26 protein-coding genes and 1 tRNA gene (1 of these 27 cut by a window edge) are annotated in these 41,796 nt (G+C 44.7%); 9 read left to right on the top strand and 18 right to left on the bottom strand.

Features of this window, described 5'->3' with window-relative positions; all coding sequences use genetic code 11:
• Window positions 1-482 precede the first annotated feature (482 nt).
• Window positions 483-2,543, top strand: a complete 2,061-nt coding sequence (locus NBH07_RS14720; RefSeq protein ID WP_005864201.1) for an alpha-L-fucosidase — start codon at window positions 483-485, stop codon at window positions 2,541-2,543.
• 86 nt (window positions 2,544-2,629) lie between these two features.
• Here the strand turns inward: NBH07_RS14720 and NBH07_RS14715 are convergent, their stop codons facing one another.
• The 8 genes from NBH07_RS14715 to NBH07_RS14680 all read right to left on the bottom strand — a co-directional run bounded on the left by NBH07_RS14715 (window position 2,630) and on the right by NBH07_RS14680 (window position 16,459).
• Window positions 2,630-5,458 carry an ATP-binding protein gene (locus tag NBH07_RS14715; RefSeq protein ID WP_146334500.1) on the bottom strand — a complete coding sequence of 943 codons (2,829 nt, stop codon included), beginning with the start codon at window positions 5,456-5,458 and terminating at the stop codon, window positions 2,630-2,632.
• 222 nt (window positions 5,459-5,680) lie between these two features.
• Entirely contained in the window at window positions 5,681-6,655 is a 975-nt protein-coding gene (locus NBH07_RS14710; RefSeq protein WP_005860854.1) for a sugar phosphate isomerase/epimerase family protein, read from the bottom strand.
• Between the two features lie 17 nt (window positions 6,656-6,672).
• Window positions 6,673-8,355, bottom strand: coding sequence for a carboxylesterase/lipase family protein (locus tag NBH07_RS14705; RefSeq protein ID WP_057317562.1), 1,683 nt, complete (start codon window positions 8,353-8,355; stop codon window positions 6,673-6,675).
• 13 nt (window positions 8,356-8,368) lie between these two features.
• Entirely contained in the window at window positions 8,369-9,940 is a 1,572-nt protein-coding gene (locus tag NBH07_RS14700; protein ID WP_005860849.1) for a RagB/SusD family nutrient uptake outer membrane protein, read from the bottom strand.
• A 24-nt stretch (window positions 9,941-9,964) separates the two neighbouring features.
• A complete protein-coding gene (locus NBH07_RS14695; RefSeq protein ID WP_156682775.1) occupies window positions 9,965-12,928 on the bottom strand; it encodes a SusC/RagA family TonB-linked outer membrane protein in 2,964 nt (987 codons plus the stop codon).
• A 142-nt stretch (window positions 12,929-13,070) separates the two neighbouring features.
• Window positions 13,071-14,411, bottom strand: coding sequence for a Gfo/Idh/MocA family oxidoreductase (locus NBH07_RS14690; RefSeq protein ID WP_048928747.1), 1,341 nt, complete (start codon window positions 14,409-14,411; stop codon window positions 13,071-13,073).
• A 26-nt stretch (window positions 14,412-14,437) separates the two neighbouring features.
• Window positions 14,438-15,205 carry a 3-keto-disaccharide hydrolase gene (locus NBH07_RS14685; protein WP_005860843.1) on the bottom strand — a complete coding sequence of 256 codons (768 nt, stop codon included), beginning with the start codon at window positions 15,203-15,205 and terminating at the stop codon, window positions 14,438-14,440.
• Window positions 15,206-15,370: 165 nt separating this feature from the next.
• Window positions 15,371-16,459, bottom strand: coding sequence for a disaccharide 3-dehydrogenase (locus tag NBH07_RS14680; protein WP_005860841.1), 1,089 nt, complete (start codon window positions 16,457-16,459; stop codon window positions 15,371-15,373).
• Window positions 16,460-16,716: 257 nt separating this feature from the next.
• Here NBH07_RS14680 and NBH07_RS14675 point away from each other — a divergent pair, with 257 nt between their 5' ends.
• Window positions 16,717-20,664 (top strand): two-component regulator propeller domain-containing protein, encoded by a 3,948-nt coding sequence (locus NBH07_RS14675; RefSeq protein WP_156682778.1) that lies wholly within the window; start codon window positions 16,717-16,719, stop codon window positions 20,662-20,664.
• 4 nt (window positions 20,665-20,668) lie between these two features.
• Here NBH07_RS14675 and NBH07_RS14670 read toward each other — a convergent pair whose 3' ends face one another.
• A complete protein-coding gene (locus NBH07_RS14670; RefSeq protein ID WP_156682774.1) occupies window positions 20,669-21,511 on the bottom strand; it encodes a LytR/AlgR family response regulator transcription factor in 843 nt (280 codons plus the stop codon).
• A gap of 179 nt (window positions 21,512-21,690) precedes the next feature.
• On the opposite strand from NBH07_RS14670, the gene NBH07_RS14665 reads away from it, so the two are divergent.
• Window positions 21,691-22,836, top strand: a complete 1,146-nt coding sequence (locus NBH07_RS14665; protein ID WP_022192278.1) for a DUF6051 family protein — start codon at window positions 21,691-21,693, stop codon at window positions 22,834-22,836.
• Window positions 22,837-22,945: 109 nt separating this feature from the next.
• On the opposite strand, the gene NBH07_RS14660 is transcribed toward NBH07_RS14665, so the two are convergent.
• The 3 genes from NBH07_RS14660 to NBH07_RS14650 all read right to left on the bottom strand — a co-directional run bounded on the left by NBH07_RS14660 (window position 22,946) and on the right by NBH07_RS14650 (window position 26,090).
• Window positions 22,946-23,019, bottom strand: a tRNA-Ile gene (locus NBH07_RS14660).
• Between the two features lie 77 nt (window positions 23,020-23,096).
• Window positions 23,097-24,222, bottom strand: a protein-coding gene (gene prfB, locus NBH07_RS14655; RefSeq protein WP_146334499.1) for a peptide chain release factor 2 whose coding sequence is annotated in 2 segments (ribosomal slippage) — window positions 23,097-24,158 and window positions 24,160-24,222 — 1,125 coding nt in all. Because the reading frame shifts where the segments join, the coding sequence is not laid out codon by codon here.
• A 62-nt stretch (window positions 24,223-24,284) separates the two neighbouring features.
• A complete protein-coding gene (locus NBH07_RS14650; protein ID WP_009018679.1) occupies window positions 24,285-26,090 on the bottom strand; it encodes an AMP-dependent synthetase/ligase in 1,806 nt (601 codons plus the stop codon).
• Window positions 26,091-26,277: 187 nt separating this feature from the next.
• On the opposite strand from NBH07_RS14650, the gene NBH07_RS14645 reads away from it, so the two are divergent.
• The gene (locus NBH07_RS14645) at window positions 26,278-26,604 is read left to right on the top strand and encodes a PadR family transcriptional regulator (protein ID WP_009018680.1); all 327 of its coding nucleotides are present in this window, start codon (window positions 26,278-26,280) and stop codon (window positions 26,602-26,604) included.
• Window positions 26,605-26,616: 12 nt separating this feature from the next.
• Window positions 26,617-27,729: a PspC domain-containing protein gene (locus NBH07_RS14640; RefSeq protein WP_009018681.1), complete on the top strand. Its 1,113-nt coding sequence runs from the start codon at window positions 26,617-26,619 to the stop codon at window positions 27,727-27,729.
• A 241-nt stretch (window positions 27,730-27,970) separates the two neighbouring features.
• Here the strand turns inward: NBH07_RS14640 and NBH07_RS14635 are convergent, their stop codons facing one another.
• The 3 genes from NBH07_RS14635 to NBH07_RS14625 all read right to left on the bottom strand — a co-directional run bounded on the left by NBH07_RS14635 (window position 27,971) and on the right by NBH07_RS14625 (window position 30,206).
• The gene (locus NBH07_RS14635; protein ID WP_005860824.1) at window positions 27,971-28,366 is read right to left on the bottom strand and encodes an HIT family protein; all 396 of its coding nucleotides are present in this window, start codon (window positions 28,364-28,366) and stop codon (window positions 27,971-27,973) included.
• 14 nt (window positions 28,367-28,380) lie between these two features.
• The gene (greA, locus tag NBH07_RS14630) at window positions 28,381-28,851 is read right to left on the bottom strand and encodes a transcription elongation factor GreA (RefSeq protein WP_005860822.1); all 471 of its coding nucleotides are present in this window, start codon (window positions 28,849-28,851) and stop codon (window positions 28,381-28,383) included.
• Window positions 28,852-29,048: 197 nt separating this feature from the next.
• Window positions 29,049-30,206, bottom strand: a complete 1,158-nt coding sequence (locus tag NBH07_RS14625) for a TlpA disulfide reductase family protein (RefSeq protein WP_009018682.1) — start codon at window positions 30,204-30,206, stop codon at window positions 29,049-29,051.
• A gap of 203 nt (window positions 30,207-30,409) precedes the next feature.
• Between NBH07_RS14625 and pnp the strand changes: the two genes are divergently transcribed.
• Complete coding sequence (pnp, locus tag NBH07_RS14620; protein WP_005860818.1) at window positions 30,410-32,650, top strand: polyribonucleotide nucleotidyltransferase; 2,241 nt, start codon at window positions 30,410-30,412, stop codon at window positions 32,648-32,650.
• Between the two features lie 937 nt (window positions 32,651-33,587).
• Here the strand turns inward: pnp and NBH07_RS14615 are convergent.
• Both NBH07_RS14615 and NBH07_RS14610 read right to left on the bottom strand, forming a co-directional pair.
• On the bottom strand, window positions 33,588-34,049 hold the full coding sequence (locus NBH07_RS14615) for an outer membrane beta-barrel protein (protein ID WP_005860816.1): 462 nt from the start codon (window positions 34,047-34,049) through the stop codon (window positions 33,588-33,590).
• A gap of 101 nt (window positions 34,050-34,150) precedes the next feature.
• Window positions 34,151-35,890: a tetratricopeptide repeat protein gene (locus NBH07_RS14610; RefSeq protein ID WP_009276680.1), complete on the bottom strand. Its 1,740-nt coding sequence runs from the start codon at window positions 35,888-35,890 to the stop codon at window positions 34,151-34,153.
• A 245-nt stretch (window positions 35,891-36,135) separates the two neighbouring features.
• Between NBH07_RS14610 and NBH07_RS14605 the strand changes: the two genes are divergently transcribed.
• Window positions 36,136-37,335, top strand: coding sequence for an ATP-binding protein (locus NBH07_RS14605; RefSeq protein ID WP_049762390.1), 1,200 nt, complete (start codon window positions 36,136-36,138; stop codon window positions 37,333-37,335).
• 88 nt (window positions 37,336-37,423) lie between these two features.
• Here the strand turns inward: NBH07_RS14605 and NBH07_RS14600 are convergent, their stop codons facing one another.
• Window positions 37,424-39,052, bottom strand: a complete 1,629-nt coding sequence (locus tag NBH07_RS14600) for a fumarate hydratase (protein WP_005860810.1) — start codon at window positions 39,050-39,052, stop codon at window positions 37,424-37,426.
• Between the two features lie 125 nt (window positions 39,053-39,177).
• Here NBH07_RS14600 and NBH07_RS14595 point away from each other — a divergent pair, with 125 nt between their 5' ends.
• Window positions 39,178-41,427: a trypsin-like peptidase domain-containing protein gene (locus NBH07_RS14595; protein WP_039849105.1), complete on the top strand. Its 2,250-nt coding sequence runs from the start codon at window positions 39,178-39,180 to the stop codon at window positions 41,425-41,427.
• A gap of 265 nt (window positions 41,428-41,692) precedes the next feature.
• A protein-coding gene (locus NBH07_RS14590) for a tetratricopeptide repeat protein (RefSeq protein WP_009018688.1) crosses the window boundary here: on the top strand, window positions 41,693-41,796 show its 5' portion. Its footprint extends 1,588 nt past the window's final position; 104 of the gene's 1,692 nt are visible here — the first part of the coding sequence; its start codon is at window positions 41,693-41,695; its stop codon lies off the right edge, out of view.

Below are 41,796 nucleotides of genomic sequence, written 5' to 3'. Positions count from 1 at the left end.
ACCCAAGGATACCTCCACGTTTCCATCATTTCTGAAGCGCCGTTCTCTCTCGAATGCGGGTGCAAAAGTAATGCTATAAAACATACGGTCCAAATTTATCGGGCATTATTTTTCAAGTTTTTTACGGCAACGGATATCGGGTACATTATAATATAGGATACGCAAAAATACCGACTGCTCACGGAAACGATATAGCCGGTACCCTTGCCATCATAGCGGCAATACTGTGCCACTACGATGGCACGGCCCTGCCACACGGATGGCACAGCGTTGCCACTGTGATGGCACGACCGTGCCAAAGGCGATAAATAAACTGGCACTGCAAACAATTGATAAACAAACATATGCTAGCATGAAAATTTCCCCAGAGGAGACATCTAAAAGACAGGGGACTTTATCTTTTATCTAGATATCTAAAGACAGAATAAAAATCTGCCGTTTTTTTTCATATATTTGAGGTCTCATCTAAATATAAACAAATAATGAAGCACTTGAGTTCCTCTATTTTATTGGGGCTTGGGTTGTTTTCCTTCTTCTCCTGTAAAGAAGCGACAGCGCCCGCCCCTATCCTGCCCGTTCCCACGCCGGCACAAGTTGAATGGCATAAGATGGAAACATACGCCTTTGTCCATTTCGGATTAAATACGTTCAATGATCTGGAATGGGGTTACGGAAACACTCCCGCCTCCACATTCAATCCAACGGATCTGGATTGCGATCAATGGGCGCAAACAATCAAAGCCGCCGGATTGAAAGGCGTAATCTTAACCACCAAGCATCACGACGGTTTCTGTCTATGGCCTACCGCCACAACCGAATATAGCGTAAAGAATTCTCCTTGGAAAGATGGCAAAGGGGATATGGTAAAAGAACTATCCGATGCTTGTAAGAAACACGGGCTGAAATTCGGTGTCTATCTCTCCCCTTGGGACAGAAACAGTGAGAATTACGGACAACCGGGGTATGTAGAGAAATTCCATGCCCAATTACATGAATTAGTCTCCAACTATGGCCCGTTGTTCGAATACTGGTTTGATGGGGCAAACGGTGGCAATGGCTGGTATGGCGGCACGAATGAAACCCGTGCTATAGACGCCAAGACCTATTATCAATATGAGCGGGCACGAGACACGATCAAGGCGCACCACCCGGACATCATGGTTTTCGGAGGGACAGTACCCGATATCCGCTGGATCGGTAACGAGGAAGGTTGGGCCGGTGATACCCAATGGAGCATCTTCGCCCCGGAACCCTCCATGCCTACTTTCCAACAGAGTGTATGGGGAGATGAGAACGGACCGATGTGGCTAGGTGGAGAATGCGATGTATCTATCCGTCCGGGATGGTTCTATCACTCCCGGGAAGATCACCAAGTCAAATCTCTGGCAAAATTAGTCGATCTTTATTACCGAAGCGTCGGGCATAACGCCAATTTCCTATTGAACTTCCCCGTAGCGTTGAACGGAAAAATAAGTCCGGTAGACTCCGCCCGTGCCGTACAATGGTATCAAACCATCCAAAATGACTTTAAGGAGAATCTGTTGAAAGGATGTTACGTACAAGCGAGCAATAAAAGAGGACGTAATTTTAGTCCCAATAAGGCAGTAGATGGGGATTGGGATACCTATTGGGCTACGGACGATGGAGTAACCAGTGGTTCATTGACTTTCACGTTAACCCATCCTACCGATGTAAACCGCTTGGTAATACAAGAATATATCCCATTAGGACAACGAGTACGCTCGTTCAATATCGAACTCGAGCAAGGGGGTAAATGGATTCCGGCACAGACTGTGGATTCTACGACAACTGTCGGCTATAAACGAATTGTCCGTTTCCAGACTGAGAAAGCGGAGAAGATACGCATCAACTTCACGGACGCCCGCGGGCCGCTTTGTATCAATAACGTGGAGGCATACCTTGCCCCCGCCTTGGTGACCGAGCCAACGATTGCCCGTAATATCAATGACGAGGTAACCATACAGGCCGGGGATAAAGGCTCCGAGGTTCATTATACCACCGACGGTTCAGATCCGACCAAGGACTCACCGCTTTATCAGGCGCCATTCGCTTTCGCTCAAAAAGGAACTGTCAAGGCGATTGCCTATGATCCGACTTTCGATACAGTCAGTCCGGTTTCCGCGCAAACGTTCGATATTCCTGCTTGTGATTACACGATCGTATCACCGAAAGATGAGAAAACCAGCCTGATCCTAGACGGAAACGGCTACACGACCTACTATTTGCCACAAGGGAAACAAGAGTTAGTCGTACAATTAGCGAAAGAAATGCCTATATCCGGATTCCGCTACACCCCGAACCAAGGACGTGACGCAAGCGGTCATATCTCCAACTATCAATTATATATTAATGGAAAGAAGGTGGCCGAAGGCGAATTCTCCAATATCAAGGCTAACCCGATCGAGCAAGTCGTACATTTCCCGATAACGAAAGGTAACCAAATCCGTTTGGTCGCAACCCGTATCGTAGATAATAAAAAGCAAGCGGGTATCGGTGAATTCTCGGTAATTACGGAAAAATAAAGAATATCTAATAAAAGCAGAAGGGACCGCCTCGAAAACCTAATTTCCCGAGGCGGTCCCTTTTTATTTATTCATCGATCCTTTATTTATCCTTGAAGGTATCGGTTCATTTGTTTATACACGGCACGTATATCCAACGGCTTAGATATATGAGCATTCATACCGGCTTCCCTACTTTTCTGCACATCCTCAGCGAATGCGTTGGCTGTCATAGCGAAGATAGGAACCTTTTGAGCATCAGAACGCCCCAATGCCCGGATACATCGGGTAGCCTCATAACCATCCATATGCGGCATCTGCACATCCATCAATATCAAATCATAATATCCTTCGGCAGATTCCTTAAACTTCTCTACGGCCTGCACCCCGTCCTCAGCGCTCTCCACCGAAGCACCGGTAGCTCCGATCAATTCCTCCGCAATCTCCCGGTTAAGCTCGTTGTCCTCAACTAATAAGATCCGTTTACCTTTGAAATCATAATCAATCACATAACAATCTTTCGCAAGATCATCCCTCCCATTGATGTCGGAAAAACGAGCGAGTTCACCCGACTCTTTTACTTTGCCGAAAGGCAAATCAACCGTGAATGTGCTACCACTCCCCTGCACGCTCGTCACATGTATACTACCACCCATCAATTGCGTGAAACGCTTAACAATAGAAAGCCCAAGCCCCGTACCTCCATATTTATAAGTGACATCCACATTTTCCTGTTCGAACGATTCGAAGATTTTATCATAATTCTCCTCGGCTATACCACATCCCGTATCGATTACCTCGAAACGAAGGTAAACATTCTCTTGATCCTCACCTGTTTTAGATACCCGAAGTTTAATTATTCCCTTGGCCGGCGTAAATTTCAACGCATTCGATAACAGGTTAGAGAGAACTTGATTCAAGCGCAAGGAGTCTCCTATAATCTGTACTTCCAGATCACTAGCCAATACCGTCTCATAGCTGATCCCTTTACTCTTGGCCTGCTCGCCATACAGATTTTCAAAGTCCTGCAAGAATGCCCGGAAATTAAAGCTCTCATGTCGAAGTTCCACTTTTCCGCTTTCTATCTTCGACATATCCAGCACGTCGTTAATGAGAGCGAGAAGATGCTTGGAAGACATGATTACTTTCTCAAGACAGTCCTTTATCTTATCGGTATTATCTATGTTTTGCATGGCGATAGTACTCATACCTACAATTCCGTTCATCGGCGTACGGATCTCATGACTCATCCGGGAAAGAAACTCGCTCTTCGCCAAGTTAGCCGCCTCAGCCCGTTTCAGGTTGCCCTGTATCACGGTCGCTTTCATCCGGGCCCCTATAGCCAGCAGTAATGCCGTAAATAGCACCGACAGGACAAACATCACGATAAACATGAATTGTAAGGGATTCGCATATATAAAGTCCGTAAGAGAAAATTCACTCACGCCGATAGATTCCAGATTCCGATTGCGTATAACAGTCCTCTCGGACTCAGAAAGATTATTGATCGCCTTGTTGAGTATGGTAAGCAAATCCGGATCGACCGGGATAGGCAACGCGAAACTTATCGTACTCTGATCATTGACCAACGTTACGGGAGCAAGATTCGTAAAATGATAGCGCAAGATATCCTGTTCCATCCTAGAGGACAAACCATAAATAAAATCAGCCTCACCATTATTGACAGCAAATAACGCCTCCTTAATACTCGGATAGAACCGTATCTTCTCCACCGATATACCACTCGGCAATCGTTGATTTTCCACTAAGGCTCCAACCAGACCCGGTGCGGGATAACTACATGCTTTATTGCGCACTATGATATTGTTAGCACTCACATAAGAGGCTGAAAGCGCAAGTCCTAGCTGGGCCGCATCGTTCTCATCTCCCAAGAAAAAACCTAAGATATCGGCATCCCCTTGCTGTATCAAACGGATCGCATCAGCATAATTTTTCGCATATACATACGAGAATCGTAGCCCTGTGAAACTTTTAATCTCATCCAGTACATCCGCCATGATACCCGTATGGTTCTTCAGCGGCGTTTCTTTACAATACAAAGGATACCAATTCTCAGGTACGGCTACCGTGATCGTTTTCCTCTCATTGACATACTCCAGATCCCGGTCGCTCAGTTGGATGTTTACGAGCCGGTCTGGGAAATTAACGGCATAACGTTCCGCCGCAAAATTAGGATTGGCATCCAATATCCGTTCCAAAGCCATATTCAAACCATCCAAGACTTCTTTATTACCCGGATTGGTCACGATATAATAAGGCTGAGAGTCATATGCCACGACTACACGGACAGAATCGCTAATATGGGCAACATTATTTAGTAACAAATCGATCTCACCTTTAGCCAGATAGGGATATAACCCGATTTTCCCCACCATATCTTCCTGTTTGTAATATCGGATATTACAATACAATCCGTTGATAGCCATAAACTCTTTGAGACGGCGAATGTTCTCCCTTGCATTCTCATACACACCGATGGTTTTACCATTCATACTCTCCAAATCATAACTATGGATAGAGCGATCATCAGATCGGGCAAGTAATAATGAACGGCTATATCCCATATTATAGTTCGGATAAGCATAATATTTCTCTAAAGCGGGTATATAATAGTTTCCACCCATCAACTCGTACTTACCCTCAACAAATTCATTCAACATAGCCGGTCCCTTCGTATCTATGTACTCGTATTCCCAACCGGTATATTTGGCGATCTCATTGAGATAATCTACGAGCATACCATGATGAGTACCATCTTCGGCCGTCCAACTCATGCCATCTACCTGCGGAAAGGCAACCCTAAGTACACGTTTTTCACTTGTCCGCGCTAACACAGACAAATTAAACGCTAGCATTATAAATACTAACAAACCTATAGCTATACCATGACTCACATATCTCTGAAGTAAGTTCATTATAATGTATATCTTTTATTACCGGCTTTTCCGATGATAACAACCCCCATAACCCTCCGCAAAACAACTGTTTATTTTGGATGTACGCAAATATACTACTTTTTATATCACAGCGGATTATAAAATAATTGATTTTTAAGAGAAGATACTATAAAAACAGAAGGGACCGCCTCGAAGGTAAAACACCTCGAGGCAGTCCCTTTCCTAAATCCCAACAAACTTTTATCCCATCGAACTATTGATTACCTGTGTGGTTTTCTCAAAACTCTTCCTTAAGACCTCCTTTACATCCATGGTTTCCCAATATCCCTTATTAAAAAGCTCTACGGATAACCCACCCCGGAAACCGGAGTCGTATAGCAAAGGAAGTACTTTATTAAACGGGCAAATACCATCTCCCGGAAACACCCGATCCGAATCTCTCAACTCCGTACGAGGAGGCAACTCCGGATAATCGTTGATATGAAAAACCGGAAGGATCTTCCCATTTATCAAGCGTAAACTATCAAAACTATTTCCTCCTCTGTACAAATGGTAGAAATCCAATAAGACGGAAGCCCGCGAATGCCCGGAGGCGATCGCTATCGCCATGGTATCCGATAATTGATTCAGAACCCCGGCCCCCCATAGTTCCAATATCGGAGTGACACCCATCTCATCCCCTAAATCCAGTATCGCCCGATAGCGTTCGGAATACTCCGGCAACCGTGTACGATCCAATTGAGTAACTCCTTGAGCAGGAGCGGCGATAAATTTACCGCCCAATCCCGCTACCATCTCCATATCATGCCGCATTTGGTTTAGCCCTTCCTTCCGTTTCGAAGGATCATCGGCAAACCACGAGGCAAAACCGATCATATTCTCCAATAAAAGTCCGGAGCCTTCCAGCTGACGCCTGAGTGTCTCATAAGTTCCCCCTTGCTTTACGAACGCATCCACATCACGGGTCCATAACTCAATTCCCTCAAAACCAGCCTCGGCACATAAATCAATCTGTTTTTGAACAGGAAGTTTATAACCCGCTATCGTAGAGACATTGAGACAGACACGGAAAGGACGTTTCGAAGAGGATGCTTCGGGTGATGGCTCCTCTTTTTTCTTCGGAGCGCAAGAAGCCAAGCCTGCGAACGTACTGCCCAAAACCGCCAGACCGGTAGTCCGAAGCATATTACGTCTTGAAATCTTTTTCTCAAGCATAACACTCTCGTTTTAAATTAAACCTCCAAAGATTTACGGGCCTCCCGATCCGGATCATTCCGAGCCTCACACGTATTATTCAAGATCATCACCTCTCCATTTTCTTCCGTGTATTTCGGCCAAGCGGGTAACTCTCCTCCGTTCGGATCTCCTGTCCGCATGAAATTCAACAAAGCGCCAGACATCTTATCTGACAACGCACGAGGTACCTTACCTCCACCCGTATGAGTAAACATCCGATCCGTATTTTTAAACCAGAAACAGATATCCGAGCAATGGAACGCACGCATACGGTTATTAAACAAGGGCGGACACCAGCCAAACCAAGCTACATACACAGGCTGGCCTTGCTTTAATTTTGCGTTAGCCGCCTCAACCACTCGTTGACGGGAAGACAAAATCATCGCCCAAAGCTCCATCGGAGTCTTATCCGGGAAATTCTTGGCGAAAGCCTTCACGATCGATTCCGCTTTATCACCATATTGACTTCTCAGTTTCTCGATCACACCGTCTTGAGTGATTTTTTCCAAGGCCGCATCCGCCCTGTTCGGGTTCCATTCATGGAAAGTCGTACAGAATATCATCGGGACGACAGGAGACTCCAAATGGCTCTCACCGGAGTAGAATACACCGGCCGGAATATTCCGGTCATCAGCAACAGGGCCAAAAGTCCGTCTCATGCTAATCCCTTGATCTTCCCAGCACTTTTTACAAGCCCTATCCGCTATATCCAAATATTCCCGCCAAGGTATTCTTTGCAATTTATCCAGTTGGGAAGCGGTCAGCCCCGCTTCTCTCAAAATATATTCTCCCACCTTCCGGGTCATCACCTGATCGGAAGCTCCTACCGTAGATCCACTTAAAGCCACGGCTCTATGGATCAAACCTTTTGCCGCCGGCATAGCGGCTACTGTACAGACCTTAGAACCTCCTCCGGATTGTCCCATAACCGTTACGTTCCCGGGATCTCCACCGAAATTGGCGATATTATCATGAACCCATCGCAAGGCGGCAATAATATCTAACATCCCCACGTTTCCGGAATCCTTATACGCTTCTCCACCAACACCAGATAAGTCAGAGAAGCCAATCGGCCCCAACCGATGATTAATGGAACAGAATACGATATTTCCTTCCCGGCTTATATTCTCTCCATGATATCCATCCTGCTCGATCCCACTACCATTTGTAAAACCGCCGCCATGCAGCCACACCAATACGGGACGTTTCTTACCATCCGCAATGCCCGGTGTCCATACATTTAAATATAAGCAATCCTCACTCACATCCCAGTAGTTCCAATGATCGGCAAAAGTTCCGTAATTATTGGGCCACCGGTTCTCCATACGTTGCGGCGCCGTATTCCCATAAAAAACCGCAGGTCTCACATCTGTCCACGGCTCTGGCTTTTGGGGAGGCATAAAGCGATTTTTTCCCGACGTATCAGCCCCATAAGGAACCCCCAAGAACGTATATACATGATTCAGCAGATATCCCTGCACCTTCCCATACTCTGTCTGGGCAATGGCGATATCGTCACCGATAAATAAAAACTGTCCATCCTCTCCTTCCTTGACGTTTTGTTTAAGGGAGGAATCCCCGGACGGGGCACATGAGGAAGCCGTTACCAAGCTTCCCATGCTTAAAGAGGCTGTGCCCAGTCCTAGGTTTTTCACGAATTGTCGTCTATCCATATGCATAAAAACACAACTATTAATATCCCGGATTCTGTTTCCAAGATTGGTTTTTCGTAATCTGATCGTATGGTATCGGGAATAAATCACGCGAATTATTATTCAAGGCTTCCTTAAATGTCCAGCTACCTTTAGCGAACTTATCCCAACGAACCAAGTCTTGACGACGCCAACCTTCCCAAGCAAATTCACGGCCACGTTCATTGATCAACTCATCCAACGTTAATGTTTCCGGAGTATACACGGGCTGATTTGCCCTTTCACGTATTAACTGGAATGCAGGTTCCGCACACAAAGCTGATAAAGTAGCGGCATTACCACCTCTCAAAATAGCTTCAGCCTTCATATAATAGATATCAGCTAAACGATATAAAACAAAATCATTGTTCATATTACCAGTCATACCCAACTCATATTCATACTTCTGAATACGAGCACCTTCCCAACGATAAGCGGCATTAATAGAAGATACCTCAATAGTCAATTCCAATTGTTTTCCCGGATTATCACCATCCTCAACAGGCTCTCCCGTGACCTTATCATAAATCAAACCGTAAATAAAAGTCGCCTTTTTCCGGGTATCGTCATCTTTATATAAAGCAAGGAAGTCCGGAGTAGCGCAACCTCCATTCCAACCGCCCACATTTATACCCCACATCTGGCGAGACTTGGGATGTCCGGAGAATTTATGGAAATGAAACTCGTAGTCTCCATTTGAATTGATACCATTTTGCATCGGTACCACGAAAATATTTTCTTTACAAGACTCATTCGCCACTTTAAATGGAGCGGAGAAATCAGATACGACCTCATAATATCCAGAGTTAATCACTTTATCGCAATACTCTATCACTTTATTCATATCGTCCTTATCGTAAGAAGAGGCCCCTTTGAACACCTTTGCGTTCAAATATAGTTTTGCCAACATCGTATAAGCCATCGATTTCGTACATCTTCCATAATTCTCGGCAGACGGAGCGTCATCCAAATATTCCATATTATCTAAGATACAATCTACGACTTTCTGATAAAGCTCAGGACGGCTTGTCTGAGGAGAAGCCGTGATTTCACTCTCATATGTATCGATATAAGGAACATTCCCGAATAAATCCAGTAAGATAGAATAATAGAAACATCTCAAGATGACAGTCTCCGCACGATATTTATTATAGATATCGACATCCATCTCCTCTTTATATGTATCCAAGTCGTAAACCACACGGTTACATGTCGTTATTCCAGAAAATACGGAAATCCACACATTATTCAATGCATCCAGATTGTATTGCCATTGATGACGATGGAAATCCTGCCATACCCCTCCGTCATACCAGTCATTACCCGGCGCACGAGTCGGAACAACACATTCATCCGAGGAAACAGTCTGCAACCCCCATACTCCCCAGTGATTCTGATAAGCCTGCAATTCCGCATAGGCAGCACCTACCGCTTGCGGAATCAAAGAAGGATCCGCATAAAAGTCATTTGATACCATTTGTCCCGTCGTATCTTCATCCATATCCGTACAAGAAGGAGCGATAACCAAGAAACAAATCATTGATACTATATATATTAAACTATATTTTTTCATAACCTTCGATATTTAGAGTATCCATTAAAACGTAACATTCAAACCAAGAATAAAAGAACGGCTAGCCGGATAATAACGAGTCCTCTCAATACCCATATTATCTAATCCTACCATATCAACCTCCGGGTCGATACCCTTATAGCCTGTGATCGTAAACAAGTTCTGACCAGTCAAGTACAAACGTAAGTTTTGCATGAAACCTAATTTCTTCACCGGCACATTATAACCCAATGTGATATTGTCCAACTTCACAAAAGAACCATCCTCCAAATAATAACTAGAGGCTTGAGCCGCATCTTGCAACGGGATATCCATTGCCGAAGCCAACATATTCTTCTCCTTTCCAGCCACATTCCGATTCTCCAATGCCATACGGCTTACATTATATACATCATTGCCTACGACAGCACGGAATGTAAACGATAAATCGAAGTCACGATATTTAAACTCGTTAGTCCATCCTGCTATAAAATCAGGTTGCGCATTACCTACGATCTCACGATCCTCATTATATGTAAAGTCACCACTACCATCGACATCCTTGAATTTCCATTTACCATCTTCCGTAAATCCCTCGAATACCGGCAAATAAAAATCACCGACCTTGCCACCCGGGACCAAACGAATCAATGGAGTCGAGTTCATACCTCCTAAATCACCATCCGACAAATAACCGGTCTCAATCCAGTCAGTCTGGAAAGTCTCATTACTTAATTTGTCCAATTTATTCGTGTTAAATGAAAAGTTAATAGAACTAGTCCATGAGAAGTTCTTATTCTGCACCGGGGTTCCGGAAACAGAGAATTCCAGACCTTTACTTGTAGCGTCGCCAACATTCGCCAACATAGAAGAATATTGATAAGGAGGAGTCGGAACCTTATATTTATACAACAAATCTGAAACCTTACGGGTATACAAATCAACGGTCACGTTCAAGCGGTTATTCAACGCTGCAAAATCAACACCTAGATTCCATTCGCCTTTCCGCTCCCATTTCAAATCCGGATTCTGGTTCTGTGTCGGCCCATAAGCATTGATCCATTGTTTAGAAGTATGATCATAAAAACGGCCTACCACTCCCATCATCGACAAAGACAAATAATTATCTGAAGGCATATTTCCTGTCACGCCATATCCCAAGCGCAATTTCAAATCGTTAATCCAGCTAGCGCTTTCCATAAAAGCCTCATTACCGATAGACCAACCGACACTTACCGCAGGGAAAGTTCCCCATTTATAATCCGCACCTAAACGAGTAGAACCCTCACGTCGTACAGACGCTGATAACAAGTAACGATTTCCCCAGTTATAATTTACACGGCCGAAGAACGAAACCAAATTATCTTGAGAAACCGAACCATCCATCATGCTTTGGCTAGGGTTATTAATCAAGTTACTACCCGCACCCAAATTATAGTAAGAATATACATCCGAATCAAAATTCGAGTTATTCATACCAAATGATTCCCGATAGTTATGCTCATAGGTATACCCACCTAATACCACCAAATGATGTTCTCCAAAAGATTTTACATAGTCGATCGTCGTCTCCAGTGTTTTATTAAAACGAGTATTAAAACTCCGAGATGCTGACCCGAAACTAGAAGTGTTAAATACCTCTCGTGAGGTATAAGTACCCTTATTTATATCAGAGTATTTCAATGAGCCAAAAGCTTGCGCACGAAGTCCTTCCAAAATGTTCCAAGTTACACGAGCAGACCCTTGGAAAAGTCCGCCTTTTGTACGACGGTCACGCTGCATAATATAAGCCACCGGATTTGAATATCCCTGAATATCCAGCGCATAATACCCTCCGGCATCTATCGTTCCCGTCTCGTCGTATACGGGTGCCGTAGGATTATAATAATACGCATGCTTAAAAGCGGAATAATCATCATAGCTGGAATTCTCACCTTCCCGGTCAAAACGACGATAAGTAGCGTCGTATGCTATTTGAATCTTTTTATCGAATAAATTCTGATTAGCGGAAAAACGAGCGATCATCTCATTGAACCCTGACTTAAGAGCGATACCTTGATTATTTCGATAAGATACAGAAGCCCGGTAATTAAAATCGGTCGTACCTCCTGTCAATGCCAAGTTATGCGAATGGGAGAACGGAGTTCGGGTAATCTCATCCATCCAATTCGTATCATATCCCCGGTCGTTTCCCCCATTTGCCAAAAACTGGTCACGATCCATGACTTCCAATTGATTGGCTATGGAAGAGATAGACATATATCCATTGTAGGTAACGCTCATCTTCCCGGCAGAACCTCGTTTTGTCGTAACCAAGATAACGCCATTCGTTCCACGGGTTCCATATATCGCCGCCGCTGAACCATCCTTCAATACATCGATACTTTCAATATCATCTTGTGGAATAGCGGATAAATCCCCTTGAGGAATACCATCAATGACGATCAACGGAGAAGTATTACCGGTTAAGGATGAAGTTCCGCGTAATTGGAACTTATACTCTCCATTCGGGTCGCCGGCATTTGGTTTGGATATATTCAAACCTGCCACTTTACCTTGCAACATACCCATTGGGTCAGACTGTACGCCCTTAATCAAGTCTCCCTCCTTCAAGCCTGCAACAGAGCCGGTCAATTCTTTCTTTTTCTGAGAGCCATATCCCACGGCTACCACTTCTTGAAGTCCGATACTTTCTTCCTCCAAGCTCACATTTATCGTGTTCTTGCCATTTACCGGAATCTCCGCGGTCTTATATCCAATATAAGAAACGATCAATACGGCATTTGATGATACATTCGAGATCTGATACATACCGCTTATATCAGAAATCGTACCGTTAGTCGTTCCTTTCACCGCTACATTGGCGCCAATGATCGGTTCGCCTGTCATAGATTCCTTTACAACTCCTTTTACTGTAATCGTTTGCGCCATCATGGGAAAGAATAACGCCAAACTAACGATCAAAAACAGGGCCTTTCGAAGCCATACTTCCTTTTTTTGATTTTCCATAACTCATTCATTTAAAGTTGACATTGTTTTTACAAAAAACGACCGGAGATCTCAATGTGCTGTAATTCAATTCGTATGGTAATGGTTATATATAATAGAGTATTAAAATCCACCGGTCGTTGTTTTTAAGCATTCAATCGCATTAAACTTTCGGGAATTGCCACGGGCTTCTATAGCTCCGCTTCAAATACGCGTCCGCTTTCGGATTATCCACAAACTTACGAGCTTGCGGATCATACACAACACGAGTTCCCGTCAAATATGAGATATTAGCCATATGGGCTAGGATCGTCGCGAAAGCCCCTTTCTCGATCGGGCTGTTCGTCTCAATAGATTTATTTAATATACACTTACACCAATTCGTCGCATGGGCCTCAATACCACCATCCTCGAACTTCCCGACAAGCTGGGCACGGTCGGTTAGTAACTCACCCTCCCGATTCTTCTCTGGAATCAATTCATAACCTTCACGATTACATACTAAGGTAGCTTTACTTCCGACCCAAGCTACCCCTTGATCCCGATTATAGAGATGAGCGACTTGTTGGGCCCATTCTATATGGAAATTCTTATACTGAAAGATCGTTGTCTGGCAACTGGGAGTCTCATTAAAAGAGGTAGGATCTTTATAAGCCGTAGAGAATACCGCCTCCGGATATTCACGGTCACACAATCCTAACGCTTTCAATCCATCGAACGCAGAGTCTATCCAATGCACTCCCCAGTCGGTTTGCTGACCGCCTCCATAATCCCAAAAACCACGCCATCCACGAAAACGGTAATTATTAAATGGACGCTCGGGAGCCGGGCCCAACCACATATTGTAATCTAATGTAGAAGGAACCGGAGAATCCGCTACGGCCGGACGTGGGTCCGTCGATTGGCAAAGCCATAGCTGAACTTTATAAACATCCCCCAACACACCGGATTTCAATATCTCATTAGCCGCCAAGAAATATCGTTGACTAGTCTGCCATAAGCCAGTTGTTACCACCCCTTTATATTTCTTTTGGAAATCCATCATCGAATGGCACTCCGGAATCGAATTACCAACCGGCTTTTCCACATAAATCGCCTTGCCCGCTTTTAAAGCCTCAGCGAAGATGTAAGGATGCCAATGATCCGGTGTTGCGATAATGACCCCGTCGATATCCTTATTTGCCAAGACTTCCCGGAAGTCACTATATGCCTTGATCGAAGTCGTTTGGTTCGGAAAGTCTTTTTTGAAACGTGCGATCTGCTCATCAAGTCTCACTTTGTTCACGTCGCACATGCCCACACAATGTACCCACGGATTATCAGTCAAAGCCCCTTGCAAATCACGGCATCCCATACCGACACCTATTACAGCGATATTCACCCGCCCATTTATAGTCTCTTCCTTATGAGAGACGGTAGGAGCTGCCGATGCCAAAAGAGGTGAGATACCTAAGCCGGCGGCCAACATCGTCGAGTTCTTTAAAAAATTCCTACGTGTAGTCATAAATCATTATTTTAAGGTTATACAATTTATAAATTACGAATCCATATATTACGGAAAGCCACTTCCACTCCATGATCTTGTAAGCTTAATGGCAGACGGCCATGCGCTACATATTTAGGTAAACCGGTATATGGGGTCGTTCCTTTCAGTACATAATTATTCTGTACTACGATACCGTTCAATACCACGGTAATCATAGCGGGAGATTCCAATTCATCGTTTGTCCCGAAACGGGGAGCTTTCCAATAAATATCATAAACCTGCCACTCATTTGTCTTCGTGAAAGCATTTACCAACGGTGCGCTTTGCTTATAAATACTGCCGACCCAGCCATTCACATACGTAGGATTATCCTCACAATCCAAAACCTGCACCTCATAACGGCTTTGTAACATAATGCCACTATTACCTTTCATCTGTAATGTATTATCCTTTCCCGGTGTAGGGGTCTTGAACTCGATATGTAACTGGCAATCTCCAAAATAATCTTTTGTCCGGATCGATCCGGTCCCGGAAGCCACAATCATCGCCCCATCCTTTACGGTCCATTTAGCGGGACCTCCATCTTTTCCCGCAGATTCCCACATAGAAAGATCTTTTCCATCAAACAGGATGATCGCATCGGAAGGAGCACCAGTTCCTACACCCGGCTTTACCTTAGGAGGAACCGGATAATACCATTCAGTACTCTCAGGTTTCCATCTTTCCGGTGGTCTTTGTTGTTGATTACTTTGTTGGGCGCTCATAAAAAACGCTCCACATAAAAGACTGATAAGAACAATCATTTTTTTCATGCTACATAGTATTAAATTAATGTTTCTATTTTCGCTCTATGAACAAGCTGCCGCAAATGTATCACGCATACGAAAATTCCTCTTTTTCTATTTTATCAAAATCGTTTCCGATTGTCGCATAATACAAGTTCCAGCCTGTTTCCCCCGGTCATTGAGAAAATCGTATCAAGAATGAGACAATTTTACATGGCGAAGCAAGCCATACCCTTCCGTCATATTCCGTCTTCTCTCCCGGATTTCCTCCAAGGTTTGTAGATTCCCGATAGAAGGCATCTCATTTCGTCTAGCGTTATCCAAAAATTTCCACGCATACTCGGAAGCGATAGCGGAATCACGCATCAGTGGTAGGCGGGAATTAAAAACACCGGTCCGTACGGAATCCGCAAACAAATCACATAGCGTACTTATATTTTTCCCTCCATAGGGCTTCTCGATCCGGTGTGTTTCATTAACACCTCTCAACTCCACAACCGCAGTCTTAAAATCATGACTCATCCGGGCGATTCCTTTCGTTCCTATTACATCTATGTAAGAGTTATGCGTTTGGTCTTTCGATAATTGTCCATACACATGCCCTTGTGTTATATCAAATACCACCCCGTTCTCAAATGTCCCGTGACATTGCAACCACCAAGGTTCGGGATAATCCCACATCCGGATCGCCTGCGCATGCCATGTCTTATACTCGCATCCGGCATACCACCGGGAAATGTCCACATAATGCATTCCGCAATCATGAAAAGACGGACCTTCATATTCATGACCTTCACCCGGAGCCAACCCCGGAGTCATATGGCAAATGCGAATGATCGCCAAATCTCCGATCTCTCCTCTCCGGATAAATTCTTTAATCGTATTATGGTACCAAGAATTACGCAAATACAAATTAACGGTCGAGAACAAACTTGAGTTTTCCACGCATTTCACGACCTCCCATTCATGCTCGATCGTATCTGCGACCGGTTTCTCTGAGATGACATGCTTGCCAAATGCCATTGCCTTCTTAATTTGCCTCAACCGGGAATCCGCCAATGTAAATAAACCGACCACTTGTACTTCCGGGTCCTCGAATACAACTTGCTCATCCGCTACGATTCGGGATGTCGGCGACTTTCTCCTTGCCAAATCTCGTGCCTCTGGGTCCGTATCGCAGATGTAAAGTACCTCCCATTGATCGCTCTTCCGCATCTCCTCCAAATAAAATCCACCCATGCGACCAAAGCCTATTATACCTACTTTTACTTTTTGATTCATATTCTATCTTTTAAAGATTCACACTGTTTTTGCCAAAATTAAAGCCCCTTGAATCAAACAGTATTGCACTTTTCTCTCAAAATTATTACCTATCGTCTCAACAAACAGTCTTGCAAGGAACGGCTTTTAAAGCCAAAAACTGAAGTCTGGACATTGAAACAAAATGAAAAACAATGATACGATACTGCTATGGAAAGTCTAGGAAAAGGCTTTATATTGCGCATGAAATACAAGGGAGATCTATGAAAAAAAACTTGATGAATTATTTATACGTCCTATTATTTGTAGTAACCGCAATAGAGCTCAACGCCCGGTCATACTACTTTAAATCCTATGAGGTAGAAGATGGATTAAGCAATAATAACGTGACATGTTGTGTGCAAGATCATTATGGCTTTATGTGGTTTGGAACACGGGACGGGCTCAATCGATTTGACGGGAACAAATTCCATATCATAAAAAATCAAACCAAGCAGAGAGGAACTTTAATAAGTAGCTGGATTACCGACTTGGCGATAAGCCCTTCCGGTGAACTCTGGGTGGGTACTAATATGGGAGTACAAAAATACGATTACCAAACCGATACTTTTTCCTTGATAAAGTTCACGAAAGGAATCGGCTGTACCTATCTGGAATTTGATCACCAAGGGAATCTGTGGATGCTGTTATCCGGCTTTTCCCTTATTAAATATAATGAGCAATCCGAGCTACACCAAAACTACCTGTATAAGGATAGTGATCCGATCACCTCTTTCTATATCACCCCCCAAGATCAGATCTGGGGCACCACGCTAAACGGCAATGTCGTCCTCTTAGACCCGACCGATAACAAATTCATCCCTCTAAATATCCATAACGGTAGCGACACCCTACATATAGATAATATGACGACTCTATGGGCATCCCCGTCCGATAATACATTACTGATAGGTACAAGCGATAACGGAGTCAAACAAGTCAATATACAAACAGGTGTTTGCCGAAATGTTCTTACCCAGCAAAAGAACAGCCCCCTCTATACCCGGGATATTTTCCAAGTGACAAACGACGAGGTATGGATCGCCACCTACAACGGTATCTATATCTACCAAATCCCCTCAAACAAGACCTTTCACATAGAACAAGACAAATGCGATCCATATTCACTATCCAATAACGCTATCAAACAGTTTTGCAAGGACCGGGAAGGTGGCTTATGGATCTGTACGGATAATGGGGGCATTAATTACCTTCCCCCTTATCTCAAATTCAAGAAAGACTACAATATACCCGGGCAAAAAACAATTAACGGTGATATTATCCATGATATTTGCCAAGACGCTAACCATAATATATGGATAGGAACCGAAGATGCTGGTCTCAATAAACTCGACATCCGTACGCAAACCTATAAGAACTTCCAAGATAAAGACGGTCTTTCCCAAAGCTGTATCCACGGGCTTACCGTGATTGGAGACTATCTATGGATCGGGACACACGCTAACGGGGTAGACGTGATGGATATCCGTACGGAGAAAATCATCAAGCATTATACGATCGCCCCGAATCCTTACGCCTCCCAAAACGATATCATCGTATATCTCTATAAAACCCGGAAAAATAACTTGCTCATAGCTACGGCATCCGGCATGTATCAATATAATCCGGAGAAAGATATTTTCGAGCCTCTCGATCAATTCCCCGGTAATTGCAGGATACAAACGATCTTCGAGGATCACGAAGGGGTTATATGGGCCGGAACATTCAATATCGGATTATATTATTTCGACCCAATCCGGCAAAAACACGGCGAATTTAAATTGGATTCCATAAACACGAACGCCAACCGGACGATCAATCACATCCATGAGGATACTAAAAACAATCTATGGTTCGCTACCGGAAACGGAGTGAAAATGTACGACCGGAATTTAAAGAGTACGACAAGATACACGACTCAAGACGGCCTACCCAGTAACGTCATTTACCGGATCGAGGAAGACCCTAAAGGCCACATGTGGATCAGTACCACAAATGGCCTGGCCGTACTTAACCCTGTCAATCAAGAGATCAAGGTGTTCAAAAAAGAACATGGGCTCCTGTCCAATCAATTCAACTATAACTCTTCTTTAAAAGCTAAAGACGGCAAATTATATTTCGGGACCTTGAAAGGCTTGGTCCGGTTCCACCCCGATAATATCCAACAGTTCTCTATCCAACCGAAGATTTATATGACACAAATCAATTATTCGGACCCCGACCATAATCTATTGAGGCAAAAAGACATCACTTTTAAAAAAGGGATCACCTTAGAACATAATCAGTCCACATTCTACATCGACTACACATCATTAAGCTACCAAGCCCCCAACCTCACCCAATACGCCTATTGCATGGAAGGGTTAAGTTCCAAATGGTATCATGTGGTGGGCGAGAACCGGGTTTATTTCACGAAACTACCGCCCGGTAATTATACGTTTAAGGTGAAGGCGGCGAACCTGTCCGGTATTTGGAATGATGAGCCGGCGATGTTCCAGATTACGATCCTTCCCCCATGGTGGCTCTCTACCAAGGCGTTAATCCTATATGGGATTATCGCTATCGGATGCGTAGTGTTGCTGATCTTTATCATTTCCCGGCATAATAAGGCCAATATACAGCAGAAAATACAGGAGTTCGAGAATGAAAAGGAGAAGGAGCTTTATCAAGCTAAGATTGATTTCTTCATCAATATCGCTCATGAGATACGTACGCCCCTGACTTTAATTAAAAGTCCTCTGGAGAAAGTAACACGGGACATCAAGCTATCTCCCAGCGCAAAGAATTATCTGACAATTGTGGATAAAAACGCGAACCGGCTACTGGATCTGGTGAATCAACTACTGGATTTCAGGAAGACGGAAATCGAGGGATATAAACTAAACTTCATACATACGGACATCATCGCATTGATGCAAGAGACCTTTGAGCGTTTCCACGACACGGCGGAGCAGGAGGCATTGCAAATGATTATCGAGTGTAACGTGAAATCTTTCTACGCCTTTATCGATAAGGAGGCTTGCACGAAGATACTCAGCAACCTCCTATCGAACGCTATTAAATACGCAAGAAGCAAGATCATCGTCCGGTTCGAGGCGCAAGATGGCGAGCGATTCACGATCGATATCATGAACGATGGAAAGCCCATCTCGGAGGAGATAAAAGAAAAGATCTTCGAGCCTTTCTACCGGGATGACTCCTCTATCCATAAATCCGGGACCGGGCTCGGACTACCCTTGGCCCGTTCTTTAGCGGAGATGCACGAGGGATCGTTGACGTTGGAGGAATCTCCGGCCGGGCTTATCATCTTTAGATTACGTTTGCCGGTGAACCAACCGAACTCATTAAAACTAGAGGAAGAGAAAGCAGAGGTCCTGACCAACCCTGCCAGCGAGCGGAAATATGTCACCCAAGAATCCCGCCCGACGGTTCTCGTGGTGGAAGATAACACCGAAATGCTCCATTTCATCGGTCAAGAGATCAATGTCCATTACAATGTTGTCACCGCCGGTAATGGCGAGGAGGCGATTGCCCGTCTTCAGGAATATGGCATCCAATTAATCATCAGCGATATCATGATGCCTGTCATGGATGGTTTCACCTTATTGAAAAAGATAAAGACTAATCTGGAGTTCAGCCATATCCCGATCATCCTCCTGACGGCTAAGAACACCTTACAATCTCGCATGGAAGGGCTTGAGCTGGGGGCGGACGCTTACATCGACAAACCTTTCTCCATGGATCTATTGCTTACCCAAGTGACGAACCTGCTGAACAACCGGAGCAATATGCGTGCCTATTATTTCAACTCGCCGATTGCCAATATCAAATCCATGGCTTACACGAAGGCGGACGAGAAGTTCTTGAAGAAACTGAACGATATCATCGACAGCCATATAAACGACGTGAACCTAGACGTGGACATGATAGCGGACTTGATGAATCTAAGCCGTCCGACCCTTTACCGTAAAATCAACGGCCTGTCGAACGTAACGCCCAACGAGTTGATCAAGATCAGCCGGCTAAAGAAAGCCGCCGAGTTAATCCTTCAAGGCGATATGAGGATTTACGAGATCGCCGAGGCGGTTGGTTTCAACTCGCAATCCTATTTCAGCCGGGCCTTCTCCAAGCAATTCAACATGAGTCCCTCGCAATACGCAAAAGAAAATAATATCGAATTGAAATAGCCCGCTAGGAAGAATAGGTCTGGAACCAGCGGGTTACCTTCTCGCTATACGTCTTGGAGATCGGGATATCGGGTACTTTCTCGATCCCCAGCTCCAGATAAACGCCCTCCTTCTCCCTGCGGATCACCTTCACTTGGTCGAAATTTACCATGAAAGAACGATGGCAACGGAGTACATTCGTATCAGCGAGGCTCTCCTCGATCGCCTTCAAGGAGTTGCGAAGCATAAACTTCGTGAGCTGCCCCTTATTCAGATACCAGATACAAACGTAATTATCCGCCGATTCAAGGTACAGCAGGTTACTTCGCTTCACGGAAAGGCGCAACTCGTTCTTCTCGTCATAGAAAGAGAAAACGCTTTGCCGAACCGCCGCTTCTGTCTGGTTCTCCTCCAACAATCGCAATTGCCGCTCTTTCTCTTTATAAGAGAAATACAGGTGCAGCACGGAATAAGGGAGCAATAAAACCAGACTGGTATTCACCGCCGAATCGTTAAAAACTTCCATATATTCTCGTTCCGGATTCAGTACCAACGTATAAATCGTATAGAAAAGCGACATGAAGAATATCTCCAGCACGATCCAGATCGCATAAGTCCGGACCGTGATAACATGCCGCTTCCCCCAATGGAACAGAATAATACGGCTCAAGACAACCACCAATACTCCCGTCAAGATAATCAAGCTAGAGAATACGAAGAACTTAAACTCCGAGACCTTATACCAAGAGGTGGAGCTAAACGGCTTGTAGATGTTGATAAACACCAACGCAAACAAGGCCGTCCACAGAATCAGCCTCACGATATTCTGCTTACCGTATATGTAACTTGGTATTTTTTGATCCCACATTCCCATCTTTTTGCCTCTATTTTGGAACAAATGTAATCATTTTCCCAGACGAAATTCACCCCTCTATAAAAGATTTCATCCCTAAATAACACTTTATGTCCCCAACAAAGCCCGTTTAAACCATTTATTTTGAAGAGATGTTTTTCTATTGTTTGTTTGCAGTAAAAAATCAGAGGATTATGGATATTTCACTTCGTACTAAGCAACTGAACAGTCTTTTCTCTTATGACAAAAAGACTGAATTGGAAGAGAGCCATCTGGAGATCATCCCGTTTCGCTTCACCCAGACCCGTGGCGCCAGCGAGATCGACGAGTTCCAGAAGGGACTTACCCCCACCGGATTCTGTCCGATGACAGACGATCGTATCCAAGAGAACAAATCTTTCTCATATGCCATATTCACGCCCTCTGGACGTAAAAAGAATAATGAGGCGATTATCCTGTTGCATGGCCTGAACGAGCGGACTTGGGAAAAATACCTCACATGGGCGGAATACCTCACCCATACGACCGGTAAGCCGGTCATCCTGTTCCCGATCGCTTTCCATATGAACCGTACCCCGGGATTATGGGCCAATCCCCGTGCGATCCTCCCTTGGGTAAGCAAACGCAAGGAGGAGATAGCGAACGTGACGAACTCCACCTTCGCCAACGTGGCCCTCAGCAGCCGGCTATCCCAAAACCCGTTACGCTTTTACGCCTCGGGCAGAGAGTCCGTTTATAATATGTGGCAATTGGTTCATGAGATCAAGAACGGCGAGCATCCTTTGTTCAAGGAAGATACGTCCATCAACTTATTCGCTTATTCCATCGGGGCGTTACTCTCGCAGGTCTTGTTATTAGCGAATCCGGACAAGATGTTTACGGACACCCGTTTATTCATGTTTTGCGGTGGCTCCATCTTCAGTGAGATGGATGGCAACGCCCGTGATATCATGGACAAGGAGGCGTTCGCCAAGGTACGCCATTACTTCCGGCATGATTTCTTGGAGAACCGTACGCTTCCCACCTCGTTCAAGAATGATTTTCTGGAGCAAGCCTTTAAGGCCATGGTACGTGAGGATGTGTTACGAGATTACCGGGAGTCGTTCTTCCAACGGGCTTGCGATCGTATTCGGGCGATCTCATTGAAAAAAGATATCGTTATGCCTACTGGCGGGGTGATCAAGGCTTTAGGAAAAGCGTCCGGCAAGATATTGGAAGAGCTGGATTTCCCGTTCGCTTACTCCCATCAAATCCCCTTCCCGACACACTCCCGTATCGATCCGGGCCTGATCAACCAAGCCTTTCATTCCATATTCACGAGGGCGGCGGCGTTTCTCTAAAGAGAACACAAATTGTGACCTCAAACACTCATATTCTTTTTTAGTTCATGCAGGTACAATAAAAAATCGCTAAATAACTAATATTACGTTATTTAGCGATCATCCATCGTGGTCCCACTTGGGCTTGAACCAAGGACTCCCTGATTATGAGTCAGGTGCTCTAACCAACTGAGCTATAGGACCTGTTCAGAGCTAGGCTCTGAAATCGGGTGCAATATTACGATTTATTATCGAGATATGCAAATGTTAAAGGGAAAAACTTATTTTTCCGCGCTTTCTTCTCCGGCGAACTCCATCAAGTATGCTTTGATGAAATCGTCGATCTTTCCATCCATCACACCGTTCACGTCGGAAGTCTGGTAGTTCGTACGATGGTCTTTTACGCGACGGTCATCGAATACGTAACTACGGATCTGCGAACCCCATTCGATCTTTTTCTTTCCGGCCTCCACCTTGGCCTGCTCGGCCATGCGATGCTGCAACTCCTTATCGTAAAGGATGGAACGCAATTGACGCATAGCGTTCTCACGGTTCTTGGGTTGGTCGCGAGTCTCGGTATTCTCGATCAAGATCTCTTCTTCCTCGCCTGTATACGGGTCCTTGAACTGATAACGCAAGCGAACTCCGGATTCCACCTTGTTCACGTTCTGTCCTCCGGCGCCGCCCGAGCGGAACGTATCCCAAGAGATAGCCGCCGTCTCTACCTTTACCTCGATCGTATCATCCACCAACGGGGTGACGAATACGGAGGCGAAAGAGGTCATTCGTTTACCTTGGGCGTTGTAAGGAGATACACGTACCAAACGATGCACGCCATTCTCGCTCTTTAGATAGCCATAGGCATAATCTCCCTCAATATTGAAGGTCACGGTCTTGATACCGGCCTCATCCCCTTCCTGATAGTTGGCGACAGAGATCTTATAACCGTTATTCTCAGCCCAACGCTGATACATACGCATCAACATGGAAGCCCAATCTTGGCTCTCGGTACCACCGGCACCCGAGTTGATCTTGAGCACGCAGCTCATTTGATCAGCCTCGTCGCGAAGCATATTGCGGAACTCCAAGTCTTCCAGTAAATGAAGGGCCTTCTTATAAGCCGCGTCCACCTCTTCCTCGGTGATAATCTCTTCCTTTACATATTCGTAAGCCAACTCTAGCTCCTCAGCCGCCGCATGTACCTCACTGTAAAGCTCGATCCATTTCTTTAGCTCCTTTACTTTCTTCATCTGGACTTCCGCACGTTTGGCGTCTTCCCAGAAACCGGGGTCTTGCGTACGTAGCTCCTCCTCTTCTAACTGAATGGTCTTGCTATCGATGTCAAAGATACCCCCTCAGCGCCTTATCGCGCTCCAACACGTCATGTAGTTGGTCTGATGTGATCATATGTTCTTTTCTTTTTTAAATTTACCGCGAAGATAAGAAATAGTTGATAGCCGACAAACTCGTTATTCCTCGTACATCGCCTCTATCTCGGTAGCGTACTTCTGCAATACGACCGGACGGCGCAACTTTAGCGTATCCGTCAGCTCACATCCCATCATGAAAGGTTCCGGCAACAAGGTAAAGCGCTTGATCTTCTCGTAAGAAGCCAAGTTCTTCTGATGCTCCTCTACCCTAGCCTCGATGAAACGAATGATATCCTTGTTCTTCACCAACTCCTCCCGGCTCTCGAACGAGATGCCTTTTTCCCCGGCGTACTTCTCCAACAATGGATAAACCGGCACGATCAAGGCGCTCACGAACTTACGTTGATCGCCGATAACAGCGATCTGCTCGATATAATTATCACCGCTCATCACCATCTCGATCGCTTGCGGCGCGATATATTTCCCGTTTGAAGTCTTATACAAATCCTTGATTCGTTCCGTAAAGAATAACGTATTACCCTCCAAACGACCAGCGTCGCCGGTACGGAAGAAACCATCTTCGGTGAAAGCCTTCTTCGTCTCCTCCGGTTTATTATAATACCCGGACATCACGGTCTTGCCTTTCACCAAGATCTCGTTATTCCCCGGATCTATTTTCACTTGAACTCCCGGCATTACCTCACCAATAGAACCAAACTGGAATCCGATCTCCGGGTAGAAACAAACCGTAGCCGTCGTCTCGCTCAGTCCATAACCATAAGCGATCGGGATATTCACGGACTGCAAGAACTCATTAACCGTATCCGATAACGGAGCGCCCGCCACCGGGAAAAACCGTCCACGCTCAATACCCAATACCCTTTTCAATAAGGTGAAAACCGTTTTATTGTAAAATTGAAACTTCAATTTCAAACCACACGGGGCCGGAATACCTTTATTCTTATACTCCAGATTATACTTTCGCCCGGTCTCGATAGCATCCAAGAAAATCTTCTTCATGGCCGGAGAGGCGGAGTTGATCTTCTCATGCACGCCCGCATACACCTTCTCCCAGAAACGAGGTACATTGCACATCAAGGTAGGATGAACCTCCGGCAATGTCTTCTGGATCATTTTCGGGTCTTGGTTGATAGCGATCGTAACCCCTTTATGGAGACAATAATAGCACCAAGCTTTCTCGAAGATATGAGTCATTGGCAAGAAACTCATGGATAGATCCTTGTCGGTTACCAGAGGCAGACGGACATCATGTATCCGCATCGCCTCCAGATAGCAAGAATGAGGAAGCATTACGCCTTTCGACTCACCTGTCGTACCGGACGTATATATAATGGTAGCCAGATCCTCCGGAACGGCTTCCGTCATACGTATTTTCACCGTGCTCTCCGCATGCGCGTTATCCCCCAAGCGCAAGAAATCATCAAAATAAATGGACGTCTTATCTTCCGGATTCATCTTGACCGCCGGATCAAAGACAACCAGACGCTCCAGATACTTAGAGTCCTTCTGTACCTTGAAAGCGTTATTATACTGCAATTGCTCACCCACGAACAACGTGCGGATCTTAGCGTCATTGATGATGTACTCGATTTGTCCCGGAGAATTCGTCGCGTACATCGGGATGGAAACCACCCGGTTACCATACGCTCCGAAGTCCGTATATAAACACTGAGGCATATTCTGGGAATAAACTCCGATATTCTCTTGTACCTTTATCCCGAACTCAGCCATCGCCTTGGCCGTAAGCATAACCTTATCGGAAAACTCCCTCCAAGAAATCTTCAACCATTTCCCCGTAGCGTTATCTCTATGTTTCAACGCTGTACGGTTCCCATATTTCTCTGCCTGACGGTGTATTAACTCGGCGAAATGATAATAAATCATAATTCCTTATTTTGAATTGATACCGCGAAAGTACGCTTTTCTCTTCTAAAAGACACGACATCAGTCCTTTTTTTACACATAATTGCTCTTTTTGTGCAAGTATTCGGTTAAATAATAATAATTCATAGTAGCATGTATTGCATAGTACATATGTAATACATACATTTGTAGCATAAAATTAAAAGAGATGAATGCAGAGAACGTAAAATCACAAATGAGGAAAGGGACGCTGGAATATTGCATCCTCCTGCTTCTCAAAAAAGAACCCGCTTACACCTCTGATATCATTCAGAAGTTACAAGAAGCGAAATTGATCGTTGTGGAAGGCACTTTATATCCTCTTTTAACCCGATTAAAGAATAGCGAGCTATTAAGTTATCAGTGGATAGAATCTACGCAAGGACCGCCACGCAAGTATTACCAACTGACCGAGAAAGGAGAACTATTCCTCGGCGAGCTGGAGACCTCATGGCAGGAACTAAATAATACAATAAACCACATCAGAAACAATTAAAACGAAAGAGTGATGAAGAAGACACTTACTGTTAATCTGGGAGGCACAGTTTTCCACATTGACGAAGACGCATACCAATTATTAGACAAATATCTGTCGAACCTGCGTATCCACTTCCGCAAAGAAGAAGGTTCGGATGAGATCATGGATGATTTCGAGATGCGTATCTCGGAGCTTCTTAACGAGCGTATCCGCTTAGGCTACGAAGTCATCACGATCGAGCAGGTAGAGGAAGTGATCAAACGGATGGGTAAGCCGGAAGAGATTTTCGAGGAGGAAGAGAAAAGCACCGACCACGAGGATAATTACCGGACGCAACAACAGGAGACTCATGCCCAGACGACCAAGAAACGCTTGATGCGTGACCCGGACAACCGTATTCTGGGAGGTGTCGCCGGAGGTTTCGCCGCCTACATGGATTGGGACCCGACTGCCGTACGTATCGTGCTTTTCCTTCTGATGTTCTTCTATGGAATCACGGTTCCGCTTTACTTCTTGTTGTGGATCATAGTACCGATGGCACGCACGGCGACCGAGAAACTCGAGATGCGCGGGCAAAGCGTGACGGTGGAGAATATCGGAAAGACCGTGACAGATGGATTCGAGAAAGTCAGCAATAACGTGAACGACTTCATCAGCTCGGATAAGCCGAGGAACTTCTTCCAAAAGCTGGCGGATGTTTTCGTTCTGGTCATCGGGTTCATCTTGAAGTTTTTCATCATATTAGCCGGAATCTTCTTGTTGCCGCCGCTAGTACTAGTCGTATTCATTCTGGTAGTCGTAACATTCGCTTTGCTCATGGGTGGAGCCGGATTCATCTATAATCTCTCTCCGTTCGGAGCGGACTTGATAAACGGAGCACCGCTGTCAATGGCAATCATGGGATGCATAGGGACGATCTTATTCATCGGCATCCCCATATTCTCCCTGATATACGCGATTTGCTGCCAATTGTTCAAGGTACGTCCCTTACCGACGCAAGCAAGATGGATATTATTAGCCTTATGGCTTATCTCCCTTGTATTATGTGGCGTATATATCCATCAATCCGGTATGCTATATGACTGGCATGATTACTGGAACGGTGTACACGGTTGGAACAGGCATGCCGTTTGGCTCCCCTAATCCTATTCGAAGATGTAAGATGAAGATATCAATTTAGTAGTTTATAATGTTTATTGTGTGTTTAAAAAAAGAAGGCCGCTCTGTCACAGAGGGGCCTTTCTTCTAAGGTTAACAAATTTATGAGTAAAAACCACTAATGAATCATATTAATGATTTGCTGTCCCCTTTGCATGATATTGTCACGCATAAAACAGCGGGTACAAATATAACCAATTTTTTATAATTAAAAAATTATATTCAATTATTTGAATTCTTTTCTAATCTTAGCGGCGATCTCAGCCAATTCTTCTTGACTTACAGCCAATTTCTTCCCGCCGAAATACATATCGGACTCCTTCGTGATAGGAATCAAATGGATATGCGCATGGGGCACTTCCAAACCCATGACAGCCAATCCTACACGCTTACACTCGATAGCGGTCTCTTGAGCACGAGCTACCCGTTTAGCGAAAGCTACCATCCGTCCCAGCATCGGATCATCGATATCAAAGATATAATCGACCTCCTTCTTAGGAATTACCAAGGTATGCCCCAAGGCTACCGGATTGATATCGAGGAAAGCAAAAAACTCATCGTCTTCCGCAACCTTGTGGCTAGGGATCTCACCCGCCACGATTCTACTGAAAATAGTTGCCATACGTCTTTCTGTTTTTAAATTGAAATATCCATAATCTCAAACGTCATCAAGCCGGAAGGCACACGGATCTCAACGACATCCCCTACCTTCTTTCCCATCAAACCTTGGGCGATCGGCGTGCTTACGGAGATCTTTCCTTCTTTTAGGTTAGCCTCCGAATCCGATACCAACGTGTAGGTCATGACAGCGTTATTCTTCGTATTCTTAATTTTCACCTTGTTCAAAATCTGAACCTCATCAGTTTTCACACGACTCTCATCGATCAGACGGGCGTTTGAGATCAAACCTTTTAACTGCGCAAGCTTAGCCTCCATGATACCTTGAGCCTCTTTGGCGGCATCGTACTCAGCGTTCTCGGATAAGTCACCCTTATCCCTCGCCTCAGCGATCTGGGCTGATATTTCAGGGCGCTTCACGGTCTCCAAATAGTTGATTTCAGCTAAAATCTTATCGTAGCCGTCCTTTGTCATATAACTAACAGCCATACTAAATCCTCCTTATTCTTTATATTAATATTGATTGATTATCGCATAATAAAAAAGAATCCCGACCAAGTCATATGGCCGGAACTCCCCTTTTTTATCATTTCAAGACTCCGCAAAGTTAGGTTATCTTTCTAAGATGAACAAGTTTACGAAAGTGCTTTATAACATATAAATCTGATGATTAAATCATGAACAATTTACAATACGGACTTGATGTCAGCCTCAAGTTTCTTCACGTCGTCCACCCGTTTAACCAAGTTTCCCTTGCGATCCAAGATAAAGATCGCCGGAAGCTGTTTCACGTTATACAACGCCGCGGTCTGAGAGTAAACCGACTGTGGATCACGCACGCAAGTCCAAGGTAAATTAGAAGCGGCGTTCTTCCAGAAGTGAAGATCACTATCCAAAGAGATCTGGTAAATCTCCAAGCCCTTATCGTGGTACCTCGTATATAAATCGCCAAATTCCATATTCAAGGCAGGAGACCATTCGGACATATAGGCCGTGAAGTTGATCAACACCACCTTACCTGTAGCGACAGAAGACAATTTCGTGTTTTCCCCATGTACATCCGGCAACTCGATATCCAAGAAACTAACCTCTTTCTTCTCCACCTTATCCAAGTCCATCGGGCGCTGGCTACGAATCACCTTTATCGATTGAAGAGCCAAGTTATACAGATGCTTAGCACGAGGGCTTTCCGGATAATAGTGATCGAAGCTGGTGGCTACGGCGCCATAAGCCTTCGAGTCGTTCTTGTCATACAAATCGAAGAACAGCAAGCCGTCGATTTGCTGGAACAAGGCAAAGTAAGCGGCAGCGGACATTGGGGCGGAATAAATATACTTACGAGCCACGTCCTTATAAGCCTCGGCGGCCTCGAGCACCTGACGGGAATATACGGAATCCGCCAACAGACCGGACTCAGACTCTTTCCGTAAACGATGGATCGCTTGGTTCGCGTCTAATTGAGCCAAGGTAATATTCTTGATCGCCTTGCAATTCTCTGAGCCCTCCACGCTATAAGAAGTAGCGAAAGTCCCGGCATCGGCCACGAACGAGATCGTCTCCGTAGAATCTACCGAGAAGTTGATCAATTGGTTATTCAGACGCAAGCGATAAAAATCCGGGAATGCCGGACGAGGCTTCGTAAAGCTGAATTTACCGGCCGCCGTCAGTTTTACGGAGTCCATCAACTCTACCGTCGACACACCTACATTCTCCAGATACATCATCTGGCCGTCTGCGCCGGACACTACACCTTCCACCGTAAAATCAGAATTCTTCTTACAAGCCGTGAACAAAAGCAACATAACACACAGCACAGCTAGTAAATTCGTAGATATTTGTTTCATTATTCCAGTTTGTCTATATTACTAATCCGGTGCAAATATACATTATTTTACAATTGTGGCACTATTATTCCGTATTTCTTCAAGGCTTTTTTCAAAAAAAGTGCTTTAAGACTGTTATTTCTTTTCATTTTCATGCAATTACAGGTAAACTTTCATTACATTTGCACCAATTTTTGACAGATAGAAAAATAAGAAAAAAGATTATGCTTAATCCAATTAACAAGACGATCGAGTTAGGTGATGGAAGAACCATTACCATCGAAACCGGGAAATTGGCCAAACAGGCGGACGGAGCGGTTACCGTTCGTATGAACAACACCGTGTTGCTCGCCACTGTTTGTGCCGCTAAAGACGCGAACCCGGGTGTTGACTTCATGCCGTTGCAAGTAGAATACAAAGAGAAATACTCCGCTTTTGGACGTTTCCCCGGAGGTTTTACAAAAAGAGAAGGAAAAGCTTCTGATTATGAAATCCTCACATCTCGTTTAGTAGACCGTGCGTTGCGTCCTCTTTTCCCAGACAACTACCACGCTGAGGTATATGTAAATATTATATTGTTCTCCGCTGATGGCGAAGATTTGCCGGACGCATTAGCAGGTTTGGCCGCTTCCGCCGCTTTGGCAGTTTCTGATATTCCTTTTAACGGACCGATCTCTGAGGTTCGCGTAGCTCGTACGGATGGAAAATACATCGTCAACCCAACTTCCGCGGAATTGGAGAAAGCTGATATCGACATCATGGTTGCCGCTACCATAGACAACATCATGATGGTTGAGGGTGAGATGAACGAGGTTCAGGAATCTGAGATGCTTGAGGCTATCAAGGTCGCTCACGAGGCTATCAAGGTACAATGCAAGGCTCAGCTGGAGTTATCCGAGGCTTGCGGCAAATTGGTAAAACGCGAATATTGCCACGAGGTAAACGATGACGAGTTGCGCAAGGACGTACACGACAAATGTTACGCCAAGGCTTACGCCGTAGCCACATCCGGTAGCGGCAAGCACGAACGCAGCGAGGCATTCGAGAAAATCGTAGAAGAATACAAGGCTCAATTCTCCGAGGAGGAGTTGACGGACGAGAAACTGGAAATGATCGGTCGCTACTATCACGATGTAGAGAAAGAGGCTATGCGCCGTGCCATCCTTGATGAGGGCAAGCGTTTGGATGGTCGTAAGACTACCGAGATCCGTCCGATCTGGATCGAGACAGATTGCCTGCCGGGTCCTCACGGTTCCGCTATCTTTACACGTGGAGAGACACAGTCTTTATCTACGGTAACTTTAGGTACGAAGTCTGATGAGAAAATGATAGACGACGTATTGAACCATGGATACGAGCGTTTCCTTTTACATTATAACTTCCCCCCATTCTCCACAGGCGAGGCCAAAGCAACACGTGGCGTAGGCCGTCGTGAGATCGGACACGGCAACTTGGCTCACCGTGCGCTGAAACGTATGATCCCGGACAACTATCCGTATGTAGTACGTGTAATCTCCGATATCTTGGAGTCTAACGGTTCTTCTTCTATGGCTACGGTTTGCGCCGGTACCTTGGCGTTGAGAGACGCAGGTGTCCCGATGAAGAAACCGGTATCCGGTATCGCTATGGGATTGATCTCCGAGAACAAGGGTACGAACTACGCGATCTTGTCTGATATCTTAGGCGACGAGGATCACTTGGGTGATATGGACTTCAAGGTAACGGGTACGAAAGACGGTATCACGGCAACTCAGATGGATATCAAGGTAGACGGTTTGTCTTACGAGATCCTTGAGAATGCTTTGGCTCAAGCTAAAGAGGGTCGTATGCATATCTTGGGCAAGATCTTGGAGGCTCAACCGGAAGCTCGTGAGGATTTGAAACCTCATGCACCTCGTATCGAGACGATGATTATCGGTAAGGAATTCATCGGTGCGGTAATCGGCCCGGGCGGTAAGATCATCCAAGGTATCCAAGAGAAAACGGGAGCTACGGTATCTATCGATGAGGTAGACGGCGTAGGAAAGATCGAGATCTCCGGCACGAATAAGGCTACGATCGACGCGGCTGTCAAGGCGATCAAGGCTATCGTCGCTGTTCCTGAGATCGGAGAGGTTTATGAAGGAAAGATTTCCTCTATCATGCCTTATGGTGCATTCGTTGAGTTCATGCCGGGTAAGGATGGTTTGCTTCACATTTCCGAGATCGATTGGAAACGTCTGGAGACCGTTGAGCAAGCCGGCTTGAAGGAAGGCGATACGGTTTCTGTCAAGTTGGTTGATATCGATCCGAAAACAGGCAAGTTCAAACTTTCCCGCAAGGTATTGCTTCCGAAACCGGAAGGTTACGAGGAACGTCCGCCAAGACCAGAAAGAGGTGAGCGTGGACCTCGCCAAGATCGTGGAGACCGTGGTCCTCGTCAGGATCGTGGTGATCGCGGACCTCGCAGGGAGTACAGAGACTAAGATAACGTCTTACACATTATATATAATCCCGGGTAGATTAAACGCTATCCGGGATTTTTTTTTATCAAATCATCTACCACACCTACAACTATAGCTATAGCTATAATCAATTGGTCATAAGTCATTTATCGGGTGGTGGTAGATAAATAGCATCTACCACTATCGGCTCGTATCTACCACCATTTACTACTTTTCAATCACAAAACACCACCGTCCCCTACTCGCCAACCGCATTATTAGTCCTATCTTTTTCAAGAAGCGACCGAAGATATAGACATTGCTTAGCTTGCCGGCTATCTGTTTAGCCATGCTTCATATATCATTTAATAAACTGATTAATTGATATTTATAGTTTTTCTTGGTATAAAACAAAAGTTTTCCGCTATAAAAACTTTTGTTTTCTCATGATGAAACCTTAGTTTCGTGCTTATGAAACTTTAGTTTTCCTTAGGAGAAACTATTTGTTCGCCTAAGGGAAACGCTTTTCTCATGCCGGAAAAGTCAGTACTACTTACTTATCCACGGGATATATACTGCAAGTGGCATAGAAGATATACTGTGTTGGCAAGGTAAGTACTACTGGTAATTTAGGATCATGTTGCCAAAACATGCCTTTTGAGGGATAACAGATCTATTATGCCTTACGGTACGCTCGTTGAGGTTATATCGGGCAAGGATGATCTGCTTCACATTTTCGAGATCGGCCGGAAGCGTCCGGAGACCGTGGTCCTCGTCAAGATCGTAATGATTGCGGGCCTCGCAGGGAGTACAGAAACTAAGATAAGGTCTTATACATTAATATATAATCCCGGGTAGATTAAACGCTATCCGGGATTTTATTTTATAGGACGTTACCATCTCCTAAGAAGTTCTTATATCTCGTTCTCCCAACGAATTTAGTCTTTATACTCCGTCGAACGATGTATCAAATGACCTATTAAAACTTATAGGCTACACCTGCCGCCAAAGCAAATTGCTGGAAATCCTTCGTAAGCTGGTATTTCCCTTCGGCACTTACATAAAAAGACGAGGAAATCGGATATTCCACACCAGCTCCAATATTTCCCCCAAATTCATTAGTCATGAAATGAGTATAAGTGACTCCCAGCAAAGGATAAACCTGCCATGTGTTTTTTATCGGAAATAAATAATGTACATCCGCACTAACCACATAAGAGGTACTACTGGCAAAATAGCAATCGAAAGAAGGCGACAAACGAATATGATCCGTTGCGTTCCAATTGAACTCAGCACCTAAGCGAAACGACTCAAAACTACTTGCTGTGCCGTAACCCACATTTATCCCGACACTTTTCTCTCCTTGTTGGGCAAAAACACTCAATATTTGTGTACACAAGCCCACGCAACTCAACAAAGTCAAAAGTAAAATTCTTTTCATCCCATTCATTTTTTGACTGCAAAAGTATCCGATAAGGTTGGATTCGGGGCTAAAACACTGTTCGCTTTTTGTTCGCTTTTTGTTCGCAGAGTTGTATAAGGCTAAAGACCAGCGATTAATTCATCCAGTTCATTCGGGGTTCCATCCTCTCCCTTTATTTTTTTATAAAGCCGTTTACGGGATGAGGATACGGAGGGTTTGGAGCGACCCAAGATTTTTGCCATATCAGTTACCTTGACTGATATCTTTATCAAGTAACAAATCCGGAGTTCTATCAATGACATTCCCGAATATAACTGATATAGACGATTCGTAAAATTATTGTATGTCTTATCTAACTCCTTCCGTAAAGCATTCCAATCTTCTTCCCTGATTATCTGATCTGCCTCATTCGTGGAATGGAATTTCATATAGATATCCGAATGCCTTAAATCCGACTCTAACAAATCACGCTCGGTACGCCGCAACTGTATTTGTTCATTGGTCACTTGCAAAAGTTCTTTTCGCACATGAAGCAATGAATTTGTATCTTCATGGTCTTTAGATAGTAAGGTTCCCAATTCATTCAATTTCGCGTTATTCGCTTCTACATATTGAAAACTTCTCTCATATTGTTCTTGCTTTTCCCGCTGAAGCGCCTCAAACTGCCTAGCCAACCGCTCTTTCTGCCGTTTCAGTCTATATATAAACAATAAGGTTATCGAAAGCCCCAATCCGAACAAGGATAATATCCGGTAAATACGAATCTGCATCCGGTCATTCTCGCCCTTTAGCCGTAAATTCTCAGTTTCCCGCTTTTGATAATTATATAAAGAGGTCATTTTACGGATTTCCTCCGAATCGGTTATCTTGCGGATGGAATCTTGCACTTGCTGGCCAAGACGGACATAGCGAATAGCCTCCCGATAATTCAACCGACGCTCATACAAAAGCGACAAGTACTCATAAATAGCGTCTCTAACATGTAAGTTAGGACTATCCAGGCACTTTCTTAAATAGTAATCGGCAGAATCCAATTTATTGAGTTCTAAATAAGTATTCCCCAAAACCGAATAAGTAGGATACATATTCCGGTCTACGGAATCTTTTAATGATTCAGACAAACATTCCAAAGCTTTATCATACATTACCAATTCCCGGTAAAGATCACCCAGCTCAGTCAATATACCGGAATATCGATGTCTATTTCCTGTTTCATTCGCTATAATTGCCGCTTTTTGAAAATAGAGAAGCGCACTGTCATTCTTATCGACCATATCATATACTCGGGCAATATCTCTCAGCACAAGAGAAAAACTAGTACTATCTCCTTTCAGTAATTTATACTCAGCCGCTTTCTCATACATACGGATCGCCTCTTCATATACATTCTGATAATCATAAAGCATCCCCATCTGCGAATAGACATTGGACAATAATCGGTACTTTCTCGTATCCCCCGCCACATCCAATGCCTTTTGGAAATACTTCAACGCTTCCGGGGCATCATTCAAATCCCGGTAGACACGGCCCATATAGTAATAAGACTCTAGTAATTTGTCTCGATCGCCATATGTCTCATAGAAAGCGGTGATTCGTTTGATCAAAGAATCAGAAGTATGCCGGACATACATCTTATCATTGACCTTCAAGTCGAGCAAGTCATAATACATACGCTGTTCCTCATCAAAGGACGAAAGGCTATCCCGCAATCGATCCAACAAAGGGCGGGCTTCCTCCGGATTTGTATCCGCAAGGGATTCGATCCGTGACAGGGTAGCGGGGTAAGGCTTCCCCCGATGATCGCAAGCATAAAAAGCCGAGATCAAGACCGACATCAAGAGGATGTATATACGAGGCATTGGAAATCTGTTTTATCACTTAAACGCAACAAAGGTAAAAAATTAAAGTGTAATAGTTTCATTGATATTTATACAAACTTTTGAAAGCCAATACGCAAAGTACGCTACGACCGGATACTTACAGGTTTTGCTTCTTACTCTTAACAAAAAAAATACCAGATTTGCTTTTTGCCCTTAACAAATCCATGTACTTTTTGCTATCTATCTTGAATAAATCGTATATTTGTCATTCAATCAATCAGCGTATGGATAGTCTATTTATTAAACAAGAACGATTATTGGCACAAACGAGTACCCATATCATAAGGGAACTCATGAACCAAATTCACTGGGATAATCCTCTGATCGCCATCAGAGGATCAAGGGGTGTCGGAAAAACAACACTCATGTTGCAATACATCAAACTGAATTTCCAGCCGGGAAGCAGGGAGGTACTTTATTGCACGCTCGACAGCATCTATTTCAGTAATCACACCCTATCTGAACTGATTGAGCGGTTCTATTTGCAAGGAGGAAAACAATTATTCCTTGATGAAGTACATAAATATCCCACTTGGAGTAAAGAGATAAAAGAGGCCTACGACCTGTATCCATCTCTACGAATTGTTTTTAGCGGTTCTTCCCTATTGAATATATTGAATGCGGATGCCGATCTTTCCAGACGTTGCCTACCATATAATATGTACGGACTTTCCTTCCGGGAATTTCTCATGTTCTATAAGCAAATTGATATACCTGTCTATTCCCTACAAACGATACTGGAAAATCCAGGAAACATTTGCCGGGAAATAAATGAGAAATGTCGCCCCGTACAAATGTTTAACGAATATCTCCACGAAGGGTATTACCCCTTTTTTACGGGTAACAGAGAAGATTATTATATTAATATCGAGAATGTGGTCAATCTCATTATTGAGCAGGAACTCCCGTTGCTGTGTGGCGTAGATCCTGCCTATACACGGAAGCTAAAGGCTTTGATGGGTATCTTAGCTACCTCTGTTCCTTATGAGCTGGACATCACGAAACTAGCGGGAATGATCGGACTTTCCCGAAACTCTGTCATCAATTACTTACAGAATTTGGACAAGGCGGAATTGCTCAAGTTATTGTACTCGGATTTACTATCTGTCAAAAAGATGCAAAAACCGGATAAGATTTACCTACAGAATCCCAACCTATTGTACGCCATAGCTTCCGCTCCCGTACAGATCGGGACGGCAAGGGAAACTTTTGTCGTCAACCAGTTATCCGTAAATCATAACGTGGAATATGGAAAAACAAAAGGTGACTTTATCGTAGACCATACCTATACCTTCGAGGTAGGAGGAGCGGATAAAACATTCAAGCAAATAGCGGATCTCCCCGATTCCTTCATCTTGGCTGACAATATGGAGTTCGCCACCGGCAAGAAACTACCGCTGTGGATCGTGGGATTAACCTATTAAAAAAACACGTACGACTTTTTTTTAGAAAAAAGCGGTATCCAGCTTGCCGCCGGATACCGCTTTTCATTTATCTTTACCGATCAAGGAATCAGCAACGAGGCTTGATCTGCTTGAAGAAGTCATTACCCTTGTTATCTACCAAGATAAACGCGGGGAAGTTCTCTACCTCGATCTTCCAGATCGCTTCCATACCCAATTCCGGATATTCCACGCACTCGATGCTCTTGATATTGTTCTGAGCCAAGATAGCCGCAGGGCCACCGATAGATCCTAGGTAGAAACCGCCGTGATTCTTACAAGCGTCCGTAACTTGCTGGCTACGGTTACCCTTCGCCAACATGATCATGCTACCGCCATGGCTCTGGAACAAGTCAACGTATGAGTCCATACGACCCGCGGTCGTCGGGCCCATAGAGCCACAAGCCATACCTGCCGGAGTCTTAGCCGGGCCCGCGTAATAAATAGGATGATCCTTGATGTATTGGGGAAGATCCTCGCCACGATCCAGACGCTCCTTCAACTTAGCGTGAGCGATATCACGGCCCACGATGATCGTTCCGTTCAATGACAAACGAGTAGATACCGGATATTTATCCAATTCCTTCAAGATATCTGCCATCGGTTGGTTCAAGTTGATCTTGACAGCGTCGCCCTCACCCGCTTGACGAAGTTCCTCCGGAATCAATTCGCCGGGATGGCTATCCAACTTCTCGATCCAGATACCTTCCTTATTGATCTTACATTTAATATTACGGTCCGCAGAGCAACTTACACCCAAACCTACCGGGCAAGAAGCGCCGTGGCGAGGCAAACGGATGATGCGAACATCATGTGCCAGATATTTACCACCGAATTGAGCGCCCAAGCCAATATTCTGGGCGGCGGCCAATACCTCTTTCTCCAACTCCACGTCGCGGAAAGCACGGCCACCCTCGCTACCGGTCGTAGGCAAACTATCATAGAAACGGGTAGATGCCAACTTCACCGTCAATAAATTCTTCTCAGCGGAAGTACCGCCAATCACGATCGCTATATGATACGGAGGACAAGCGGCCGTACCCAATGTCTTGATCTTCTCTACGAGGAAGGGAACCAATGTACCCGGATTCAAGATCGCTTTTGTCTCTTGGTATAAATAAGTCTTATTGGCGGAACCACCTCCTTTTGTCACGCAAAGGAACTCATACTCCATGCCTTCCGTAGCCTCGATATCGATCTGGGCCGGCAAGTTACATTTCGTATTTACCTCATCGTACATATTCAGCGGAGCGTTCTGGGAGTAACGAAGGTTCTCTTCCGTGTAGGTCTTGTAAACACCTAAGGAAAGCGCTTCTTCATCACAGTAACCGGTCCAGACCTGCTGGCCCTTCTCGCCGTGGATAATAGCCGTACCGGTATCTTGGCAGAAAGGAAGTACGCCTTTAGCCGCTACCTCGGCGTTGCGAAGGAATGTCAAGGCCACGTACTTATCGTTGTCCGTAGCTTCCGGATCGCTTAGGATCTTTGCGACCTGCTCGTTGTGAGAACGGCGAAGCATGAATGATACGTCGCGGAAAGCGGCGTTAGCCATAGCGGTCAAACCTTCTTTAGCGACTTTCAAGATCGGTTTTCCTTCAAACTCAGAAACGGAAACATAATCTTTTGTAAGCAAATAATACTCTGTTGTGTCCGGTCCCTTTTGGAACATCGGCTCGTAGTGAAACGGAGGTGTTGCCATATCTTTAGAATTTAATTATATATTGGTTTTATTTAAGTTTGTCCGTACTTTTCGATTGGCAAACTTAGCGAAAAAACTTGATATATAGATCATGGGGTAAAGAAATATAGTTATATTTGCCCGATATGAAAAAGTTGACCTCTTTATACATTATATTCCTGCTAACGATGCTCGGTTTTCAAGGAAATCTGAAAGCGCAGGTTAGCCACGGAGGCCGCCCGCTTCCGCTATCGCTCATGCGAAGTACAAACGGACAAATGTTTAAAGAAATGCCTCCGTTCGACGTTCAAGAGGAATTGCGTATCGACTCGCTGAATGAGAGCGACCTAAGAAGCGGTTTCCGTTTTGCCTATAAATTCATAACGGATTACAATCGGCACAATTCGGGCGTAACTTTCACCGGGCCGGATGGGACACGTGTATGGAGACTCGGGATCTTCTCGCCCGGGGCCCTTTCCATCAACGTGCTCTTCACGGAATATGAACTGCCCGAAGGCGCCCAGCTCTTCCTATACAATGAGGACCAGACACAGATATTAGGCTCGTTCAATCACCTAAACAACTCGGAGTTAAACCTATTGCCGGTCTCTCCTATCCAAGGGGATCGCCTGATCATAGAATATCAAGAACCGGCTAACGCCTCTTTTCAAGGAAGACTGACCGTCGGGGAAGTCAACCATGGCTACCGGAGCTTGCGGGGGTTAGAACCGGGAGACAACACCTCACTGATCGGTAAAATTCCACCGTTAGCTTGCTATCAAGATGGGACAAACGATTACGCCCAATGGGGGCAAAGCGTCGTTCTCCTGATCATAGACGGAAGCGTAGGGTGCACGGGCACCCTGATAAATAATACGGACAATGACGGAAAGCCTTATCTACTCACCGCCTCCCATTGCCTGAACAAGCAATTCACGATGAAAAACCCCGATTATGAGAAAATAGCCGGAAGTATCGTCTGCTTTTTCAACTTCAACAGCCCTTTCTGCGACCCGATCCTAAGGGGAACGGAAGAGATGTCTACCGCATCCACTTACTTCAAGGCGGTTAATGAAATGGCAGACATGGCCTTGTTGGAACTTACCGCCACACCTCCGGTTTATTACAGGCCTTATTACGCGGGCTGGAACGCACAAGAGGTAGGACCTGCCCCCTATACGTGCATCCAACATCCCCAATACTCGGTAAAGCGAATCAGTATATCCGATGAGGATCTGGCTCCCTTTACCTTGACAGATCCAAACATGATTTTTTACAAGAACGCTCATTGGCATGTCAAGACTTGGGAAGTAGGTTATACGGCCAGCGGTTCCTCCGGATCTCCTTTATTCAATGCCGACGGAGAGATTATCGGAGCGTTATCCGGCGGGCAGTCCAGCGAGAATAGCCCGAAGGATGATTACTTCTTCTCTTTGATGAAACCATGGGACGCAATCGATACCCCCGAGAGACAGCTCAAATATTGGCTGAACCCGTCCAATGACGAGACCAAGGTTTGTGAGGGACTTGATCCGTATAAATCAGCCCCTTGTTTCCGGTTGAGCAACATCTATGACTCCGGTAATCAAGAAAACGCCGAATGTACGCTCTATCCCGGGTCTGAAAAAGCGTATTTATTCGGGAACAACCCCGCCAATATCACTGAATATGCGGAAGCTTACCAAGTAGCCGAAGCGGGTACCTTATACGGAGCTTATTTCGTAACACCGCCTGCCGGAGCGAATTACAAACAGATGGAAGTGGAAGTTACCGTTTACAGCGGCGACTCTAAGCCCTCTACATTATTATATACGGAGACATTCCAACCCACCTATAGCAATAAATCGATATTGGACGATACGTTTATTGAGACCGCTAAATCCCTAAATCGGTCACAGGAAAGTTATATCCATTTCTCCAAGCCCGTGAACGTCAGCGGAAAGTTCTACATCGGCTATAAGCTCAAGAGCGTCCCGGAGAACACGTATTTCTCCGCTTACAATTTGCCCAAAGGCAAAACGACCCGGAATACGGCTTGGGTTCATGATAAAAACGGCTGGAGACAAGCTACCGAATATACGCAAGCAGGTTTTAGCACCTCCTTGTTTATCGATCCCGTCATTCAATACGGTAACCCCATCAGCAACGAAAAGCTCGAGGCGAACGAGCAGGTACTCATTCATCTCGGTCCGGAGAAAGGCATGGTACACCTTGTTTTGCCGGATGGAATGGAGAAAGCGACTTATACATTGCACTCGGCACAAGGAAAAGTGTCGGAAAACGGAGAGATCACGGACAGGCAAGCTACACTCCATTTCCTAAAATTAACATCTGGAGTCTACTTTCTAACCGTGCATTATGGCGAGGAGCATTATACACAAAAGATTATATTTTAATCAAAAAATATACAATAAGAGTTCTGGGAAACCATCCATTGAAAAGAATGGCAAGAGGTACACAGCCATATTTTTTCAATAATTCTACCCATATTTTATGTATAAAACAAGCCTAGGATTCATTAATAAGTATTAATTAAAAAGATTTTATCGCTTCTTTGCTATCCATAACAAAAAAATACTTTAGTTTTGCACGATAATGGCTAAGGGATAATTTGGAAGTGAATATATTAACATAGTAACATTTTAAACTTACATCAAGATTATGAACAAAAAGTTTTTATTGCCATTCTTCGTATTGGCAGCCATTTTAACTCTTTCTTCTTGTTCAAACAAGTTGAAACCGTTGGCAGAACAGTACATTAAAGC

The organism is Parabacteroides sp. B2-S-102, assembly GCF_023656665.1.
Lineage (GTDB): Bacteria > Bacteroidota > Bacteroidia > Bacteroidales > Tannerellaceae > Parabacteroides > Parabacteroides distasonis.
The sequence above is the reverse complement of the archived record's forward strand: the minus strand, read 5'-3'. Positions and strand labels throughout refer to the sequence as shown.

Excerpts from the sequence above, each read along its gene's own strand:
- NBH07_RS14720 (WP_005864201.1), top strand. The coding sequence starts at position 483 with ATGAAGCACTTGAGTTCCTCTATTTTATTGGGGCTTGGGTTGTTTTCC.
- NBH07_RS14715 (WP_146334500.1), bottom strand. The coding sequence starts at position 5,458 with ATGAACTTACTTCAGAGATATGTGAGTCATGGTATAGCTATAGGTTTG.
- NBH07_RS14710 (WP_005860854.1), bottom strand. The coding sequence starts at position 6,655 with ATGCTTGAGAAAAAGATTTCAAGACGTAATATGCTTCGGACTACCGGT.
- NBH07_RS14705 (WP_057317562.1), bottom strand. The coding sequence starts at position 8,355 with ATGCATATGGATAGACGACAATTCGTGAAAAACCTAGGACTGGGCACA.
- NBH07_RS14700 (WP_005860849.1), bottom strand. The coding sequence starts at position 9,940 with ATGAAAAAATATAGTTTAATATATATAGTATCAATGATTTGTTTCTTG.
- NBH07_RS14695 (WP_156682775.1), bottom strand. The coding sequence starts at position 12,928 with ATGGAAAATCAAAAAAAGGAAGTATGGCTTCGAAAGGCCCTGTTTTTG.
- NBH07_RS14690 (WP_048928747.1), bottom strand. The coding sequence starts at position 14,411 with ATGACTACACGTAGGAATTTTTTAAAGAACTCGACGATGTTGGCCGCC.
- NBH07_RS14685 (WP_005860843.1), bottom strand. The coding sequence starts at position 15,205 with ATGAAAAAAATGATTGTTCTTATCAGTCTTTTATGTGGAGCGTTTTTT.
- NBH07_RS14680 (WP_005860841.1), bottom strand. The coding sequence starts at position 16,459 with ATGAATCAAAAAGTAAAAGTAGGTATAATAGGCTTTGGTCGCATGGGT.
- NBH07_RS14675 (WP_156682778.1), top strand. The coding sequence starts at position 16,717 with ATGAATTATTTATACGTCCTATTATTTGTAGTAACCGCAATAGAGCTC.
- NBH07_RS14670 (WP_156682774.1), bottom strand. The coding sequence starts at position 21,511 with ATGTGGGATCAAAAAATACCAAGTTACATATACGGTAAGCAGAATATC.
- NBH07_RS14665 (WP_022192278.1), top strand. The coding sequence starts at position 21,691 with ATGGATATTTCACTTCGTACTAAGCAACTGAACAGTCTTTTCTCTTAT.
- NBH07_RS14650 (WP_009018679.1), bottom strand. The coding sequence starts at position 26,090 with ATGATTTATTATCATTTCGCCGAGTTAATACACCGTCAGGCAGAGAAA.
- NBH07_RS14645 (WP_009018680.1), top strand. The coding sequence starts at position 26,278 with ATGAATGCAGAGAACGTAAAATCACAAATGAGGAAAGGGACGCTGGAA.
- NBH07_RS14640 (WP_009018681.1), top strand. The coding sequence starts at position 26,617 with ATGAAGAAGACACTTACTGTTAATCTGGGAGGCACAGTTTTCCACATT.
- NBH07_RS14635 (WP_005860824.1), bottom strand. The coding sequence starts at position 28,366 with ATGGCAACTATTTTCAGTAGAATCGTGGCGGGTGAGATCCCTAGCCAC.
- greA (WP_005860822.1), bottom strand. The coding sequence starts at position 28,851 with ATGGCTGTTAGTTATATGACAAAGGACGGCTACGATAAGATTTTAGCT.
- NBH07_RS14625 (WP_009018682.1), bottom strand. The coding sequence starts at position 30,206 with ATGAAACAAATATCTACGAATTTACTAGCTGTGCTGTGTGTTATGTTG.
- pnp (WP_005860818.1), top strand. The coding sequence starts at position 30,410 with ATGCTTAATCCAATTAACAAGACGATCGAGTTAGGTGATGGAAGAACC.
- NBH07_RS14615 (WP_005860816.1), bottom strand. The coding sequence starts at position 34,049 with ATGAAAAGAATTTTACTTTTGACTTTGTTGAGTTGCGTGGGCTTGTGT.
- NBH07_RS14610 (WP_009276680.1), bottom strand. The coding sequence starts at position 35,890 with ATGCCTCGTATATACATCCTCTTGATGTCGGTCTTGATCTCGGCTTTT.
- NBH07_RS14605 (WP_049762390.1), top strand. The coding sequence starts at position 36,136 with ATGGATAGTCTATTTATTAAACAAGAACGATTATTGGCACAAACGAGT.
- NBH07_RS14600 (WP_005860810.1), bottom strand. The coding sequence starts at position 39,052 with ATGGCAACACCTCCGTTTCACTACGAGCCGATGTTCCAAAAGGGACCG.
- NBH07_RS14595 (WP_039849105.1), top strand. The coding sequence starts at position 39,178 with ATGAAAAAGTTGACCTCTTTATACATTATATTCCTGCTAACGATGCTC.